Genomic DNA, 57,278 nt, shown 5'->3' on the forward strand with positions numbered 1-57,278 from the left:
ATGGCCTCGCAGAAGGCCTTGAAGCTGCCCGGCTGCTCCGGGATGGTCACGGCAATGATCGCCTCGCGGCCTTCGCCCAGTTCGGCGCGCTCGGCGACATGGCGCAGGCGGTCAAAATTCACGTTGGCGCCGGAGTCGATGGCCACAAACGTCTGCCCGGTGACTTCGTACTGTTCGGTGTACTTCTTGATCCCGGCCACGCCCAGGGCGCCAGCGGGTTCGGTGATCGAGCGGGTGTCGTCGTAGATGTCCTTGATCGCCGCGCAGATTTCATCGGTACTGACGGTGATCACTTCGTCGACGTAATCCTTGCAGATCTCGAAGGTGTACTGACCGATCTGCGCCACGGCGACGCCATCGGCGAACAGCCCGACTTGCTGCAATACGACCCGCTCACCATAGGCCATGGCCTGTTGCAGGCAATTGGAGTCATCGGGCTCGACGCCGATTACCTTGATTTCCGGGCGCAGATATTTCACATACGCCGCGATGCCAGCGATCAGCCCGCCGCCGCCCACCGGTACAAAGATTGCGTCCAGCGGGCCCTGATGCTGACGCAGGATTTCCATCGCCACGGTGCCTTGCCCGGCAATGGTGTCAGGGTCGTCGTACGGGTGGACGTAGACGTAGCCGTGTTCCTCCACCAGCTTCAGCGAATACGCCAATGCTTCGGGAAACGAGTCGCCATGCAGTACGACTTTTCCGCCTCGGGAGCGCACGCCTTCGACCTTGATCTCCGGCGTGGTCTTCGGCATCACGATGGTCGCCGCCACGTTCAGCGTCTTCGCCGCCAGCGCCAGTCCCTGGGCGTGATTACCCGCCGAGGCCGTCACCACGCCCCGCGCCAGTTCTTCCGGACTCAACTGCGCCAGCTTGTTGTACGCGCCGCGAATCTTGAAGGAGTACACCGGCTGCAGGTCTTCGCGCTTGAGCAACACGTTGTTGCCCAGGCGCTCGGAGAGCTGGCGGGCGACGTGCAGCGGGGTTTCCACGGCAACGTCGTAGACGCGGGAGTTGAGGATCTTTTTGACGTAGTGCTCGAGCATCGGGGAAGAATCGCTGGCAAAGGGGCAAGACTCGGAAGTTTACCCCTCGCCCCCGCGCACGACCACATCAAGACTCAGGCTTTGACCACGGCATGTCGCTATACTGCCGCCCCTCGGACCTATCGCTATTCCCTGTAAGAGCACGCAAGCCCGCGACGGTATTCCCGCTGTCACCGATTCGTCGCTGACACACCGCCTTCGCGGGCAAGCGCATTCCTACAGGTCGTCATTCTTAACCGGAGCCCACCTCGCATGACCCAGGATCAACTCAAACAGGCCGTTGCCCAGGCCGCCGTCGATTTCATCCTTCCGAAACTCGACGACAAAAGCATCGTGGGCGTGGGCACCGGCTCTACCGCCAATTGCTTCATCGACGCACTGGCCCTGCACAAAGGCGCCTTCGACGGCGCAGTCGCGAGCTCCGACGCCACGGCCGCACGCCTGAAAGGCCACGGCATTCCGGTGTATGAGCTGAACACGGTCAGCGACCTGGAGTTTTATGTCGACGGCGCGGACGAAAGTGACGAGCACCTGAACCTGATCAAAGGCGGCGGCGCAGCCCTGACCCGCGAGAAGATCGTTGCCGCCGTGGCCAAAACCTTCATCTGCATCGCTGACGCCAGCAAGCTGGTGCCGGTGCTGGGCGCCTTCCCCCTGCCCGTCGAAGTGATCCCGATGGCGCGCAGCCACGTGGCCCGCGAACTGGTGAAGCTGGGCGGCGACCCGGTTTACCGCGACGGCGTGCTGACGGACAACGGCAATATCATCCTCGATGTGCACAACATGAACATCACCAACCCGGCGGAAGTGGAAGCGCAGGTCAACAACATCGTCGGCGTCGTCACCAACGGTCTGTTCGCTGCGCGCCCGGCGGATCTGCTGCTGCTGGGCACACAAGAAGGCGTGAAAACCCTCAAGCGCTGATCAACCCGGGGCAAGGCACATCCTTGTGGAGATGCCTTGCCCTCAGCGCTTCTTGAACACATAAAACAGGTTCGGCTCACTCACGACGTACAACGTGCCGTCGTCCCCCATGGCGATGCCCTCGGCCTGGGGCACGCTTTGGCTCAGGCCCATGCTGCCTTTGGTCAGTGACACGTTGGCGACTGGCCGGCCTTCAGTGTCCAGCTCAAGAATCTGCCGCGACTCATCCGACAGCGCCAGCAAATGCCCACTGCGCTCATCGAATTGCAGGCTGGAAAGGTCGCGCACAAAAAGGCCCGCATCCCGCTGCTTGCTGGATGTCACTTCCAAAATGTTCGGGGAATGGGTACCGGCGTCAGGAAAGCCACGCACTTCGATGATCTGCACCGGTCGGCGTTCTTTGGCGACGAACAGGCGACGCTCCTGATTATCGTAAGCCAGCCCTTCAAAGCCATTGTTGCCGCCGGCGTCGATGCCCAGGGTCAACTGTTCGGCATCGGCGGCGTCGAGGAATGTCGTATCGTCATCCACGTGAACCTTGATCAGCCGCTGACTGTGCTCGTCGCTGATGACGTAGATCCCGGGGCTGATGTACTCGACCGCTTCCGCGTCCCCGAACCCGGTCAGGGGAATTCGTCTGAGAATCCGCCCTTCCAGGCTCAGCTCGACCAGCTCGGGATTTTTGTTGGTCACGGTGAACAGGGTTTTACGCTGCGGATCGAAGCTGAGCGCCGAGACATTAGCCTTGAGGCCGTCGATGGCCCGCGCCTCAATCTCGACCTCATAAGCGTCAAGCCCCAGCGCTTGCGCGTCGCTGGATTGCCAGAACACGTACCAGTTGAACCAGAGCCGCTCGATGACCCGGTATTCGCGCGCCACGAAAAAGCACGCGGTCAGTATCAACAGGACAAGTAACGTGAGCACGACGCTCTGGAACGGGGACACACGACGCATGCAGGGGGCTCGACTTCAGTGGGGCGGCTTTAATAACACCGTATTCTGAAGCCAAACTGAAAGCCATGTGACATCTCGTTTCGGCTTTTCGATGCCAAAACGGGCCCCGCCAGACGCTGCCGGCGAAGCCAGTCGAGGCTCACTGCCGCTTGAAGGTGTAAAACAGGTTGGGCTCACTGACCATGTAAATGGTGCCGTTCTCGTCCATCGCCACCCCTTCGGCGCGGGGAATGGTCTCGCTCAAGCCATTGAAACCGTGCAGCAGCGTCATGAAGCTGACTTGATTACCCTTGCCGTCCAGCTCCAGCAGCATGTGCGACTCGGCGGACAGCACCAGCAAATGCCCGGTCTTCTGGTCCGCGTACAAGGACGACAGGTTGCGCACGATCAGGTTGTCGTTGATCAGCTTGCGCTTCTCACCCCTCACCTCGCTGCTGCCGTCGGCCTTCCAGCTGTACAGCGCCGGCGGGCGCTCCTCGCCAAACAGGAACTGCTGGTCCCGCGGGTCCCAGGCGATGCCTTCGAAGGCTTTATTCTGATCCTTCGAGGGACCCAGGTCGTACTTGGGGAGGTCGGCAATGTTCAGGGTTTTGGTTTCAGGGGTAACGTGAACGATGGTCATCAGGTGCTGGCGCTCATCGACGATGGCGATCAAGCCATCGCCCAGAACGGCAACACCTTCGGGGTTGCCCCAGCCTTGAAGCGGGATCTTGCGAATGACGTCGCCGGTCAGCGTGATCTCGGACAGGAAAGGGTTTTTGCCCATCACCGAATACAGGGTTTTGGTCGACGGGTCGTAAGACAGGTCCGAGGCCTCGTCCTTTTCCATACCCGCCAGCGGCTTGGCGTCGATATCGACCTTGTAATCCGGCAGCCAGATACCCGCCGCGCGCTCGGCCGGCGTGACGTTGCGTTCGCGCAGCCACAACAGACCGCGATCGTCCCAGTGCCAGGCCAGGGAAAGACCGGCGAGGATCACCAGCGCAGCGATGAGCAACCACCACCAACGAAAACGCAGACGACCTTCGCGGTATGCCATCAGCGCACGTCGCTTTCGAAACGGCTCTGGCCAGTCAGCTCCAGCACGATCTGGTCGCCAACAGTGAACGGCCCAACGCCTGCGGGTGTACCGGTCATGATCAGGTCACCGGCCTGCAGCGAAAACTGCGACGCCATGTGCTGGATCATCGGCACGATCGGGTTGAGCATGTGGCTGCTGTTGCCGTCCTGGCGGACTTCGCCGTTGATGGTCAGGCGGATGGCGATGTCGGTCAGATCAGGGTAAGCGTCAGCCGATACGAAAGGCGCGATCACTGCTGCGCCGTCGAACGACTTGGCGATTTCCCACGGCAGGCCTTTCTCTTTCAACTTGGACTGCACGTCACGCAGCGTCAGGTCCAGGCCAGGGGCGAAGCCGGAAATCGCGTCGAGGACTTCTTCGCGGCTCGGGTTCTTGCTCAGCGGCTTGCCGATCAACACGACGATCTCGGCCTCGTAGTGCACCGAACCCCGGTCCTGAGGAATGCTGAAGCCCCCCTCGATCCCGACCACGCAGCTGCCCGGCTTGATGAACAGCAGCGGTTCAGTGGGGACAGGGTTGTCCAGTTCCTTGGCGTGCTCGGCGTAGTTGCGGCCGATGCAGACGACTTTACCGAGCGGAAAGTGAACCTTGGTGCCGTCGACGTACTTGTGCTGATAGCTCATGAGCGCTCCTGAAATGCTTGTTGTGTCAGTCGACATTTCATATCTGACCGACCGAGTTCGCCAGCAAGCCGGCTCCTACAGATTTGCGCCCTGCCGAAACCATCAGAACGGCGTGAGGCGCATCGCTGATGTTATTCAACAGTGAACGCCGCTTTACACCGCGAAGATTTTGCCGGGGTTCATGATGCCGTTCGGGTCGAACACCGCTTTGACGGCTTTCATGTATTCGATTTCCACCGGCGAGCGGCTGTAGTGCAGGTAGTCACGCTTGGTCATGCCCACGCCGTGTTCCGCGGAAATCGATCCGTTGTACTTTTGTACGATCTCGAACACCCACTTGTTCACCGTCGCGCACTTGGCAAAGAACTCATCCTTGCTCAGGTTTTCCGGCTTTAGGATGTTCAGGTGCAGGTTGCCGTCGCCGATGTGGCCGAACCAGACGATTTCGAAATCCGGGTAATGCTGGCCAACGATCGCGTCTACTTCAGCGAGAAATGCCGGGACTTTCGAAACGGTGACCGAGATGTCGTTCTTGTACGGCGTGAAGTGGGAGATGGTTTCCGAAATGTATTCGCGCAGTTTCCACAGGTTCTGCAGTTGCTGTTCGCTCTGGCTCATCACGCCATCCAGCACCCAGCCCTGCTCGACGCAGTGCTCGAAGGTTTCCAGCGCGTGGTTCGCCACTTCTTCGGTGGTCGCTTCGAATTCCAGCAGCGCGTAGAACGGGCATTCGGTTTCAAACGGGGACGGTACGTCACCGCGCGCCATGACCTTGGCCAGCGCCTTGTCCGAGAAGAACTCGAATGCGGTCAGGTCCAGCTTGCTCTGGAACGCGTGCAGCACCGGCATGATCGCGTTGAAATCGGTGGTACCGAGAACCATCGCGGTGAGGTTTTTCGGCGCGCGGTCCAGGCGCATGGTCGCCTCGACCACGAAGCCCAGCGTGCCTTCGGCGCCAATGAACAGCTGACGCATGTCGTAGCCGGTGGCGTTTTTGATGAGGTCTTTGTTCAGTTCGAGCAGGTCGCCCTTGCCGGTGACCACCTTGAGTCCCGCGACCCAGTTGCGGGTCATGCCGTAGCGAATCACCTTGATTCCGCCGGCATTGGTGCCGATGTTGCCGCCGATATTGCTCGAACCTGACGACGCGAAGTCGACCGGGTAATACAAGCCGTTTTCTTCCGCGAGATTCTGCAGCTGCTTGGTGACCACTCCCGGCTGGCAGATGGCAGTGCGATCCGTCAGGTTGAGTTCGAGGACCTGATTCATGTAATCGAAGCTGACGACCACCTCACCATTGGCGGCAACGGCAGCGGCGGACAATCCGGTGCGGCCGCCCGACGGGACCAGCGCAACCTTGCGTTCGTTGGCCCAGCGGACGATGGCCTGCACCTGTTCGGTGGTCTTGGGAAAGACGATGGCGGTGGGCGCCGGGGCGAAATGTTTGGTCCAGTCCTTGCCGTAGGTTTCGAGGGAATCGGCGTCGGTCAGGACCTTGCCGGGCTCAACCAGGGTCTTCAGCTCATCTATCAGCGCAGGATGGGTCATCAACAGAACTCTCGAACAATTCATGGTCATCCTGAGAACGGCTCACGTCCAGGAATGGGGTGTTTCGCGGGGTGCATATGCTAGCATACGCCCCCCGCCAATCGAGCTTTCAGCCGATTTGCGCGCGCTTCACTTACTGCCATTTCTCTCCGGGACACAGGTTTACGCAGATGAGCAAGACTTCCCTCGACAAGAGCAAGATCAAGTTCCTTCTTCTCGAAGGCGTCCACCAGTCCGCGGTCGACGTCCTCAAGGCCGCCGGTTACACCAGCATCGAGTACCACACCAAGTCGCTGCCGGAAGCCGAACTGAAGGAAAAGATTGCCGACGCTCATTTCATCGGTATTCGTTCCCGCACCCAACTGACTGAAGAACTGTTCGACAGCGCCAAGAAGCTGGTCGCGGTCGGCTGCTTCTGCATCGGTACCAACCAGGTTGACCTGAACGCAGCCCGCGAACGCGGCATCGCTGTGTTCAACGCCCCCTACTCCAACACCCGTTCGGTAGCGGAGCTGGTGCTGGCCGAGGCCATCCTGCTGCTGCGCGGTATCCCGGAGAAGAACGCTTCCTGCCATCGCGGTGGCTGGATCAAGAGCGCGGCCAACTCTTTCGAGATTCGTGGCAAGAAGCTCGGCATTGTCGGTTACGGCTCGATCGGCACTCAGCTGTCGGTCCTGGCTGAAGGCCTGGGCATGCAGGTGTACTTCTACGACACCCTGACCAAGCTGCCGCTGGGCAACGCCACTCAGGTGTCCAGCCTGAACGAGCTGCTGGCCATGTCCGACATCGTCACTCTGCACGTTCCGGAAACCAACGAAACCCAGTGGATGATCGGCGAGAAAGAAATTCGCACGATGAAGAAGGGCGCCATCCTGATCAACGCCGCGCGCGGCACGGTGGTCGAGCTCGACGCTTTGGCTGACGCGATCAAGGATCAGCACCTGATTGGCGCGGCCATCGACGTGTTCCCGGTTGAGCCCCGCTCCAACGACGACGTGTTCGAAAGCCCGCTGCGCGGCCTGGACAACGTGATCCTGACGCCGCACATCGGCGGCTCGACCGCTGAGGCACAGGCCAACATCGGTCTGGAAGTGGCAGAGAAACTGGTCAAGTACAGCGATAACGGTACGTCGGTCTCCTCGGTCAACTTCCCGGAAGTGGCCCTGCCGGCTCACCCAGGCAAGCACCGTCTGCTGCACATCCACGAGAACATCCCGGGCGTGCTGATGGAGATCAACAAGGTCTTCGCCGAAAACGGCATCAACATCTCCGGTCAGTTCCTGCAGACCAACGAGAAAGTCGGTTACGTGGTGATCGACGTCGACGCCGAGTATTCCGATCTGGCCCAAGAGAAACTGCAGCACATCAAAGGCACCATCCGTAGCCGCGTTCTGTTCTAAGAAGCGTGTTCAGGGTGGCGGGAAGGAGACCTTCGGTCACTGACTGCACTTTTCTATCCTGAATAAACAATGAGCCCTCTGAAAAGAGGGCTTTTTTTTGCCCGCCAACAACTCACCCTCACCACTCAGGATGCAAGCCGGGGAAGTAGGGAGCGTGCACAGACATTTATTGCAGATTTGTAATTTTCAGATCATCCCGTCGTTATCTTCCAGTCGTCAAGATTGCGCCCACTGGCACCTCTCGGATTTACAAATATAAGCCAGGTCGACACGTCTAAAAGCAATCTGCCGATTCGTACGGAGCGCACATGACTCACCTTAGAAAGATTTCCCTCGCGGTTTTCTCAACCCTCGCGAGCGTCACGCCTGTTGCCGGTTTTGCAGAAGAGCAAAAAGAAGGGTTTATCGAAGGCAGTACGTTCAACGTTCTAAGCCGCACCTTCTATATGAACCGTGATAGCCGCAAAGGGCAGTCGACTGCTACCGGGAACGGCTATTCCGAAGCAACGGCGCAAGGCTTTATTGCCAAATTCGAATCCGGCTTCACACAAGGTACATTCGGCGTAGGGGTCGACGCTTTTGCCTTGATGGGAATCAAGCTTGACACCGGCGGAGGCCGAAACGGATTTCAGAGCTCTTTCGACGTCTTGCCTGTCGATAACGACGGCGAGGCCGAGGACGAATACACCAAGCTGGGTGGCTCCGTGAAGGCACGGGCATTCGACACGGTCGTCAACGTCGGCGATGTGTTCCCGTCTACTCCCGTCGTATCCTTTGGTGATTCGCGTGTCCTTCCCGAAAGCTTTCGGGGTGTCACTGCGACGAACAAAAGCCTCAGCGGGTTGACCGTTCAGGGCGGTCGACTTCATTCGATGAGCCAGCCCCAATCAACCTCAATGGGCGACAAGTTCGCTACGTTCTACGCGGGTCAGGTCAACTCGCCATGGATGGGTTACTTCGGTGGTGACTATGAAGCAACCGAGCAGCTGACTCTGGCCCTATACGGAAGCCGCCTGAAAGACGCGTGGGATCAGAAGTACGCCTCTGCCTCCTACGTGCTTCCTCTTTCCGATCAAATGGCTCTGACAGGCAGTGTCAATTACTACAACGCAACAGACGAAGGCAAGAAGCTTCTGGGTAAGTTCGACAACGATATCTGGAGCGTGAAGGTCGCCCTGAAATATGGCTCGCACACTTTCGCATTGTCGCACCAACGCAATCAGGGCGATGACGACTTTGACTACCTGAGACAGTCAGACTCGATCTACGTCGCTAACTCCATTCAATACAGCGACTTCAACTCGCCGAAAGAAAGGTCCTGGATGGCGACGTATAACGTGGACATGAACAACTTTGGAATCCCTGGTCTCTCGTTCATGACCCGCTATGGCAAGGGTACAGATGCCGACTACTCCAATGCCAACAGCACCTACATGCGACGAGACTCGGACGGGAATCCGCTCAAAGATCAAAAACGCTGGGAGCGGGATATCGAAGCAAAATACGTCGTCCAGACCGGCACCTTGAAAGATCTATCACTGCGCCTGCGCCAGGCGACCACAAGGGCGACTGCGTTTGAGTCGGACCTTGACGAGGTGAGGCTGATCGTCGAATACCCTATCAGCGTCCTCTGAGGGCTAATGGGCAGCCCCAGCCAAAGCGTCTTTAGGTGCCCTGACGGGCACCTTTTTCTGTGCCGCAACAAAGGCGCATTTATCCCGGCAGTACGGTTTTTTTGAGACAAAAAAAAGCGGCCATGAAGGCCGCTCCGATGCTGAATTCAAACAGGGTAATGATTCATCAGCAAACAGTGTCAATTTTTGCCTCGGCAACCGCTCATGGCCTGGTATTGCAACGTGTTTAATTCGCCCTGGGCGTCTTCGTAGGTCATTAGTTTAGGCATCACCTGACAGCCCCTCGACTCCGGGGAAACTCGGACGACTTTCGCAATATCCAGCTTCATCCCATATTTATATTCAACAATAGCTGGCACAGGCTTATTTTCTCTGGCCGCATACCGACCGACCACTTCCTGATGTTCTTTGATGATGGTATTCGCCACCGAGTCATCGCTTGCAAAGGCGTAAGAAGCGACGGGCGAAAGGATTGCAAGGGCAAAAACAAAGGATTTGGCAATACGCATTTTTTGTCTCCGTTTAAGTGATGGCCTAACTTAACCAATCAGCACTTACTGGAACGTTGCGCGAGCATTACCATTTGGAAATCTTGTCGCGGGCATTGGATTTAGCTGCGGTAGTCTTTCCTGACAGAATTGTAATTGTTCCCTCACGTTCCTGTTAGCCACCGCGAATTACTATTGCCACAACTCCTGATGAGCCCCAGCAGTTGATCAGGTACTGCCACTCCATAGGGTAACCACCATGAATCTCATCAAATCGTTGGTCCTGACAGTCGCCGCGCTCTCCAGCACGTCTCTATTCGCCCAAGACGGCAGTGAGCGCTCAAATCATGCCGCTCAGAAAATGCGAATCGCACAAGAAGTACGATTCAACGATCAAAAGGCGGCCACTGAATATGTCCGCGTCGAGGAGAAACCCCGCGCTGACGACGTCAAAAAGTCCGAAGGCTAATACCCTCCGGTCACCCTATTCACCTTTGGAAGCTCCCGTTGCTCCTTTGGTTAAGGTGAATCTTTAAGCGCCCACTGGGCGCTTTTTTTTGCTTGTTTTTCGATGGCTCATGGATGAACGGCCCTGCCAGACTGCATGTCATAGTCAGTTCAACCATTACCTCTCCCTGTCCATAAATCCCAAGGATCTCCCGATGAGCTCAGGTCACAGCCACGGCCAAGTGCGCGCAGGCCACGAAAAGATGCTTTTCATGGCGCTTCTTCTCACGACGGGTTTCATGATCGCCGAGGTCATCGGCGCCTGGATCACAGGAAGTCTCGCGCTCCTGTCTGATGCCGCACACATGTTCACTGACTCGGCTGCTTTAGGTATCTCGCTGTTAGCCTTCCAGATTGCCAAGCGACCCGCCGACCGAACTCGAACATTTGGTTATGCGAGGTTTGAAATCCTCGCCTCTTCAGTCAATGCCATTCTGCTGTTCTTCGTCGCCATCTACATCTTGTACGAGGCCTACCAAAGACTCCTCACGCCTGCTCCCATCCAGTCGATTGGCATGCTGGTCATTGCCACGCTGGGACTCGTCGTCAACCTGATCTCCATGCGGATGCTGGGAAGTGCCAGCGGAGAAAGTCTGAATGTGAAGGGAGCCTATCTGGAGGTCTGGAGTGACATGCTCGGCTCGATCGGCGTGATCGTAGCGGCTGTCGTCATCTGGTTCACCGGGTGGGCCTGGGTGGACTCACTCGTGGCAGCCGGTATCGGACTCTGGGTGCTGCCAAGAACCTGGACGCTTCTACGCGAAAGCATGAACGTACTGTTGGAGGGTGTGCCCAATGGCATTGAGCTCAAAGAGGTTGAGCAGACCATTCTGGCGGTCGAGGGTGTCAAGGCGATCCATGATCTCCATGTGTGGTCAGTCACCAGCGGAAAGAACGTCATGAGCGTGCATGTGGTGATAGCGCAGGCGTCCCGGAACGGGCAGGAAATCCTGGCCAACGTGACCACCTCCGTAAGCCAGGGCTTCGAAATCGACCACTGCACCATCCAACTCGAACATGATGGTTTTCATGATGACGAGCACAGCGCAGAAGGGCACGAACACCACGCATGAAAAAGCTCGCGCCAGTCTTCCGGCGCGAGCTTTTTAAGTGGGGAACTGAGCGGGCTGTCAGTCCTCTTCTTTCCTGTGAGCCCATTGATAAAGCGCTGGCAGGACCAGCAGCGTCAGCGCTGTGGAAGATAGGATTCCTCCAATGACTACCGTTGCCAAAGGGCGTTGAACCTCAGCGCCTGTCCCCGTTGCCAAGGCCATGGGGATGAACCCCAGAGACGCGACCAACGCAGTCATCAGCACTGGCCTCAAACGAGTGAGCGCACCCTCGTTGATCGCGTCGCCCAGGGAGCGCCCCTCTTCACGCAAGTTGCGAATGAAGGCGATCATGACCAGGCCGTTCAGTACAGCCACGCCGGACAAGGCGATAAATCCAACCCCGGCCGAGATCGACAACGGGATGTCCCGTAGCCAAAGCGCAAGCACGCCTCCCGTCAAAGCAAAGGGGATGCCCGTGAACACCAGCAACCCATCTTTGAGGTTGTTGAACATCATGAACAGCAGTGCAAGCACCATCAGCAAAGCCACCGGCACCACAATCTGGAGACGTTTGGCAGCCGACTGAAGCTGTTCAAACTGACCGCCCCAATCGGTCCAATAGCCAGGCGGGATTTTCACTGCGCTGTCGATGTTTACACCTGCTTCCTGAACGAACGAACCGAGGTCACGTCCGCGAACGTTGGCGCTTACGATCACCAGACGCTTCCCGTTTTCGCGACTGATCTGATTAGGCCCGAGTATCAGATCCAGCGTCGCCACTTGCGACAACGGGATGAAGTTGATTTGCTGATCGCTACTGCCCGCGGTAGCCGGAACCGGGATCAACAAACTGGAAAGCCCGGCGACATCGGTTCGCATCTCATCCGACAGCCGCACAACCATATCGAACCGACGGTCGCCTTCATAAAGGGTGCCGGCCCGACGACCTCCCACACCCGTAGCGATAGCATCCTGCACGTCGCCCACGTTCAGACCGTAACGTGCGGCTTTGTCCCGATCGATGTTGATGGTCAACACAGGCAAGCCCGTCGTCTGCTCGACTTTGACCTCAGACGCGCCAGGCACTTTTTGCAGAGTGGCTGCGATCTGACTTGCCGTCTGGTTCAGCACGTCCATGTCGTCACCGAACACCTTCACCGCAACGTCGCTTCGTACGCCTGAGACAAGCTCGTTAAAGCGCAACTGGATAGGCTGGGAGAACTCGTAGTTACTCCCTGGCACGCCGGCTGCCGCCTGCTGCAACTCCGCAATGAGGGACTCACGAGACTTTCCTGGATCCGGCCATTGGCTTTGCGGTTTCAGCATGACGTAGCTATCAGAAATGTTTGGCGGCATCGGGTCGGCAGCAATCTCTGCTGTACCTGTTCGAGCAAACATTCGTTCTACTTCAGGCACCTTCTCAACGATGGCTTTTTCAAGCCGCTTCTGCATTTCCACAGACTGAGTAAGGCTCGTGCCCGGCACCCGAAGGGCTTGCAGCGCAAAGTCGCCCTCGCTCAGGCTGGGTACGAACTCACTGCCCATTCGGCTGGCGGTGAAACCGGACAAGACGATCAGCACAAAGGCCATGCTGAAAGCGATCGCACGATGCTGCAGCACCCACGTCAGAACCGGCGCGTAACGCACGCGAGCCGTGCGCATGATGAAACCTTCTTCTTCCTTCACCTTGCCAGTCACGAACATCGCGATCGCGGCAGGAACAAAGGTGACGGAAAGGATCATGGCGCCCAACAATGCGATGACCACGGTAAACGCCATGGGGTGGAACATCTTGCCTTCCACACCGGTGAGGGCAAAGATCGGCAGATAAACGACCATGATGATCAACTGGCCGAAAATGAGCGGTCTGCGAGCTTCCTTGGCAGCGGCAAACACTTCGTGAAAACGCTCGGTACGCGTCAGCATCCGGCCGTACTTGTGCTGCGCATGAGCAAGCCGTCGAATCGCGTTTTCAACGATCACCACAGCCCCGTCCACGATAATGCCAAAGTCCAGCGCACCCAGGCTCATCAGGTTTGCGCTGACGTTGTTGGTAAACATGCCGGTAAACGTGAACAACATGGCGAGCGGGATCACCATGGCGGTGATCAAGGCAGCGCGGATGTTACCCAGGAACAGGAACAAAATGGCGATGACAAGGATGGCGCCTTCAATCAGGTTCTTCTTGACGGTGGCGATGGCCTTTTCAACGAGATTGGTACGGTCATACACCGTCACCGCGTGGATGCCCTGAGGCAGCGAGCGGTTGATGTCAGCCAGTTTCGCCGCAACTGCCTGCGAGACCGTTCGGCTGTTTTCTCCGATCAGCATGAACACCGTGCCCAGGACAACCTCACGCCCGTTCTCGGTAGCGGCTCCGGAACGCAGTTCCTGTCCGATACCCACATCAGCGACGCTGCTGACCCTGATCGGCGTGCCCTGGACGTTTGCGATGACGATGTTCGCGATGTCCTTCACCGTGCCGAGCTGGCCAGGTGCACGAATCAACAGTTGCTCGCCCCCACGTTCAATGTAGCCGGCCCCGACATTGGCGTTGTTACGCTCAAGCGCGGCGACGAGATCGTTCAGCGTCAGCTTGTAGGCAGCCAGCTTTTTGGGATCAGGCGCGATCTGGTACTGCTTGGCGAAACCGCCGATCGTGTTGATCTCGGCAACGCCGGGAACGTTGCGCAGCTGTGGCTTGATGATCCAATCCTGAATGACTCGAAGATCGGTGGGTGTATAGGCGCTTCCATCCTCCTTCCTGGCGCCTTCTTCAGCCTCGACAGTCCAGAGGAAGATCTCACCCAGGCCTGTGGAAATGGGGCCCATGACCGCCTCGACTCCTTCAGGTAACTGCTCCTTGGCAGTTTGAAGGCGCTCACCCACCAACTGACGAGCGAAGAACAGATCGGTGCCGTCTTCGAAAATGACCGTCACCTGGGACAGACCTGAACGCGACAGCGAACGGGTCTGCTTCAGCCCGGGTAACCCGGCCATACTCGTTTCGATAGAAAAGGTAACCCGTTGCTCTGTTTCCAACGGTGAAAAGCCCGGAGCGGCGGTATTGATTTGAACCTGAACGTTGGTGATGTCAGGTACCGCATCAATAGGCAGTTTCTGATAGCTGGCAATACCGAGCCCCGCCATCAGCAAGACAGCGAGCATTACGACGATGCGCTGCTCAATCGCGAATTGAATCAACCGTTCAAACATGGCGTTGTACTCTTGCGACGCGGGTCAATGGGCATGCTCGGCAGAGCTCTTGCCCAGCTCGGACTTGAGGATGAAGCTGCCGGCAGAAGCCACTTGGGCGCCGGCGTCCAGGCCTTGGATGATCTCCACAAAGCCACCATCCCGGCGACCGACCTCCACGGCACGCAGCTGGAAGCCTTCAGCATTGCGAACAAACACTGACGGCTTATCTTCCACCGTCTGAATGGCCGATTCGGGGAGACTGACCGAGGCATTGGCTTTATCAGCAGTCACATCAATGGAGACGAACAATCCGGGACGCCATGCGCCCTCGGGGTTATCAAGGATCACCCGTACAGTGGCAGCCCTGGTTTGCTCGCCAAGCAGGCTTCCTACGTAACTGATCCGGCCTTCGACTTGAGCGTCAAGATCAGGTGCGCTGACCGTCACGGCTCGCCCGACTACCACGCGCTGCAAATCCTTTGGCGTCGCACCAAACGTTGCCCAGACACGCGACAAGTCTGAAAGCGTAAAGGCCGCAGTGGCTTCGTTCACCACTTCGCCAATGCCGAGGTGTTTCTCCACAACCACAGAGTCAAACGGGGCAATCAACTCATAGCGATTGCCGGCGGCTGTGTTAACGCTGGCACCAATCGCGCTCAGTTTTTGCCGGGCGTTCGAGCGACTGATATCTGCCTCCTGGAACGACTGGCGCGCGAGCAAGTAGTCCTGCTCGGCGGAAATCTTGTCCTCCCACAGCTTTTTCTCGCGCTGCATGGTCAAGCGAGCCAGCTCGGTTCTTCTCTGCGCGGCGTTCAGTTCGCTGCGCATATCCGTGATTTGCTGGCTTGCGATCACAGCGAGCACCTGCCCTTTCTTTACTGATTGGCCCAGCTCGACTCTCACTTCGTCAACGACGCCACTCACCCGTGGAACGACATGGGTCGTGCGGTCCTCGTCGAATCTGATTTCCCCCGGGAAAGTGACCGACGTACTCATCAACCTCGGCCCCGCCAAGACAAGCTCGATGCCGGCTGCGTTTATTTGCTCCGGGGTCAGTTCAAGCTGGCCTTCCTCTTCATGGGATTCACCCTTGCCCTCGTCAGAATCTTCGTCACTGTGTCCATCCCCTTTGGCGTGTGCCTCGTTGCTTTCTTTGCCTTGCTCCTTGCCAGCAGGCTGGGACTCTGCGGCAACGGGGAGTCCTTGACGGGTGACCGTCAAACTGGTCAAACCGATGATGGCGATCACCACCAGCGCGAGGGTAATGCTCCGTTTTTTGTTCATGAATGCTCCCGGCGATCATGTGCTTGCACACGGTGCGATGCGCCCAATAAGTGCGGAAAGATGGCTTTAAGGATGAGTGCTAAATGAGCTGAGATCGCCGTAGATGCGCTCGACAGTGACCCTGGCGTCAGTGGCGATGGCTAGCGATTCCAGATATTGGCTTCGGGCATCGATCAGCGTGCGCTGAGCATCGAGGACTTCCAGAAAGCCGAACTTGCCCATCTCAAAGCCTCGGGTCGCCGCATCGACCGCGCTTTTGGCGGACGGCAAGATGACTTGATTGAAAGACTCAACATCGCGAGTGGCCGTTACCCATTGGGCAAGGGCAGACTGAGTGGTGGTACGCAGTCTCAGCTCCACCGCATTACGCAGGTCGCGGGCCTGGTCAGCGCGACGCGAAGCCGCAAGCACGTTTCCCTGGTTCCTGTTGAAAAGCGGAAGGGGCATCGAAAAACCAACTACGTTGACGCGCTCCCGATCCTCGCGGGTGTATTGGCTGCCAATGCTGACCGTGAGATCCGGGATGCGTTGCGCACGCTCCGAACCTAATGACGCGTCTCGCTGTTCAATCTGAGCCTGGGCCAGGCGCAGCTCGGCAGACCGATCGATTGCGGTCAGTATTTTCGCAGCGAGTGGCGCCTTGCCCGGGGACAGATCAGCGTATTCCAGGCTATCGAAGGTTGCCGATGCGGATCCGGTTGCACGAGCGAGGTCGCGATAGCTGTTAGCTTTCAGCGTTTGTGCGCGTCGAACCAGCAGGTTGGTCTCGGACAACTGGACTTGCGCACGGGTAGCCTCTACCGGCGATGATTTACCGGCACGCACACGGCCCTCAGCGATCTCAAGACCGCGCTCAGCCAGAGACTGAGATTGTTGCGCCAGATCCAGCCCCGTTTCAGCCCGAACGGCGGCGTAAAACGCCTGAACCACTTCGGCACGCAACTCGTTGCCCCGACGCTCAAGCTCGATTTGAGCAGCGTCCTGGCCACGGCTCGCGACATCGATACGGGCTCCTCTTTTGCCGCCGAGCTCCAGAGCCTGACTCAGCATGACGGTCGTGGTGCTGGTACTACGACGGGTGTCTTCCGCTTCCCAGGAAACCACCGGGTTAGGGATGAGCCCGGCCTGCTGCCTGTCACCTTCGGCGATCCCTATCTCCCTTCGAGCGGCAGCAAGATCAGGGTTTTCGGCAAATGCCGATTCAATGGCTTGGGGCAAGCTCAGACCCTGAGCAGCCACAACACCGGGTGCGGCGAAAGGCAGCAACAACACGCAAAAAGCGCCCAGCCTCATGGAAGAGGTTACGGAAAATCGTCTATGTCCGAGCACGGTCGCACTTCTCCAGTCGCATAAACCACCCAATTAAAAATCAACAGGTATAACGCCAGCTTTGAAGCTGGATTTGATGGGCGGACTTTATGTAATAGGAGTTATCAGAGGGATGACTGGAAAATTACAATTACGTTATCTACGAAAACGAAAAATCTTTTGAAACTACAATCTCGAGCCGACGTGTTTAAGCCTTGACTGAAACGTGCTGCAACATGTGCACACTTGCACTTTTTAAGGGAACCTCGTGAGTGTTGAATTACTGAAGTCGGCACTGCGTGGGAGATGCGACATAACGTCGCCATACCCCGATAACCCAGGCTTTTCGGCTGGCCATGCTTGACCCTGTAGCGACTACAGGGATGAGAATTTGCCTTGCATCCAGAGGGTTGTGAAAAATTCGTCGATAAAACTATAGAAAAATAGTGACCCAACGACGTATTTGGCAACTGACTACTTAATTCAAACAGGAACTTCCGTCATGCGAATCCTTGTTGTAGAGGACGAGCCTAAAACTGCCGAGTATATGCATCAGGGACTCACCGAGAGCGGTTATGTAGTTGATGTCGCCAATACCGGCCTCGATGGCCTCTGTCTCGCTCAGCACCAGGCATACGATATTGTGATACTGGATGTAAACTTGCCAGAAATGGAGGGCTGGGAGGTGCTGGCCCGGCTGCGAGAAACAAGTAACACCCGAGTGATGATGGTGACCGCTCGCGGGCGGCTCGATGAAAAAGTCCGAGGCCTGGAAATGGGAGCCGACGACTATTTGGTCAAGCCTTTCGAGTTTCCAGAACTGCTCGCACGGGTTCGTACCTTGATGCGCCGGAGTGAACAAGCCGGGCTACCTGAAGTGCTGCGCGTCGGCGACCTTGAACTGGATCAAGGCAGGCACAGAGCGTTCAGGGGCACTCGGCGCATCGATCTGACGACTAAGGAATTCGCGCTGCTGCACGTGCTCATGCGACATAGCGGAGAGGTGATGTCGCGGACTCAGATCATCTCCCTGGTGTGGGACATGAATTTTGACTGCGATACCAATGTCGTCGAGGTATCGATCAGACGGCTAAGGGCCAAGATTGACGATCCGTTTGATCAGAAGTTGATTCATACCCTTCGCGGGGTTGGCTACGTGTTGGAAGCTCGCGAATGAAACCCACGCGACTCTCGACGAAACTCGGCATCACTGTCACAGCGATGAGTGCTGTATTGGCATTGGTCATGGCGACGTTTGCCTACGCATCCATTTCGCGCCAGTTGGATGTCCAGGCAAAAGATGGACTGACCGAGAAGTTGGCGCAGGTTGAACACAGTCTCGCCGAAAGCTCGGCAACGGCAGCAGACATCGTGCTTCATCCCCATAACCTGCGTGACCAAATCGTCGGTCACGACAATTTGACCCTCGCCATCATGGACTCAAGCGTTCCGCGAAAGCAGCTGCTGATCCTTGGAAGCGATGACGCGGTCGAGTTACCAATACCCAAAACAGGGAGCCTATCCCTGGAGTTCCAGCGGCTGGATTCCTCCGACGGCCATGAATTGTTGATGGCGCAGAAGCTGATTCGCCTCAAAAATGACCAACAGATTCTGGTGATGCTGACCCTCGACAGAAAAAGTGATGTCACCTTACTCAACGCTTATGTGAAATCCACGCTGATCGCATTGCCTTTTATTTTGCTCCTGGTGGGTGGCTGCGCATGGTGGGTAGTTCATCGCGGACTCAAACCACTCAGGGCATTTCGCAAAGTTGCAGAGCGGGTATCGGCCCGCGACCTCTCGCACAGAATGAAGGTACACGGTCTGCCTGAAGAACTGAGTGACCTGGCTCATGCGGTTAATTTCATGCTGCACCGATTGGACGGCGACGTTCAGCAGCTCGCCCAGTTCTCGGACGATCTGGCACATGAACTGCGCTCGCCGATGAATAATCTGATGGGCACCGCCCAAGTGACTCTGTCCAGGGAGAGGCCTCCGGCGGAATACAAGCAAGTACTTGAATCGTGTACCGAAGAGCTTGAGCGCCTGTCTCGCATGGTCTCCCAGATGCTGTTTTTAGCCAGCGTCAGCCAACCCTCTGCGCCGTTGACTTTCAGTTCAATTGATCTGCGAGAAGAAGCAGAAAAGGTCGCGGAGCTTTTTGCGATGTCAGCGGAAGAAAAGAAGATGTCCGTTGTGGTGCAGGGAGATGCAAAGGTCTCCGGTGATCGTCTGATGATCCAGCGCGCCATTTCAAATCTACTGTCGAATGCCATCAGACACGGGACAGCCGGCACTCCCGTTACGCTCAGCCTTTCAACCCTGAAAGAGGAAGTTTCGCTGGCTGTACGTAATGCAGGAGAGGGGATTGAAGCGGAACACCTACCTCGCCTGTTTGATCGCTTCTACAGGGTTCATGCCAGCCGCTCCCGGCAGCAAGGCGGGACAGGGTTGGGGCTTGCCATCGTGCGCTCGATCATGAGCTTGCACGAAGGACGCGTAGCGGTTGAAAGTAAACCTGGGGCCATCACAACGTTCAGCCTGATCTTTCCTATTCCCGCTTAGATCAACGCTGCCCTTTTTAGGGCAGTAGACACCAACGGGCACCGCTCTCGGTATGCCATCACGCTGATGAAGACGCCTGGAAACAACTCGACGCGGCTCAGCATTCATTGGTAACACATTCAATTTGCCCATCAGGTCTACCCTCGGTGAGGCTACGCGCGCGCTCCCCTCTACCCTTTTCCGCCTTGAGTAGCATCAGCCATGAATTCATTTAGAAAGACCGTCCAAGTCATTGCCGCCGCGACAGCGCTAAGTGCCGCCTCATTGGTACAGGCAGCGCAATCAATAGACGTGTATAGGGACCCCAACTGTGGCTGCTGCACCAAGTGGATCGCTTATCTGAAAGAGAACGGCTACGCGGTGGTCGACCACCTTGAAGACAACATGAGCGCTGTAAAGGAGAAGTTCGGTGTGCCCGGCAATCTAGGCTCGTGCCACACCGGGGTTGTAAACGGAAAGTTTGTTGAAGGCCATGTTCCCGTCGCGCAAATTGCGGAACTAAGCCAACGAGCTGATCTGGTGGGGGTAGCAGCTCCTGGTATGCCCATGGGTTCACCAGGAATGGAGTCAGGCGATCGGCGCAGCGCTCACCAGATCATTGGCGTGACCAAGTCAGGGGAAGAGACGGTTCTGGCTGACTTTCCGGCCCGCTAGCGGTTCCGGAAAATACCCCAGACGCTTGCTCAAGGAGAGTAAGTCGTGAATCGCCCGTCGCGCCCGCAGGAATCTGCTTGAACCAATCCGCGCCGTCTGCGGACTTGCAGGAGCGCGCTTGCCCGCGACTGCAGTGAGTCATCCAACATGGATGGCACAGACAGATCGCTTTCGCGGGCAAGCGCGCTCCTACACGGGATCGCGTCGAGACACGCCTGTGCGGCGTACCTCCATCCGTAGAAGCCAGCTTGCTGGCGAAGGGGTGTTTTCATGCACCATTGATGCATCTGGTCTGACTCCTTCGCCAGCAAGCCGGCTCCTACGAATTCACATCAGCCATGCGACGGCGGACTCCATGGCATCTGCGGATACGCGTTATTTGACCGTGATGGTGATCTTCTGTGACTCGACCGGCGGGTTCAGTGGCACGTGATTCTTGTCGCCCACCAGCAGTTGCAGGGTGTGCTGACCCGGCGTGAGGTTCAGCTCGGTTTCAGTCTGACCCTTGCCGAAGTGGCGGATGTTGTCGGTGTTCGGCAGCGGCGCGGTCATGTCGGGCTGGTCCTTGACGTCGATCAGCAGGTGATGATGGCCGGTGTCCGGAACGTCAACGCCGGCCGGGGCGACGCCCATGCCCTTGAGGCCGAACTGCACCTTGAACGCGCCATTGACGGTCGCGCCGTCTTTGGGCGAGATGATGTAAACCTCGGCGCCTGCCGGCGATGCCGTGCGAGGGATGTCGGCGGCCTGCGCCAGGAAGCTCGACCCCAGCAGCAGTCCGGTCAGGGCAGTTCTCGCGAATAACGTCTTCATGATCTCTCCGTTTTTATCGATGTGCGATTGGCGGGTTCGGGAGTCGAAGCCTCTTCATCCCGACAGGCAAACGCTCAGGAACGACCTTTACCTTAGCTGCGGTTGGCCGCGAAGTATTTCGCTGAGTGACTGCATGTAGAAGATTTCATGTTGGGCCGATGCAGACAGACAGGAAGCCAGTTACAACTCGAACGGCTCGTTCCCACGCCGCCTGAACCATCCGGTCAGTGACAGGCGCTCGCGGGTCGACGGCATGACTTCATGGGGCATGTCGCCCGAGAGGAACACCACCAGGCAGCCGCCGGTGGGCTGCACGTCGTACTCGACGCCGTCCTTGAGGTACATGCGCAACTGGCCGCCATGCTCCGGCAACCAGCCGTCGTTGAGGTAGACGACCGCCGAGACCATGCGTTTGTCGTCATCGCGAAAGCGGTCTACATGCTTGAGGTAGAAGGCTCCGGGCGGATAGAGCGCGAAGTGGCTTTCGTAATCCTCAAGGCCCAGAAACAGGCCTCGGTTCAGCGCCTGACGCAGGCTCTCCATCAGGTCCAGATAGCGATCGCACGGCTCGGCCTGCCCCGCTTCCAGCCACTGAATGTGATCGCCACGAATCCCCTCGCGAACCTCTTGAGCCGGCCCGCGCCCCACAGCAGCAGGCGCGAGCTCACCCTGAACAGCACGCGTGCGGCATTCAAGCGCCAGCTCACGGGTCAGGGTGTCGGGCAGGAAGATGTTCTGCTGCGACCAGCCACGCTCGGCCAGGTCGTCGACAATTCGCAACAGCAGCGGGTGATCAGGGGATATGCGCATGGCGCGCATAGTATCCATACGCCGATTAATCCGACAGGGCCTGCAGTCCGGGGAATGAGGAATATTTTTGCGGGTTTGATTACGCCCGGCGGTTTTGCCCGACCACTGATCGAACCCACGGTTTTTAGCGGGGTCTGGCAAGTGTTAACTCGACAAATCCCCGCTGCCCCACCGAGAATGGCGGCCTGCCGACAGGAGTCTCTAATGCGCCGTCTGTTTTTCCTGCTGTTGATGTTCTGCACTTTGCCCGCTTGGGCAGACGGCCACGATCAGCTGTACAAGCTCGCCGGCTGGCCGGAACAACGCGCTCATTTTGTCGATGCCTTGAAAGCCGCGCAGCAGCGTTACCGCAACAGCCTTCCACCGGCCGTGTTCGACGCTCTGGTGAGCAACAGCAATCAGCGTTTTGCCCCGCAGGCGATGGACCAGCGCGGGGAGCAAATGCTGCGCCAGACGCTGCAGGACCCGAACCCTGCACTGCAGTTTTTCCAGTCGGCCCTGGGCCGCAAGATCGTCAACGCCGAGCTCACCGCGACGCGCCCGGATCAACTGGCCAAAAACGCTCAAGGCCTGCCGCACATCCAGGCGGACGACAATCGTCTGCTGATCATCGGCCACCTGGCCAACGCCCTTCCCGCCAAGGAAGCCGGCGCCGAGGTCAGCATGGCGATTGCGGGCGTCGCCGCCGACAGCCTGAGTTCGATGATTCCAGGCCTGATGGGCGGCGGCACGACCCAGGCCATGCTCGACAGTCAGCGTCAGCGGCTCATGGGGCAGATCGGCAAGGACGTGAACAACACGCTGCTTTATGTATACCGCGACCTGTCGGACGGCGAGCTGGACGAGTTCGCCACCTTTGCCGAGTCCAACGAAGGCAAGGCCTATTACAAGGCGGCGCTGGCAGCAGTTCGCGCGGGATTGGCGGTTGGGCAGAACGTAAAGTAGCTGTTATCGCTGCTGCAGGAAGCGTAGGAGCGTGGCTTGTCCCGCGATCGGGCGGGAACCGGCCGCAAGTTCGTAAACCCAATCATCCTGATACACCGCAATCACCGCAGTTGCTACCGCTGCGTGGGAGATCGCGGGACAAGCCACGCTCCTACAGATTGCATAGCTTGCCCTACCCCATTCGCTGCGTCAGAAACTCAAAAAACCTTGCCCGCAGCTCGGGTGACTCGTTCGCCAGATGGTGCCGCGCTTCGTGCAGCATGAAAATCTGCGGCTCAGCGAACTTGCTCTTGAGCACCGGCAGATTGTGTTTCCAGTCCACGGTCGTGTCTGACTCGCCCTGCACGATCAGCGGGCGGCGACAGCTTCGCGGCGCACGTTCGATACGCTCGATCCATTTGGCCAGCGCGCCCACCCAGACTGTCGGCAGGCGTCGCGGCTGCAACGGATCCGCCAGCAAGAAAGGCAGAAAGGTCGGGGCGTTTGAGTTTTCGCTGAAGCGCCGGTCAATGGCTTTGACGAAGCCGCGCAGCAGGTAATAGCTGAGTTTCGACAAGGCCCAGCCACGCGGCCGCACCAGCGGCGCCAGCAGGATGATCTGGCCCTGCGCCGGGCTTGCGTCGCCGTGATGCAGCACGTGGTCGATGACAATCGCGCCGCCGGTGCTTTGCCCGCACAGGTGCCACGGCTGCGGCAGGTTGAGGCTCTCGGCTTCCACAAAAAGCCGATCAAGCACTGCCTGATATTCCGCGAAGTCAGTAATGCTTGCCCGCGCCCCACTGGACAGTCCATGGCCCGGCAAGTCGCAGGCAATCACCGCCAGTCCAAGGCCCAGCGCCCAGTCGATGACGTGTCGATACAGCCCGACGTGATCGTAAAACCCGTGCATCAGCACCAGCGTGCCAACCGGCTGTTCGGGCATCCACAGCTGCGTGACGATGTCGTAACCGCCCACTTCAACGCGCCCGATCCGGCTGCTGATCGACCCATTCCGGCCAAGCGCGTTCAGGCCGTAGAAGCGCTGATAAGCCTGGGCCTCTTCAGATAGCGTTTGCGACGCGCTCAAGGGCAACAGCTCAGCACGCAGGTGATCGGGGTCGAACGTGTCGGACATCGGAATTCCAGATGAGGGGTGTGTAGGAAGCGGCCGCACGGAAGTGTCATCTGTCCGCTGCGGCGTGGCAAGGTACGCCGCCTAAATCCATGAGCGGCCGTCTACCCAGTCGCGAGACAAATCTGTAGCCTGCAAAACTTTCCGATTCTCATTTGAGCCCCTGGATGAAACGCAGCCTTTACGTCGTCATCGCACTGTTGGTGCTCATCGGGGGCGCGGGTGCCTGGTACATCCACGGCAAGCAGCCGGTCCGCGATGGCGAAATGAGCCTCGCCGGGCTGCAGGCCCCGGTCACCGTGGCTTACGACGAGCGCGGCGTGCCGCATATACGTGCCGATAACCAGGACGATCTGTACCGCGCACTGGGCTACGTTCACGCCCAGGACCGCCTGTTCCAGATGGAAATCCTGCGCAGGCTGGCGCGTGGGGAGCTGGCTGAAGTTCTCGGCCCCAAGCTGGTCAACACTGACAAGCTGTTCCGCAGCCTGCGTATCCGCGAGCACGCCGATGCCTACGTCGCGCGCCAGGATAAAGACACGCCGGCGTGGAAGGCGCTTCAAGCGTATCTGGACGGCATCAATCAATATCAGGCGACCCATCCCAAACCCATCGAGTTCGACGGGCTGGGCATTCGCGAGCGGCCGTTCACCGCGCAAGACACCCTCAGCGTCGGTGGTTATCTGGCGTACAGCTTCGCTGCGGCGTTTCGCACTGAGCCATTGATGACCTATGTGCGGGATCAACTGGGCCCGGAATACCTGAAAATCTTCGACATGGGCTGGCAGCCGCAAGGGGGCCTTGGCCAGTCCCCTGCATTGACGAGCAACGACTGGAAAGGCCTCAATGACCTGGCACTGCTCAGCCAGCAGGCGCTGGAGAAAGCCGGCCTGCCGCAGTTCGAGGGCAGCAATGCCTGGGCGGTGTCCGGCAGCCGCACCCAAAGTGGCAAACCGCTGCTGGCGGGTGATCCGCACATTCGTTTTTCGGTACCGGCGGTCTGGTACGAAGCGCAGCTCACCGCCCCGGGTTTCGAGCTGTACGGGCATTTTCAGGCGCTCAACCCCTTCGCTCTGCTCGGCCACAATCTGGATTTCGGCTGGAGCCTGACCATGTTCCAGAACGATGATCTGGACCTGATCGCGGAGAAGACCAACCCCGATAATCCCGATCAAGTCTGGTACCACGGCGCCTGGGTGGACATGACCTCCCGCACTGAGCAGATCGAGGTCAGGGGTGAATCTCCCGTCACGCTTACCCTGCGGCAGTCACCCCACGGTCCGATCGTCAATGACGCGCTGGGTGGTAACGCGGCTCAACAGCCGAGCGGTACGCGGATTGCGATGTGGTGGTCGTTCCTTGAGTCGGACAACCCGATCCTGCAGGGCTTTTACGAAGCCAACCGCGCCGATACCCTGGACAAGATGCGCAGCGCCGCCGAGAAGATCCAGTCGCCGGGCCTGAACATCATTTACGCCAACGCCAAGGGCGATATCGGCTGGTGGGCTGCGGCGCAGTTGCCCATGCGGCCTGCGGGGGTGAATCCGACGTTTATTCTCGACGGCAGCTCCGAGCAGGGCGACAAGAACGGCTTCTACCCTTTCAGCGCTAACCCGCAGGAAGAAAACCCGGCGCGGGGTTATATCGTCTCGGCGAACTTCCAGCCGGTGTCGCCGACGGGGATGGAGATTCCGGGCTACTACAATCTTCCCGAGCGCGGTCGCCAACTGGATCGTCAGTTGAGCGATGCCAAGGTGAAATGGAATCTGGAGAACAGCAAAGCGCTGCAGCTCGGGACCCGGACGGATTACGCCGCGCAGATTCTCACGCCTTTGATTCCGGTGCTGCGGCGCGTGGTCAGTGAGCCGGAGGAGCACGACTTGCTGGAGCGCATGGCGGCGTGGAACGGTGACTACTCAGTGGATTCGGTGGGGGCGACGCTGTTCAATCAGTTCCTGTTCAACCTGACCGATGAGGTTTTCCATGACGAGCTGAGCGACGGGCTGTTCACCACGCTGCTGTCGACCCGCCTCATTGACCTGGCGCTGCCACGACTGGCCGCTGACGCCGATTCGCCGTGGTGGAACAATCGCCATTCTCGGGAGCCCGAAAGCCGCGACAACACGGTGAAGGTCGCCTGGCATGCTGCGGTCTCGCATCTGACGTCGCTGTACGGGCAGAACCCTGATGAGTGGAGATGGGGCAAGGCGCACACGCTGACCCACGAACATCCGCTGGGCAAACAGCCGCCGCTGAACATGCTGTTCAATGTCGGGCCTTTTGCGGCGCCCGGTACCCATGAGGTGCCGAACAACCTGTCCGCGGGCATAGGCCCCGCGCCATGGCCGGTCACTTACGGGCCATCGACACGCCGCCTCATCGACTTCGCCGACCCGGCCCACGCACTGGGGATCAACCCGGTGGGCCAGAGCGGCGTGCTGTTCGACAAGCACTACGCCGACCAGGCGCAGCGCTACATCAACGGCGAGTACGTGCCAGAGCGGTTCAGCGAAGGGGATGTGGTGGGGAACAGCAAGGAAGTGTTGAAGCTGGTGCCGGGGCGATAACACCGGCAGATCCTATTGATGATCGTTCCCACGCTCCGCGTGGGGATGCCGCCCGGGACGCTCCGCGTCAATCGCTGTGACGCGGAGCGTCAGGAGATGCATTCCCACGCAGAGCGTGGGAACGATCAACGGTCGGTATCAGGCCCGTAGGAGCCGGCTGGCTGGCGAATGCATTGGACCAGACAACGCAGCGTTTAATGATCAACCGCGTTCGCCAGCAAGCCGGCTCCTACAGAGGAATGCATCCGTCCAGTGAGAGTGAACTCGACTGTGGGACCGGCTTTAGCCGGGAAGGCGTCTGGCGTTACACCGCAGATCTATAGCGCACGCACTGGCCTCTTCCCGGCTGAAGCCGGTCCTGTCAATCAAGCCGGATTCAAACCGACTCCGCCACCTTTGCACGGCGCAGGTCCGGCTGTTTCCAGCCGTCGGCCGCGGCTTCTTCGATGGCTTGCTGGATCGCGCGTTTGCGGTTGTTTTCCGTGCGGCGGCTGAAGAACCACACCAGGAAGGTCGCAATCGAGACCGCCAACAGAATCAAGCTGGCAATCGCGTTGATCTCAGGCTTCACGCCCAGGCGCACCGCCGAGAACACTTCCATGGGCAGGGTCGTCGAGCCCGGGCCGGAGACGAAACTCGCCAGCACCAGGTCGTCCAGCGACAGCGCAAAGGACATCATCGCCCCCGCCGCCAGCGATGGCGCGATCATCGGGATGGTGATCAAAAAGAACACCTTCCACGGCCGCGCACCCAGGTCCATTGCCGCCTCTTCGATGGACATGTCCAGCTCGCGCAGACGGGCCGACACCACCACCGCCACATAGGCCGCACAGAACGTCGTGTGAGCGATCCAGATGGTGACGATGCCGCGCTCCTCGGGCCAGCCGAGCAACTGCGCCATCGCCACGAACAGCAGTAACAGCGACAGACCGGTGATCACTTCAGGCATCACCAGTGGCGCGGTGACCAGGCCGCCAAAGAACGTCTTGCCCTTGAAGCGGGTGATGCGCGTCAGCACGAAGGCCGCCATCGTACCCAGCGCCACTGCAGCGATCGATGTGTAGAGGGCGATTTCCAACGAGCGCATAACCGCACTCATCAGCTGGGTGTTGTCGAGCAGGCCGACGTACCACTTCACCGACCAGCCGCCCCAGACCGTCACCAGCTTGGAGGCGTTGAACGAGTAGATCACCAGAATGACCATGGGCGCGTAGATGAAGATCAGGCCCAGTACCAACATCAGGTTCGAGAATCGGAAGCCTCTCATGCCTTGCCCTCCAGCTCTTTAGCCTGACTGCGGTTGAACAGAATGATCGGCACGATGAGGATCAACAGCATCACCACCGCCAGCGACGACGCTACCGGCCAGTCGCGGTTGTTGAAGAATTCCTGCCAGAGCACTTTACCGATCATCAGCGTCTCGGGGCCGCCCAGCAGTTCCGGGATGACGAACTCGCCCACCACCGGAATGAACACCAGCATGCAGCCGGCGATAATGCCGTTCTTGGACAGCGGCACGGTGATTTTCCAGAAGCTGTTGAAGGTGCTCGAACCCAGGTCCGATGCGGCTTCCAGCAAACTCTGGTCGTGCTTCACCAGATTCGCGTACAGCGGCAGGATCATGAACGGCAGATACGAATAGACCACGCCGATGTAAACCGCGAGGTTGGTGTTGAGGATCTGCAACGGCTCGCTGATCACGCCCAGCCACATGAGGAAAGCGTTGAGCAGGCCGTTGTTGCTGAGGATGCCCATCCACGCGTAGACGCGGATCAGGATCGCGGTCCAGGTCGGCATCATGATCAGCAGCAACAGCACCGTCTGCATTTCTTTGCGGGCGATGGAGATGCCGTAAGCCATCGGATAGCCAATCAACAGGCACAGCACGGTGCTGATGAACGCCATCTTCAACGAGCCGAGATACGCCGAGATGTACAGATCGTCACTGGTCAGCAGCGCGTAGTTGGCGAAGTTGAGCACGATGTCGAGCTTCTGCTCGACGAAGGTGAAGATCTCGGTGTACGGCGGAATCGCCACGTCCGCTTCAGCGAAACTGATCTTGATGACGATCAGAAACGGCAGCGCGAAAAACAGAAACAGCCACAGGAACGGCACGCCGATAACGGCCTGGCGTCCGGTGGGTTTTATTCGATTGAAAGCCCGTTTTATCTTTCGGATTTTCATGAGCGCAATACCACGCCGCTGTCGTCTTCCCACCAGACGAAGACTTCGTCGTCCCAGGTCGGTCGCGTGCCCTGACGTTCGGCGTTGGCGACAAACGATTGCACCAGCTTGCCCGACGGCAGCTTCACGTAGAACACCGAGTGACCGCCTAGATAGGCGATGTCGTGAACCTTGCCGCGAGACCAGTTGTGTTCGAACGACGGCTGTTCGGTGGTCACCAGCAGTTTTTCGGGACGCAGCGCGTAGGTGATGCGCTTGTCTTCCACCGACGTGGTGACGCCGTGACCGACGTAGATCTTGCGTTCGAGCTCAGGACTGCTGATCAGCGCGTGGCCTTCCATGTCCTCAATGACGTCACCGTCGAACAGGTTAACGTTGCCGATGAACTCGCACACCAGGCGGCTGGTGGGCGTTTCGTAGATATCGATCGGGCTGCCGATCTGTGCGATCCAGCCCAGGTGCATGATCGCAATGCGCTCGGCCATGGTCATGGCCTCTTCCTGGTCGTGGGTCACCATCACGCAGGTCACGCCGACGCGCTCGATGATTTCCACCAGCTCCAGTTGCATCTGCGAACGCAGTTTTTTATCCAGTGCGCCCATGGGTTCGTCGAGCAATAGCAGCTTCGGCTTCTTCGCCAGCGAACGCGCCAGGGCCACACGCTGACGCTGGCCGCCGGACAACTGATGGGGCTTGCGCTTGGCGTACTGGGTCATCTGCACCAGCTTGAGCATCTCGGCCACGCGGGCCTCGACTTCGGCCTTGGGCAGCTTGTCCTGCTTGAGGCCGAAGGCGATGTTGTCCGCCACGGTCATGTGCGGAAACAGCGCGTAGGACTGGAACATCATGTTGATAGGACGTTCGTACGGCGGCATGTCGGTGATGTCGACGCCGTCGAGGTAAATGCGCCCTTCGGTCGGGCGTTCGAAGCCGGCGAGCATGCGCAGCAGGGTGGATTTCCCCGAGCCGGAGCCGCCCAGCAGGGCGAAGATTTCACCCTTGTTGATCTGCAGAGACACGTCGTCCACAGCAATCGTCTCATCGAACTTCTTCGTGACCCGATCGATTTTGACCAGCACCTGTTTCGGTTGCTGACCACCCTCAAGGGATTTCTTGTAGGCGCCGGAGGCAACTGCCATGGGTGAAACTCCCAACTGTTTTTGCGCCCGGCCAATGCGGCCGGGCGCCAAGGTCTTTATTTACCGGTTTTGATCTTCGTCCAGCTGCGCGTCATGACGCGCTGGATCTTGGGCGGCAGCTCGGAGTTAACGTACAGGCGCTCCTGTATCTCCTTCGAAGGATAAACCGCCTCATCGTTGCGAATGTCCTGATCCATCAACTCGCCCGAAGCCGGGTTCGGGTTGGCGTAGCCCACCTGGTCACTGACCTTGGCGATCACGTCGGGCTTGAGGATGTAATTGATGAACGCGTGGGCGGCCTTCACGTCCGGCGCATCCGAAGGGATGGCGAGCATGTCGAACCACAGGTTGCCGCCCTCTTTCGGGATCGAGTAAGCAATCTTGACGCCCTTGCCGGCTTCTGCGGCACGGGCCTTGGCCTGGAAGACGTCACCGGAGAAGCCGGCAGCGATACAGATGTCGCCGTTGGCCAGGTCAGTGATGTACTTGGACGAATTGAAATAGGTCACATACGGGCGGACCTTGAGCAGCTTGGCTTCGGCCGCCTTGTAGTCTTTCTCGTCGGTGCTGTTCGGGTTTTTGCCCATGTAGTTGAGGACTGCGGGCAGCATCTCGTCAGCGGAATCCAGGAACGCGACGCCGCACTTCTGCAGCTTCTTGATGTTCTCGGGCTCGAACAGCGTGGCCCACGAATCGATGGTGTCGACGCCCAGGACTTCTTTGATCTTGTCGACGTTGTAGCCGATGCCGTTGGTGCCCCACAGATACGGCACGGCGTACTGGTTGCCAGGGTCGTTCTTTTCCAGGCGCTTGAGCAGTTCAGGGTCGAGATTGGAGTAGTTGGGCAGCTGCGACTTGTCGAGCTTTTGGAACGCCCCGGCCTTGATCTGCTTGCCCAGGAAATGGTTGGACGGCACGACCACGTCATACCCGGTGTGGCCGGCCAGCAGCTTGCCTTCCAGGGTTTCGTTGGAGTCGAAGACGTCGTACTTGGTCTTGATCCCGGTGGTGGACGTGAAGTCCTCCAGCGTCGTGGTGCCGATGTAATCGGACCAGTTATAAATGCGAACGGTGGAGTCCGCGTAGGCACCGGCAGCGAGCGTGAGCCCTGCGCCGAGCAGCAAGCCTTTTGAAAATAAAGAAATAGACACGTGTGCAGTCCTTTTTTAGTAGGTGGGCCTGTTGCCCGTACCGATGACAGTAACGACTGCCTGTGACCCATCCGGCGCGCAACTTACCTTCGATAAACCCTTCTCGCAAAAAAACTTTTTGTGAATGCCATCTCGAAGCGTGAACGGTAGGAGCGCGCTTGCCCGCGATGACTTGGCCACATACGACACTGATGTCGGCCCATACACCGTAATCGCGGGCAAGTGCGCTCCTGCAGGATGCGTCGTACGGGACGACGCACCCGATCAGGCTTATTTACCCGATTTGATGTTGGTCCAGCTGCGGGTCATCAGGCGTTGAGTCGCCGCAGGCAAGTCGGCGATCGCGTACAACTTGGCCAGAACGTCCGCCGGCGGATAAACGCCAGGGTCAGATGTGATGTCCTTGTCGACGAACTCGGTTGCCGCCTTGTTGCCGTTCGGGAAGTGAACGGAGTTGGTGATTTCAGCCATCACCTTCGGTTGCAGGATGAAGTTCATGAACTTGTAGGCGCCTTCGACGTTTTCGGCATCTTTCGGGATGGCGACCATGTCGTAGAAGCTGCCTGCACCTTCTTTCGGAATGTTGTAGCTGACTTTGACCTTGCCGCCCGCTTCTTCAGCGCGCGCCTTGGCCTGGTAGACGTCACCCGAGTAACCCACCGCTACGCAGATGTTGCCGTTGGCCAGGTCCGAGATGTACTTGGACGAGTGGAAGTAGGTGATCGAAGGACGAATTTTCTTGAACAGATCCTCGGCCTTCTGAAGGTCTTCTTTCTTCTGGCTGTCGGTCGGCAGGCCCAGGTAATGCAGCGCCACTGGCAGCATTTCGGTTGGTGAGTCCAGGAAGCTGATACCGCAGCCTTTCAGCTTGGCGGCGTTCTCTGGTTTGAACAGCAGGTCCCACGAGTTGACCGGTGCATCAGCGCCCAAGGCGGCTTTAACCTTCTCGGCGTTGTAGCCGATGCCGATCGAGCCCCACATGTACGGGAATGCGTGCTTGTTGTCCGGGTCGCTGATCGACACCGCTTTCAACAGCGCAGGGTCAAGGTTTTTGTAATTTGGCAGCTTGGACTTGTCCAGCTCTTGGTAGACGCCGGCCTTGATCTGCTTGGCCAGGAAGTTGTTCGACGGTACGACGATGTCGTAACCCGATTTACCGGCCAGCAGCTTGGCTTCCAGGGTCTCGTTGCTGTCGAACACGTCGTACACCACTTTGATGCCCGACTCTTTCTCGAAGTCGGCGATGGTGTTCGGTGCGATGTAATCGGACCAGTTATAGACGTGCAGGACTTTGTCATCGGCGTGTGCAGCGGAGGCCACTGCGCCCATGAGGGACAAGGCCAGGAGGGTTTTGCCAAATTTCTTCATTCGTACGGCTCCAGTGTTTTTATGTAAGCGGCGTCTAGACGGCGGACAGTCTGGCAATTTCCCGGTAAAAATTCAGCCCTGCAATGACTCAAACGTCAGGTCCAGGCACTTGCGCGCCTTTTCAATCAGCTCGTCGATTTCGGCGAAAGTAATCACCAGCGGCGGCGAGATGATCATGGTGTCGCCCACGGCCCGCATGATCAGGCCATTGTTGAAGCAAAAAGTGCGGCAAATCATGCCTGCGCCTTTGCCGACATAACGCTCGCGAGTGGTCTTGTCTTTCACCAGTTCGATGGCGCCCAGCATGCCGACGCCCCGCACTTCACCCACCAGCGGGTGATCGCTCAGTTCGCGCAGACGCTTTTGCAAATAGGGTGCCGTTTCGGCCTTCACCCGTTCGACGATCTTTTCTTCACTCAGAATGCGAATGTTCTCCAGACCCACCGCTGCCGCCACCGGGTGACCGGAGTAGGTGAAGCCGTGGTTGAAGTCGCCGCCCTCGTTCAACACCTTGACCACTTCGTCGCGCACGATGACGCCACCCATGGGGATGTAGCCCGAGGTCAGGCCTTTGGCAATGGTCATGAGGTCAGGCTTGAGGTCGTAGAAGTCGCTGCCGAACCATTCGCCGGTGCGACCAAAGCCACAGATGACTTCATCGGCCACAAAGAGGATGTCGTATTTGGCGAGGATCTCTTTGATCTTCGGCCAGTAGGTGTCGGGCGGAACGATGACACCGCCGGCGCCCTGAATCGGCTCGGCGATGAACGCGCCGACGTTGTCCACCCCCAGTTCGAGAATCTTCTTCTCCAGCTGTTCGGCCGCCCAGACGCCGAACTCGTCAGGCGTCATGTCGCCGCCTTCACCAAACCAGTAAGGCTGCGGGATGTGCACGATGCCCGGAATCGGCAAATCGCCCTGCTCGTGCATATAGGTCATGCCGCCCAGGCTCGCGCCGGCGACGGTCGAACCGTGGTAACCGTTGACGCGGCTGATGATGACCTTCTTGCTTGGCTGGCCCTTGATCGCCCAGTAGTGACGCACGAGCCGCAGCACCGTGTCGTTGCCTTCGGAGCCCGAACCGGTGAAGAACACGTGGTTCATGCCCTCGGGGGCGATGTCGGAAATGGCCTTTGCCAGTTGCAGTGCCGGCGGGTGAGCCGTCTGGAAGAACAGGTTGTAATACGGCAGTTCGCGCATCTGTTTGCTGGCCGCGTCGGCCAGTTCTTCGCGACCGTAACCGATGGCGACACACCAGAGCCCGGCCATGCCGTCGAGGATCTTGTTGCCTTCGCTGTCCCAGAGGTAAACGCCCTTGGCGTGGGTGATGATGCGCGGGCCTTTCTCTTTCAGCTGTTTGAAGTCGCTGAACGGCGCCAGGTGATGATCACTGCTGAGGGCTTGCCATTCGCGGGTTTGCGGGTTGTTGGAACTCATGAATCACTCCATTGTGGTATCGCGTGTGGGGCGCCGTCGATCCGCTCGCGATCCACTCGAATCTGGCTCGGATCTGGCGACGCCCCGTGACGTCAGACGGCAAAGAGCAGGAATTCCCGCTCCCACGAACTGATCACACGCTTGAAGTTTTCGTGCTCGGCGCGCTTGACCGCGACGTAGCCGGTGATGAATTTCTTGCCGAGGTACTTCTCGACCGTCTTGCTGTTTTCCATGCGCTCCAGCGCGTCCTCAATGGTCAATGGCAGGCGGAGGTTGCGGCGTTCGTAACCACGGCCAACCACGGGGGCGCTGGGGTTCAGGCCCTCGACCATGCCGATGAAACCGCACAACAGGCTGGCGGCGATGGCCAGATACGGGTTGGCATCGGCACCGGGCAGACGGTTTTCCACGCGACGGTTCTGCGGGCCGGCATCCGGCACGCGCAGGCCAACGGTGCGGTTTTCTTCGCCCCACTCCACGTTCACCGGCGCTGAGGTGTCCGGCAGGAAGCGGCGGAACGAGTTGACGTTGGGCGCGAACAGCGGCAACAGCTCGGGGATCAGCTTTTGCAGACCGCCGATGTGTTGCAGGAACAGCTGACTCATCGTGCCGTCTTCATTGGAGAAGATGTTCTTGCCGGTCTCGATGTCGATGATGCTCTGGTGCAGGTGCATGGCGCTGCCGGGCTCGCCGGTCATGGGCTTGGCCATGAAGGTCGCGGCCACATCGTGCTTGAGGGCGGCTTCGCGCATGGTGCGCTTGAACACCAGAATCTGGTCCGCCAGAGACAGCGCGTCGCCGTGACGGAAGTTGATCTCCATCTGCGCGGTGCCGTCTTCGTGAATCAGCGTGTCCAGGTCGAGGTTCTGCAGTTCGCACCAGTCGTAGACGTCTTCGAACAGGGGGTCGAATTCGTTGGCGGCTTCGATGGAGAACGACTGACGACCGGTTTCCGGACGACCCGAGCGACCCACCGGTGGCTGCAGCGGGTAGTCGGGGTCGTCACTGCGCTTGGTCAGATAGAACTCCATCTCCGGCGCCACGATCGGCTGCCAGCCTTGATCGGCATAGAGCTTGAGGACTTTCTTGAGGACGTTGCGCGGGGACAGCTCGATGGGGTTGCCTTGCTTGTCGTAGGTGTCGTGAATCACCTGCGCAGTCGGCTCGATGGCCCAGGGCACCAGAAACACCGCGCTCTGGTCAGGACGGCAGAACATGTCGATGTCTGCAGGGTCCAGCAATTCGTAGTAGATGTCGTCTTCGACGTAATCGCCCGTTACGGTCTGGAGCAGTACGCTTTCCGGCAAGCGCATGCCCTTTTCAGCAATGAACTTGTTGGTCGGTGAAATCTTGCCCCGTGTGATACCGGTGAGGTCGGCGATCATGCATTCGACTTCGGTAATCCTGTGTTCTTTCAACCAATCGGTGAGCTGGTCGAGGTTGGTACTCATAAATACCTCAGGGTTTTAATTCCTGGTCGCCGTCATGGCGGTCAGGCGTTCTTTGAAGCGCTGGCGTTACGGTCCTGCTCGTTTTCAGCAGGCATCGTCTAATGTACCGGCCCCTTCCCGGCTGAAGCCGGTCCTACAATCGCCAATTACCTGGAAGACTCAAAGATAGTCGTGCCTGTGCAAAACGCGCGGCGGTGGATGCCGCAGAAAACCTGGGCCGGGTACGTCAGCCGAAGCAAAAGACGCGCCCGCTGGAACCGCTGCGCGGATAAAGAGTAAGGTGTCGAGGTGCCGGGCAGAAGCGTGCGCTGTGCCCGGCGCGCTGGCTGGGCCGCTACACTGAAAGCGCGTGATGTGAGAAGCAGGTGCCCGAATGGCTGAGTGCAGGCAGCGAGGCCGATCAGCGGAAGGCGAAACATGAGACCCCCGGTATTATTGCTGTTATGGGTTGCAATCGAGCTTAGCGTTGTTCATTTTTTTCCACAACACGCCCGTAAAAAATAAAAAACGCTCTGCTCAAGCCCGCAGTTTCCATGACGCTTAGCGCAAAAAATCTGCCCTAAAGTGCGGCGAAAGTGGCGTTCCGGCGCCCTTTTAGGGCAAATCAGGGCTCCCTTGACTTCGTCTGGCCTTTCGGATTGACTGAAACCCGTAATGCTCGATGATTGATATTTTCAACAACAAAGGTGTTGCATCATGTCGGTACCCCCGCGTGCCGTTCAGCTCAACGAAGCGAACGCGTTCCTTAAGGAACATCCTGAGGTTCTATACGTTGACCTTCTGATTGCAGATATGAATGGAGTGGTGCGCGGCAAGCGCATCGAACGCACCAGCCTTCATAAGGTTTACGAAAAAGGCATCAACCTCCCAGCTTCCCTATTCGCACTGGATATCAACGGCTCGACGGTGGAAAGCACCGGTCTGGGTCTGGACATCGGTGACGCTGACCGAATCTGCTATCCAATTCCCGACACTCTCTGCAATGAGCCCTGGCAGAAGCGTCCTACCGCACAACTCCTGATGACCATGCACGAGCTGGAAGGCACGCCCTTCTTCGCGGATCCGCGCGAAGTGCTGCGCCAGGTTGTCAGCAAGTTCGACGAGATGGGCCTGACCATCTGCGCTGCATTCGAGCTTGAGTTCTACCTGATCGATCAGGAAAACGTGAACGGCCGTCCACAGCCGCCGCGCTCGCCGATCTCCGGCAAACGTCCGCACTCGACACAGGTTTACCTGATCGACGATCTGGACGAGTACGTCGACTGCCTCCAGGACATTCTCGAAGGCGCGAAAGAACAAGGCATCCCTGCTGACGCGATCGTCAAGGAAAGTGCCCCGGCGCAGTTCGAAGTCAACCTGCACCACACCGCAGACGCGCTGAAAGCCTGTGATTACGCGGTGCTGCTCAAGCGCCTGATCAAGAACATCGCCTACGACCATGAGATGGACACCACCTTCATGGCCAAGCCTTATCCAGGCCAGGCGGGTAACGGTCTGCACGTGCACATTTCGATCCTCGATCGCGATGACAAAAACATTTTCACCAGCGAGGATCCCGAGCAGAACGCCGCATTGCGTCATGCGATCGGCGGTGTGCTCGAGACCCTACCCGCGCAGATGGCGTTCCTTTGCCCGAACGTCAATTCGTACCGCAGGTTTGGTGCTCAGTTCTACGTTCCAAACTCGCCGTGCTGGGGGCTGGATAACCGGACCGTGGCCGTGCGCGTGCCTACCGGGACGGCCGATTCGGTACGTATCGAACACCGGGTTGCCGGCGCGGATGCCAACCCGTATCTGCTGATGGCATCGGTGCTTGCAGGCATTCACCACGGCCTGACCAACCAGATCGAGCCCGGTCCGCCCGTGGAAGGCAACTCCTACGAGCAGAACGAGCAGAGCCTGCCGAACAACTTGCGTGATGCGCTGCGCGAGCTGGACGACAGCGAAGTCATGGCCAAGTACATCGATCCGAAGTACATCGATATCTTCGTTGCGTGCAAGGAAAGTGAGCTGGAGGAGTTCGAGCACTCCATCTCCGACCTTGAATACAACTGGTATCTGCACACGGTTTGATGGCTGCACGAGTTAGGAAAACGCCACCTTTTCGAGAGAATCGGTGGCGTTTTTCATTCATGAGCTGCGCGGACACCCTGTGGGACCGGCTTCAGCCGGGAAGGCAATCTCCCGGCTGCCACTGTAGAATGCCCGCGGCCCCGACCGAGAGAGCACTGATGACCCGCCTTGCCCCACCCCGCAAACCTCGTGCACGCAGTCAGGCGCGGATCGACTCGATCCTCGATGCCGCACGTGCACTGCTGGCCTCGGACGGCGTGGTGAGCCTGTCGATTTACAGCGTTGCCGAGCGGGCCGAAATACCGCCCTCTTCCGTGTATCACTTCTTCGCCAGCGTTCCCGCGCTGCTCGAAGCGCTCACGGCCGATGTCCACGAGGCGTTTCGCGAAAGCCTGCAGCAGCCCATCGATCATGATCAGTTGAACCAGTGGCGTGATCTGTCCCACGTGGTGGAATCGCGCATGCTCGCGATCTACAGCGATGACGCTGCCGCGCGGCAGTTGATCCTCGCCCAGCACGGTCTGACCGAAGTCACTCAGGCGGATCGTCAGCACGACATTGAACTGGGCAACCTCATGCATGAGTTGTTCGCCCGGCACTTTCAACTGCCGACGCTACCCGATGACGTTGAGGTGTTTGCCCTGGCGCTGGAACTCGCCGACCGGGTGTATGCGCGCTCGGTGCAACTGCACAACGCGATTACCCCGCGCATGGCCGAGGAAGGACTGCGGGTGTTTGATGCGTATCTGGGTTTGTACCTGCCGCCGTATTTGCCGAAGCGGCCACAACATCTATAAGCCCTGCTAGACGACGCAGACGTTGTGGATTCACCGGATCCTACGAATTTTGTCTGCGCCGACGATTGCGTGCGTGGCCGAGAACCGCCGCCGAACCGCGCTTGCCGGCGAATGCGGTGGGCCAGTTAAATATCCATTGACTGACACGCCCATTCGCGGGCAAGCGCGCTCCTACAAGGGTTTTGTGTCGTTCAGGAATGCTGCGGCTAACCTAGATCCTGCGGATTTTGTGTGCGTCGACGATTGCGTGCGTGGCCGAGACCCACCGCCGAACCACGCTTGCCGGCGATTGCGGGGGGTCAGTTAAATATCCATTGACTGACACGCCCATTCGCGGGCAAGCGCGCTCCTACAGGGGTTTTGTGTCGTTCAGGAATGCTGCGGCTAACCTAAATCCTACGGATGTTGTGTGCGTCGACGATTGCGTGCGTGGCCGAGACCCACCGCCGAACCACGCTTGCCGGCGAATGCGGTGGGCCAGTTAAATATCCATTGACTGACACGCCCATTCGCGGGATAGCGCGCTCCTACAAGGGTTTTAGGTCGCTCAGGAATGCTGCGGCTAACCTAAATCCTGCGGATGTTGTGTGCGTCGACGATTGCGTGCGTGGCCGAGACCCACCGCCGAACCACGCTTGCCGGCGAATGCGGTGGGTCAGTTAAATATCCATTGACTGACACGCCCATCCGCGGGCAAGCGCGCTCCTACAAGGGTTTTGTGTCGTTCAGGAATGCTGCGGCTAACCTAGATCCTGCGGATTTTGTGTGCGTCGACGATTGCGTGCGTTGCGGATATCCACTGTAGGAGCGCGCTTGCCCGCGATTGCGGGGGGTCAGTTAAACAATCCGTGACTGACACTCCACATTCGCGGGCAAGCGCGCTCCTACTCGTAGGCACGTCGCTTGCGATACAGCATCGATCACAACTTGGCGATCGACACCTCGGTGGATTTCACGAACGCGATCACTTCGCTGCCGACCACCAGTTCCAGCTCTTTCACCGAGCGGGTGGTGATGACGGACGTGACCACACCTGACGCGGTCTGCACGTCGATTTCGGACAATACGTCGCCGAAAACGATTTCCTTGATGGTGCCTTTGAACTGGTTACGTACGTTGATGGCTTTGATAGTCATGGTAAGGCTTCCTTTGTGAGATCAGTTCCGGGGGCAAGATTGCCTCTGGAGTTAGTTGGCCCAACGCAGTTGCGTGGGCAGCGGTGAAGTCGGTTCGGGTTCGGGCGGGGTGCCTGGCAACGACAACACCCGGTTGAGCACTTCGGTTTCCAGCGCGGCCAGTCGGTAGGAGCCGCGCGCCCGCGGACGGGCCAGATCCACCTGCAAATCAAGACCGATGCGGCCTTCTTCGATCAGCAACACCCGGTCGGCAATGGCGACCGCTTCGCTGACGTCGTGGGTCACCAGCAATACGGTGAAGCCATGCTTCTTCCACAGGTTCTCGATCAGCTGCTGCATCTCGATTCGGGTCAAGGCATCCAGCGCACCGAGAGGCTCGTCGAGCAGCAACAGACGCGGCTGGTGAATCAGCGCGCGCGCCAGCGCCACCCGTTGCTTTTGCCCACCTGATAACGCTGCCGGCCATTCATTGGCGCGCTCGGCCAGACCCACTGCCTCCAGCGCTTCCAGCGCTTTGCCACGCCAGTCGCCGCTGAGGCCAAGGCCGACGTTGTCGATGATCTTTTTCCAGGGCAGCAAGCGCGCTTCCTGGAACATCAACCGCGTGTCTTCCCGCGCATCCGCCAATGAGCCATTACCGGCCAGCAGCTGCCCACTCGACGGCTGATCAAGGCCTGCCAGAAGGCGCAGCAAAGTGCTCTTGCCGCACCCGCTTCGGCCCACGACGGCCACGAACTGGCCGGCCGGGATGTGCAGATCAATGTCTTTTAGTACTTCCCGCGAGCCGAAGGTCTTCTTCAGCTTGCGGACCTGCAAGGGAATCCCGCGCAACAGGTTTGCCGGTTGTTGGAGATTGCTCATTGCGCGCCACCTTTAGCCACTTGATACGCCGGGTGCCAACGCAGACAGACCCGTTCCAGACCACGCGCCGCGAGGTCTGCCAGTTTGCCGAGAACGGCATACAACACGATCGCCAGTACCACGACGTCGGTCTGCAGAAACTCCCGGGCGTTCATCGCCAGATAGCCGATCCCCGAACTGGCCGAGATGGTCTCCGCGACGATCAGGGTCAGCCACATGAAGCCCAACGCGAACCGCACGCCGACCAGAATCGAAGGCATCGCGCCCGGCAGAATCACGTGGCGGAACAGTCCGAAGCCGCTCAAACCGTAGCTGCGGGACATTTCCACCAGCGCCGGGTCGATGTTGCGAATGCCGTGGTAGGTGTTCAGGTAAATCGGGAACAGCGTGCCCAGCGCGACCAGAAAAATCTTCGCGGTCTCGTCAATGCCGAACCACAGGATGACCAAGGGAATCAGCGCCAGGTGGGGCACGTTGCGGATCATCTGCACAGAGCTGTCGAGCAGGCGTTCGCCCCATTTCGACAGGCCGGTGATGAAGCCGAGGGCCAGACCGATTCCGCCGCCGATGGCAAAGCCGATCCCGGCACGCCAGCCACTGATCGCCAGATGGGTCCAGATTTCGCCGCTGCGCACCAGCGTCACGCCAGCCTCGATCACGGCGCTCGGCGCCGGAAGAATGCGGGTCGACAGCCACCCCGCGCTGACTGCCAGTTGCCATATCGCCAACAACAAGACCGGTAGCAACCAGGGCGCCAGTCTGTGGGTGATTCGTTCCACGCTCATGGAGTTGTCTCCTTCCAATTGCCGGGCTTACTGCGCTTTCGCGACAGCAGCGGGTGGCGTCCAGATCACATCAGCGATGCGCAACGGTTTAGGGATCAGCTTGAGCTGGTAGAAGGTGTCGGCGATTTTCTGTTGCGCGGCGACGGTTTCAGGCGTGATGAACGAGGCGCCATAGCCCTGACGTTTCACCGACGTGCGAGTGATGTCTTCCGGCAGGCCGAGCAGCGGCGCGACTTGTTTGGTGACCTCTTCCGGGTTGGCCCTGGACCATTCGCCGACGGCGCGCACTTCTTCAACCAGGGTCTGAATGACCTTGGGATGCTGCTGCGCATAGGGCTTGGTCGCGAGATAGAACTGGTTGTTGTCGACAATGCCTTTGCCGTCGCGCAGGGTTCGTGCCTGCAATTGCTGTTCGGCGGCGGCCTGGTACGGATCCCAGATCACCCAGGCATCGACGCTGCCACGCTCGAAGGCCGCACGCGCATCGGCGGGCGGCAGGAATACCGTTTGAATGTCGGTGTATTTCAGGCCGGCCTCTTCCAGCGCGCGCACCAGCAGGTAATGCACGTTCGAGCCTTTGTTGAGGACGACTTTCTTGCCTTTGAGGTCTTTGACCGAAGTGATCAGCGAATCCTTGGGCACCAGAATCGCTTCGCTGGTGGGCGCCGGCGGTTCGGAGGCGACATACAGCAGATCAGCGCCAGCGGCCTGGGCAAACACAGGGGGCGTTTCGCCAGTCACGCCGAAGTCGATCGAGCCGACGTTCAGGCCTTCAAGCAACTGCGGGCCACCTGGAAACTCGGTCCACTGGACCTGCACGCCTTGGTCGGCGAGTTTTTTCTCAAGCGACCCTTTGGCCTTGAGCAACACCAGCGTGCCGTATTTCTGGTAACCGATGCGCAAGGTGTCGGCCTGGGCCTGAGTAAAGACGCCGAAGGAAACTGCCGCAGCAAACAGAGCGACCAGGCCTCGACGCAAAATAACGGTGCCCATGGCACGCTCCTTTGCTGTGTAGCTAACAGGTGGCACCTGCTCGTCCGATGGCGGACCAGTAAGGCGGGAAGGGATTCATGGCCGGCGATCTCGCCAGGACGGAGAGACCTTAACAGGGGATAGTTATTCTCTAAAATCATATTTATTCATTTGGTTAGCACCAAAAGGAATATAAAAACTGCCGTGATTACACAACTTCATCTTGTAGGAGCGCGCTTGCCCGCGAATACATTAGCTCGCCTACCCTGAGCTTCACTGATTTACATCGATCTGTAGGAGCCGGCTTGCTGGCGAACGCGGCGTATCAGTCACCGTGCCCATCACTGATGAATCGGATTTCGCCAGCAAGCCGGCTCCAACAGAATGCGAATCGAAGATCACTGAAGCCTGCAAAAAAAAGGGCCGATAAATCGGCCCGAATGTCATGGTTGAAACGGGGGTGTATCAGCGATTCGGCTGTGGCGTAAGACGCAGGTAAGGGGTAACGGCTGTATAGCCCTTGGGGAAGCGCTCCTTGATCTCCGCTTCGTCTTTGATTGAAGGCACGATGACGACGTCTTCGCCGTCCTTCCAGTTAGCCGGCGTGGCGACTTTATAGTTGTCGGTCAGCTGCAGCGAATCGATCACCCGCAGGATCTCGTGGAAGTTGCGTCCGGTGCTGGCTGGGTAGGTGATGGTCAGGCGGATCTTCTTGTTCGGGTCGATCACGAACAGCGAACGCACCGTCAGGGTTTCGCTGGCATTGGGGTGAATAAGGTCGTAGAGCTCTGAGACCTTACGATCTTCGTCCGCCAGAATCGGAAAGTTCACGAGGGTGTTCTGCGTGGAGTTGATGTCGCCGATCCACTGTGTGTGGGATTCGGCCGAGTCCACGGACAGGGCAATTGCCTTGACGTTGCGCTTGTCGAATTCCTCTTTGAGTTTTGCGGTGAAGCCAAGCTCAGTGGTGCAGACGGGCGTGAAGTCGGCGGGGTGCGAAAACAATACCGCCCATTTGCCGTCCAGCCACTCGTGAAACCTGATAGGTCCTTCGCTGGAGTCCTGTTCGAAGTCGGGTGCGATGTCGCCGAGTTTAAGGCCCATTCAGTCGTGCTCCTTGGAGGATGAGTTATGAATCACTGTGCATCCCGGCATCTGAAAACAAAAGGATCGATTGGTGCTGTCGGGCGTTGTTTCAGGCATAAAAAAGCCCCGCCGAAGCGGGGCTCTGTTCAACACATCACGCTTATTTAAAGGCGTAGGTGTAGTTGAGGACCAGACGAGTCTGGTCGGTGTCTTGCTGGCTAGCGTACAGATCGGAATCAGAACGCAGGTTGGCGCGACGCAGGGTCACACCAAAGCCTTTCATGAGGCCTTCCTGGAACACGTAGTCGATACGCATGTCACGTTCCCACTCCGAACCACGACCAAGACGCGCGTCTTGCAAACGGATCTGGTCGCCATACAGGTAAGCAATGGCGGCTTTCAGACCCGGAACGCCCAGGCGTGCGAAGTCGTAAGAATACTGACCGAACTTGGTCTGTTCGCCGGTACGCGTGAAGTTGGTGATCATGCTGTCGGTGAACAGGTAAACGCTGTTACCGCCTTCACCTTCGTTACGACCGTTGGCCAAGCCGTTGCGGGTGACGCTACCGTTGTTCATGACCGGCATGGCGCCATCATCACTTACAGACTGGTAACCCAACAGGAATGCGTTGCCACCCAGGGTGTAGGTGAACATTGCAGTCCAGGTATTGTTATCAACTTCGCCTTGGCCTTTTTTGCTGTAACCGTTCGTGAAACGGTAACCGGTGTTGACTGCCTGATTAGAGTTCTCGCCATCGGAGGTACTGTGGAAGTAACGCAGGTCAGTCTTGAACGACTGGTCTTCCGCGATCGGCAGAATGTGGACCAGGCCCAGGAAGTGCTGCTTATAGTAGTCTTCCAGGTTCGCGTAGTAATACTGAACGGTCAGGTCTTTGGTGACTTTGTAGTCGCCGCCAGCGAACTGGAAGTTGTTCGAACCTTTGTAACCGCCGTTCAGCGACATATCAGCGTAGTTGCTGGACGCACGGCTGGCAGCCTGGGTCAGCTTACCGGCAGTCAACGTCAGACCGTCGAGTTCCTTGGAAGTAACGATGCCACCCTGGAAGGTCTGCGGCAGCAGACGTCCGTCGTTCGCTACGAGGATAGGCAGGTTAGGCTGCAAAGCGTTACCGACTTTCAGCTCAGTCTTCGACAGCTTGACCTTGGCGTTCGCACCGGCACGTGCCCAGTCCGCAACTGGCGAACCGTCAGAGCTGGTTGGCGACACGGTGTTGGGGGTAGTTGGAAGGCGGTTGTCGATACCACCGCTCAAGTTGATGCCGTACATGCCTTGAACGTCGAGACCAAAGCCAACAGTACCCGGGGTGTAGCCGGAAATGAAGTTGAACAGGAAGCCCTGGGTGGTCTGGCGCTGATCCTGACCTTTGAGAGTACCGCTAGCGTTACGGTTTTCACGCGGATCTTGTTCGAAATACAAAGTACGGGAACTGAGTGTCGCTTTGCTGTCATCCAGGAAACCAGCTGCACCAGCCTGAGTAGCCAAGACACCTGCGTATACGGCCAAGGCCAGGGTGGACTTCTTCATTGTGTATCGCTCCTCATGAATCTAATTTTTGTAGTTCCCGGGCCAGAGCCTAAGGCTCAAAACCGAGGATGCGCGATTAGCGCCGGACCTGACTCGGCGAGTCAATGGCCCCAAGACTAATTGACTAGACCGCGTTACAGCTGGCTGCAAGGTAAGGTAAAGCCCTTAAACCTAAAAAGACTTGTTAGACCTGCTTTTATGCCAAGCAGTTATATGTCACAAGCCGTTTCAGCCGTCCGTTGCGGAGTGTATCGGCCCTAATCCCTAATTCCCAAAACATATTTCAGTGCCGTTCGTCAGATCGATACGTTTAGGGGCGTCGTACAACCGGAACTTGACCGCCAAGTCACGGTCCCCCTGCGAAACTGGGTGAGCATTGCGTGCCTAACCCACTGAAATTCATAAACTTTTATGCGGGGTAGTCGCAAATATTGCAGTTGTCACCCTGCTGTTCGTCACTTTGTACTGATGTCGGGAAAAAAATGAGTGAAGCGCGTAATTCACCGTGCTCATGCTCTGCTTGCTCGGTTCGGCCGTCCAAATCTCATCACAAGACGACTATCTCCATCCTCCCAAGGCATCCTCGAACGGGCGTCGCGATCGTATTTACAAATTGTGACGATTCGATGACCCGCCTATGAGATCAGTGCTTTTGTTTCGTTGACGCCAGGCTATCAAGGCCGGGCGTATGGAAATTAACGCTAAGCAAATTCCAAAAGGTTATTTATTTCGGTTTTCTTAGATCATTTACGCTCTGCGGCATCCGAAGGCGGTGTGCCTTTCCACGGAGCGTCACCATGAAATTGCTCAACACCCTACGCGTGCTGGCGGCCTTGTCCCTCGCCGGCTCCGCACTGTTAGCCCAGGCCGCCGACTTTACCGTTGCTTACCAGACCACCGTGGATCCGGCGAAGGTCGCTCAGGCCGATGGCGCCTATGAAAAGGCGACGGGCTCGAAGATTTCATGGCGTAAATTCGATAACGGCGCGGACGTGATCACGGCGATCGCGTCGGGCGATGTCCAGATCGGCTATCTCGGCTCCAGCCCTCTCACTGCGGCGGCGACGCGCAAAGTGCCGGTGGAAACGTTCCTGATTGCCACTCAGATCGGCGCTGCCGAGGCGCTGGTTGCGCGTAATGGCTCCGGCATCAACGGCCCACAGGATCTGCTCGGCAAGAAGATCGCCGTGCCGTTCGTTTCCACCGGCCACTACAGCCTGCTCGCCGCCCTGAAGTACTGGAAGATCGACCCGGCGAAAGTGACCATCCTCAATCTTGCCCCACCGGCCATCGCGGCGGCGTGGAAGCGCGGTGACATCGACGCCACTTACGTCTGGGACCCTGCACTCGGCGTCGCCAAGGAGACAGGCAAAGTGCTGATCACGTCGGGCGAGCTGGCCAAGGTCGGCGCGCCCACCTTCGATGCGTGGATCGTGCGCAAGGACTTCGCCGACAAACACCCCGAGGTCGTCAAAGCCTTCGCCAAAACCACTTTGGACGCCTACGCCGCGTACCGTAAAGACCCTGCGGCCTGGCTGGCCGATGCCAGTAACGTCGACAAGCTGGTGAAACTGTCCGGCGCCAAACCGGGGGACATCCCCGGTCTGCTGCAAGGGAACGTTTACCCGCTGGCGGCTGATCAGGTCACCGAGCTGGGCGCGCCAACCACCGACGCCATCACCAAGACCGCAGCCTTCCTCAAGGAACAGGGCAAGGTCGACGCTGTGCTGGCCGATTACACGCCCTACGTGAGCGCGAAGTTCGTCACCCAGTGATCCGTCCGGAGCCCGTACAGGAGTGTGATATCGCCACGTAGCCAATGGCCTGTTCGCCTGTCACACATCCCGCGGCGCGCCTACAACATGAATTTAACGACGCACCGAAGAATGCGAGAAATTCCTCACAGCGCCGTCACCCATTAACAGTTCATGCATATCTATCAGCAGCGGAGTCCATGCCATGGCGTTGTTACAGCTGGAGCGCATCAGCGCACAGTATCCCGGTGCTGCCGAGCCGGTGCTGTCGGATATTTCCCTGACCCTCGGTCCGCAGCAACTGTTGGTTGCACTGGGCCCATCCGGTAGCGGCAAGACTTCGTTGCTCAATCTGATCGCCGGGTTCGTCGCACCAAGCGCAGGCCGCATCACCCTCGATGGCGTGCCGGTGAGCGGGCCCGGCGCCGAGCGCGGCGTGGTGTTTCAGGATGACGCTCTGCTGCCCTGGCAGGATGTGCTGGCCAACGTGGCATTCGGGCTGGAGCTGGCAGGCGTACCCCGTGAAAAACGTGAGGCCAAAGCGCGGGACATGCTGGCGCTGGTGGATCTCGCCGGCTTCGAGAAGCGTCGTATCTGGGAATTGTCCGGCGGGCAGAAACAACGTGTGGGCCTCGCCCGCGCTTTGGCGGCCGATCCGCGCGTGCTGCTGATGGACGAGCCTTTCGGCGCGCTGGACGCCTTCACCCGTGAGCAGATGCAAGAGTTGCTGCTGCAAGTCTGGCAACGCAGCGCCAAGCCGGTCTTCCTGATCACCCACGACATTGAAGAAGCGGTGTTCCTGTCGACCGATCTGATTCTGCTTGCGCCCAATCCCGGTCACATCGTCGAGCACCTGAAGCTCGACTTCGGTCAGCGCTACAGCGCAGGTGAGTCGGCCCGCGCCATCAAGTCCGACCCTCGCTTCATCGAAACCCGCGAGCACGTGTTGGCGCGGGTATTTTCCCAGCGTCAAAGCGTCCGGGAGCAACGGGCATGAGTCTTTATCCATCGCCGGAGCCAGCGCTCACTCGCGCGCCGGTGCAAACCGCGCCGCGTCAGCCCTCTTCTCTCTATGTGAGCACGCGTGCCATCAGCGTGCTGACCCTCGCTGTCCTGCTGGGCAGTTGGTGGCTGGTCACAGCCCTTGAGTGGGTCGAACCGCTGTTTCTGCCGCCGCCGTCTGCCGTGCTGGAAAAAGCCTGGTTGTTGATGACCAAGGGCTATATGGACTCCACGCTCTGGCAGCACTTGGGGGCGAGTTTGCAACGCATCGGCCTGGCGCTGTTCTTCGCCGTGCTGACGGCCATTCCGGTCGGCATCGCCATTGGTCATAACCGAATCGCACGAGGCATTTTCGACCCGCTGATCGAGTTCTATCGCCCGGTGCCGCCGCTGGCCTACCTGCCGTTGATCGTGATCTGGTGCGGCATTGGCGAATTCTCCAAGGTCTTGCTGATTTATCTGGCGATCTTCGCGCCGATCGCGATCGCCACCGCCACCGGTGTGCGCACGGTCGACAGCGCAAAACTGCGCGCGGCCCAGTCCTTGGGCGCCAGCCGCTGGCAGCTCATTCGTCACGTCATCCTGCCCAGCGCGCTGCCTGACATCCTGACCGGCGTGCGCATCGGCCTCGGCGTGGGGTGGTCGACGCTGGTGGCTGCAGAGTTGATCGCCGCCACCAGTGGCCTCGGCTTCATGGTCCAGTCCGCCGCGCAGTTTCTGGTGACCGACGTGGTGGTGCTGGGAATTCTGGTCATCGCGCTGATCGCCTTCGCGCTGGAAATGGGATTGCGCGCGCTGCAACGCAAGCTCGTGCCCTGGCACGGCCAGAACCACTGAGTCGAACACCTCACATTGACTACGCCGACACCTCGGCGCCGAACAAACGAAAACACTCGAGACCATCATGAGCATCGACATCCAACCGCTCAGCCCGGCATTGGGCGCACAGATCAGCGGCGTTGACCTCAGCCGCGACCTGACCGGTGAGCAACGCAACGCCATCGAACGGGCGCTGCTTGATCATCAGGTGCTGTTCTTCCGCGATCAGCCGATCACGCCGCAGCAACAAGCGCGCTTCGCCGCCCACTTTGGTGACCTGCACGTTCATCCGATCTACCCCAATGTGCCAGAGCAGCCTGAAGTGCTGATTCTCGATACGGCGGTCACCGACGTGCGCGACAACGCCATCTGGCATACCGATGTCACCTTTCTGCCGACCCCTGCGCTGGGGGCTGTGCTCAGCGCCAAGCAGGTGCCGGCTTACGGTGGCGACACGCTGTGGGCGAGCGGTATCGCTGCGTTCGAAGCACTGTCCCGGCCGATGCAGACGTTGCTCGACGGCCTGACCGCGACCCATGACTTCACCCGGTCATTCCCGCTGGAGCGCTTTGGCAGCACGGCGGTAGATCTCGCCCGCTGGGAGGAGACTCGCCGCAAAAACCCGCCGCTGTCGCACCCGGTCATCCGTACGCACCCGGTCAGCGGTCGCAGAGCGTTGTTCGTGAACGACGGCTTCACCACCCGGATCAATGAACTGGACGCTGCCGAAAGTGACGCAATTCTGAAATTGCTGTTCGCCCACAGCACGCGACCCGAGTTCACCCTGCGCTGGCGCTGGCAGGCAAACGACGTGGCAATGTGGGACAACCGCGTGACCCAGCATTACGCGGTCGACGATTACCGCCCGCAGCGCCGTGTGATGCACCGCGCGACGATCCTGGGTGATGCGCCGTTTTAATAAAAGGCCGGCAAGTGCGCTGATGCTTTCAGCCGGGAAGAGGCCGCTGGGTGCGCTATAGATTTGCGGCGTAACGTCTGACGCCTTCCCGGCTAAAGCCGGTCCCACAATTTGAGCGTCAGCGAGCCCACTGCATGTACGCAATGCTTTCAGTCGGACCGGCTTCTGCCGGGAAGGGGCCGCTAGGTGTGCTGTAGACTTGTCGCCGCTTTAGGGCGTGCATCACTTTGGTTACTCGGCACGGGTAAATGCGCGAATAGCGTGCAAAGACGCTCACCAAATGTCCAACTCCGAAAGCCGATTCGAACCTCAGCGCCATGCAGGCAGTGAAAAATCACGGTCTCCAAGGCCCTAAACCCGACTCCTGCAGGACATTACGAATATTCCTACGGACATTTCTCAAAACTGGCACGCAGGCTGCAATAGGTTATACATCACCAGTTTTGGGGACCTTGGTACAGGCAGGCCGGGGATTCCCCTCTTTTATTCCTCCCGGAGACTGACCTCCAGTCTCCAGCGCCCGTCCTGGGTTGCACCGCGCCAGTCGCCGTGCAGAGGACGGGCCGCCAGCAGGTTCAGCAACAATCCCTTATCGCTTCGTTGCACCCTCCAGCGTACGTCTTTGCCGTTGAGCTTCAGCTCGCCTTTCTGCGGCTGACCCTGGGCGTTGAACAGCAATGCCACCGCGCCGTCGATGTGTTCGCCGTGGAGTTGCGGCTCGCGGTTGAACCATACGGCAACGCCGTCCGGCAGCACCTCGATGGTTTGCAGCTGAATGGGGTCCGGGGTCGTCACGCGGCCGATCATCAGACCGACCATCACGCCAACGATCGCCACCGAGCCCAGAAACTTGGGCCACAGCTTCGGTCTGGGGTCTTCTTCAGGGGTAGAATGCATCCCGTCCTTTCGTTCGGAGCCGTGCATGTTTCACGTGATCCTTTTTCAACCAGAAATTCCGCCGAATACCGGCAACATCATCAGGCTCTGCGCCAACAGCGGCTGCAGCCTGCATTTGATCGAGCCGCTGGGCTTCGAGCTGGATGACAAGCGCCTGCGTCGAGCCGGCCTTGATTACCACGAATACGCCACGCTGCATCGTCACGCCGACCTGCCGAGCTGCCTTGAAAGCATCGGCCACCCGCGGCTGTTTGCTTTTACCACAAAGGGCTCGCGGGTTTTCCACGATGCGCAATTCGAGGAAGGTGATGCCTTCCTATTCGGCCCGGAAAGCCGAGGCTTGCCGCCGGAGGTGCTGGATCCGCTGTCGAGCGACCAACGCCTGCGCCTGCCGATGCGCGAAGGCTGCCGCAGTCTGAACCTGTCGAATACCGTGGCGGTTGCGGTGTATGAAGGCTGGCGGCAGTTGGGATTCAAGTAGCCGACCTGCAGCACCGTCGAAAGCAGCCCACAAAAAAGCGCCCATTACAGGCGCTTTTTTATTTCAGCGACAACGCTTACTGGACGGTAGGCGTTGGCGTTTCGCCGCTTTCCTGCATGCGTTGCAGTTCTTGCGCGTACAGGGCGTCGAAGTTCACCGGGGCCAGCATCAGCGCAGGGAACGAACCACGGACAACCAGGCTGTCGATGGTTTCGCGAGCGTACGGGAAAAGGATGTTCGGGCAGAAAGCGCCCAGGGTGTGGCTCATCGAGCTGGCATCCAGGCCCTTGATCAGGAAGATACCGGCTTGCTGGACTTCAGCGATGAAGGCGATTTCTTCGCCGTTCTTCACTTCGACCGACAGGGTCAGCACGACTTCATAGAAGTCATTTTCCAGCTGCTTCTGGCGGGTGTTCAGGTCCAGGCTGACGCTCGGGGTCCACTCCTGACGGAAAATCGCCGGACTTTTTGGCGCTTCGAACGACAGGTCGCGGACGTAGATGCGTTGCAGGGAAAACTGCGGTGCTTCTTCTTCGTTGGAAATGGCGCCGTTATTCGGTTGATCAGTCATCTCAAATCCTTACATTGAGGTCTTGTAGGCTTCCGGGCTGTGCAAAAACCATCGTTTCCACATCCCGGTTCGAATTCAGGCGCTCAGCAGCTTATCCAGCTTGCCGGCGCGCTCCAGCGCGAACAGGTCATCGCAACCGCCAACATGGACCGAGCCGATCCAGATCTGCGGAACCGAGGTACGCCCGGATTTTTTGGTCATTTCAGCGCGAATCTGTGGCTTGCCGTCGACCTTGATCTCTTGGAAGCCGACACCCTTGCCCGCCAGCAGCGACTTGGCGCGGGAGCAATAAGGGCAGTAATCGCTGGAGTAGACGACGACGTCGGTCATTTCACTTCACCAGCGGCAGGTTGTCACCGCGCCACGACGAAATACCACCGGACAGCTTGGCGGCGTTGAAGCCCACCTTCAGCAGTTCACGGGCGGTATGGCCGGCATGCTGGCCAGCGGCGTCGACGATGATCAGGGTTTTAGGCTTGAATTTCTCCAGCTCCGCAGTACGGGTCAGGATTTTGTCCTGGGGGAAATTCACGGCGCCGACGATGTGGCCGGCAGTGAAGTCTTTCTTGGCGCGGACGTCGATGACAATGGCTTCATCGCGGTTGACCAGAGCGGTCAATTCGCCGGTGCTCAGGCTGCGGCCACCTTTGCTAAGCTCCGTTGCGATCAGCAGGCCCAGCAGGATGACGAAAGCACCCGTCAGCAAATAGTGATTCGTGGCAAATTCAATCAGGTGAGCAACCATCATCAGGTTCCAGGGCGTTAAAATGTCGGCCAGTATACACAGCCCCCAAGGTGGGCCAAAGCCCGTACGGCAGTGACGCCGTTTAGCTTGTCGCTGATTTGAACTTGTCCCTAAACTGTCGATCTTTTTTCTACTTCACCTATTAGCCAAGAGTGGGATTCATGACTACCACGCCTAAACCTTTGGTTCTGATCATCCTGGACGGCTTCGGTCACAGCGACAGCCACCACGGCAATGCGGTCTACGCAGCGAAGATGCCGGTCTTCGATCGCTTGTACCAGACCATGCCAAACGGCTTGATCTCCGGGTCCGGCATGGATGTCGGTCTGCCTGACGGGCAGATGGGCAACTCCGAAGTCGGCCACATGAACCTGGGTGCCGGCCGCGTGGTGTATCAGGACTTCACCCGCGTGACCAAAGCGATCCGCGACGGTGAGTTCTTCGAAAACCCCAACATCTGCAAAGCAGTCGATCAGGCCGTTGGCGCCGGCAAGGCCGTGCACATCCTTGGCCTGTTGTCCGACGGCGGCGTGCATAGCCATGAAGATCACCTGGTGGCGATGGTCGAGCTCGCGGTCAAGCGCGGCGCCGACAAGATCTACCTGCACGCTTTCCTCGATGGTCGCGACACGCCACCGCGCAGCGCCCATCAATACCTGCAGACCATGGAAGCAGCCTACGCGCGTCTGGGCAAAGGTCGCACCGCGACGATCATTGGCCGTTACTTCGCCATGGACCGCGACAACCGCTGGGACCGTGTCGAATCCGCCTACAACCTGATCGTCGACGGCACCTCAGAATTCCACGCCAACAACACCAAAGCTGCGCTGGACGCCGCTTATGCACGTGGCGAAAACGACGAATTCGTCAAAGCCACCAGCATTGGCGCACCGGTGAGAGTAGAAGACGGCGACGCGGTTGTGTTCATGAACTTCCGCTCCGACCGCGCCCGGGAACTGACCCGCGTATTCGTCGAAGACGATTTCGCGGACTTCGCCCGTCGTCGTCAGGCCAAACTGGCCGGCTTCGTCACGCTGACCAAGTACGCAGCCACCATCGACGCACCGGCTGCGTTCGAAAAGGCCGGTCTGCACAACGTGCTCGGCGAATACCTCTCGAACAACGGCAAAACGCAGCTGCGCATCGCCGAGACCGAGAAGTACGCCCACGTGACGTTCTTCTTCTCGGGCGGCCGTGAAGAGCCCTTCCCCGGCGAAGAACGCATCCTGATCCCTTCTCCAAAAGTGGCCACTTACGACCTGCAGCCAGAGATGAGCGCGCCGGAAGTCACCGACCGAATCGTCGACGCCATCGAGCATCAGCGTTATGACGTGATCGTCGTCAACTACGCCAACGGCGACATGGTGGGCCACAGCGGGATCATGGAAGCGGCGGTCAAGGCCGTTGAGTGCCTGGACGTCTGCGTCGGGCGCATCACCCAGGCGCTGGAGAAAGTCGGCGGCGAAGCGCTGATCACCGCGGACCACGGCAACGTCGAACAGATGACCAACGAGGAGACCCACCAGCCCCATACCGCGCACACCACTGAGCCGGTACCGTTCATTTATGTCGGCAAACGTGACCTGAAGGTCCGCGAAGGTGGCGTTCTGGCGGACGTCGCGCCGACCATGCTGACGCTGCTCGGTATGGAAATCCCGCAAGAAATGACCGGCACGTCGATTCTGGTCGCCAAGTAAGCCCCTCGAACCGGTCCGCCAGTCGCTGGCGGGCCGGTTTTGTATGAAATGTCTGACGGCCACGTCGTCCGAGCGTTTTTTTTGCAGCCACCGCCGGGCATACTAGGCCCGTCTTCACTCCTGGTATCTCCCAACCTCATGCTTCGCGCCCTGATCACCTTCGCTTTGATTTGTATGCTCAATCCGGCCTTCGCCGACGATGATCGCGCACAAACGCAGAAACAGCTGGATGCCACGCGTCAGGACATTACCGAACTGAAGAAAGCGCTGAGCCAGTTGCAGGAAGAAAAGTCAGGCGTTCAGAAAGACCTGCGCTCAACTGAAACGGAGATGGGCAAGCTGGAAAAGCAGGTGGAGGCCCTGCAAAAAGAACTAAAAAAGACTGAAAGCGAGCTGCAACGGCTCGACCAGGAGAAAAAAAAACTCCAGAGCGCACGCGTTGAACAGCAACGACTGATCGCCATTCAGGCCCGCGCGGCTTACCAGAGCGGCCGCCAGGAATACCTCAAACTGCTGCTCAATCAGCAGAATCCCGAGAAATTCGCCCGTACCCTCACCTATTACGATTACCTGAGCCAGGCCCGCCTGGAGCAGTTGCGCAACTTCAACGAAACCCTGCATCAGCTGGCCGGCGTGGAGAAAGACATCGACCTGCAGCAAGCGCAGCTTCTGGTGCAGAAGAGTTCGCTGGATGACCAGAAAGCCCAGCTCGATACCGTTCGCCAGGAACGTCAGGTGGCGCTGGCCAAGCTGAATCAGGACTACAAGGTTCGCGACCAGAAGCTGCAGTCACGGCAGCAGGATCAAACTGATCTGACCAAGGTCCTCAAGACCATCGAAGAAACCCTTGCCCGCCAGGCCCGCGAAGCCGAAGAGGCGCGCCAGAAGGCGTTGCTCGCGCAGCAAGAGGCCGAGAAGCGTCAGCGCGAGCAGGAAGCGCTGGCGAAAAACCGGGCCAAAGACGATGCGAAGGACGACAGCGATGAAGCGCCGCGTCGTCCAACCAAAGCGCCCGGGGCGATGGTTTCCAGTGCCGGTCAGTCGTATGGCGGCGCTTTTGAGCAAGCAAAGGGAAAACTTCCTTGGCCGGTCGATGGTCGATTGTTGGCGCGATTCGGTGAAAGCCGTGGCGATGATGAACGCACCAAGTGGGACGGCGTGATGATCAGTGCGGCTGCAGGCAGCCAGGTCCGTGCGGTGCACGGCGGTCGGGTGGTCTTCGCCGACTGGTTGCGTGGCGCCGGGCTTCTGGTCATCCTCGACCACGGCAATGGTTATTTGAGTCTGTACGGTCACAACCAGAGCCTGTTGAAAGAGGCCGGTGACGTCGTAAAAGCCGGAGAAGCGATCTCCACTGTTGGTAACAGTGGTGGTGGTCAGGACACTCCGGCGTTGTATTTCGCTATTCGTCAGCAGGGTCGCCCTAGTGATCCGGCCCAATGGTGTCGCACTCAAGGATAAGTCGACACCTCACTCAGGAGTTCGTAAGACATGCTGTTTTCGTCCCGCCTCACCTCGCTGGCCCTGACTATCGCCGTGGTTATCGGCGCTCCTCTGGCCCAGGCTGCCGGTGCCGCCCCTGCTCCTGCGCCCGCCGCCACTGCGCCCGCCAACGCCGCGAACATCAAAGCGCCGCTGCCGCTCGACGAGTTGCGCACCTTCGCCGAGGTCATGGACCGGATCAAAGCGGCGTACGTCGAACCCGTGGATGACAAGACCCTGCTGGAAAATGCCATCAAGGGCATGCTCAGCAACCTCGACCCTCACTCCGCTTACCTGGGCCCGGAAGATTTCCAGGAGCTGCAGGAAAGCACCAGCGGCGAGTTTGGCGGGCTGGGTATCGAGGTGGGCGTCGAAGACGGCTTTGTAAAAGTCGTTTCCCCCATCGATGACACCCCTGCATCCAAGGCCGGCATCGAGGCAGGTGACTTGATCGTCAAGATCAACGGCACGCCGACCCAGGGCCAGACCATGCAGGAAGCCGTGGACAAGATGCGCGGCAAGCTCGGCGAGAAGATCACCCTGACGCTGGTGCGTGACGGCGGCACCCCGTTCGACGTGACGCTGGCGCGCGCCACCATTCAGGTCAAAAGCGTGAAGGCGCAGATGCTGGAGCCGGGTTACGGCTACATCCGCATCACCCAGTTCCAGGTCAAGACTGGCGAAGAAGTCGGCAAGGCACTGGCCAAGCTGCGCAAGGACAACGGCAAGAAGATGAGCGGCCTGATCCTCGACCTGCGCAACAACCCGGGCGGTGTGTTGCAGGCGGCGGTCGAAGTGGCTGACCACTTCCTGACCAAGGGCCTGATCGTGTACACCAAAGGCCGCATCGCCAACTCCGAACTGCGCTTCTCGGCAGACCCGGCCGACGCCAGCGAAGGCGTGCCTCTCGTGGTGCTGATCAACGGCGGCAGCGCATCGGCGTCGGAGATCGTCGCCGGCGCCTTGCAAGACCAGAAGCGCGGCATCTTGATGGGGACCGATACGTTCGGCAAAGGCTCGGTGCAGACCGTTCTGCCGCTGGCCAACGACCGCGCGCTGAAGATCACCACGGCGTTGTATTACACGCCGAACGGTCGCTCTATTCAGGCCCAGGGGATCAACCCGGACATCGAAGTCAAACGCGCCAAGCTCACCGCCGAAGCCGACGGCGACAATTACAAAGAGGCCGATCTGCTCGGTCACTTGGGCAACGGCAACGGCGGCGCGGACAAACCGACCACCAAGGCCAAGGCTGGCAAGGCGCGTCCGCAGGACGATGACTACCAGATGAACCAGGCCCTCAGCTTGCTCAAGGGTTTGAGTGTCACGCGCGGCAATTGAGATGCGCGTCTGGTTAACCGGGCTCATCTGCGCCCTTGCCGTGACGACGGGTGCTGCACACGCAGCGCCCGCCGAATCTTCAGCGTCCGTCGGCAAAGCGCCTAAGGTCGCCTATCTCAGCCTGATCATCGACGACCTCGGACAGAATCCTGAACGGGACAGCCGCGCGCTGGCCCTGCCCGGCCCCGTGACGCTGGCGATCATGCCCGACACGCCCCATGCCACCGATTTTGCCCGTCAGGCACACAAGGCTGGCAAGACGGTCATGCTGCACATGCCCATGGACCCGGCGACCGGGCCATACGCCTGGCATCCCGAACTGCCGCTGCCTGAGCTCGAATCGCGTCTGAGCGCCGCGCTGCTGAAAGTCCCCTATGCCGCTGGCATCAACAACCACATGGGCAGTCGCATGACGGCCGAGCCGGTGGCCATGGGTTGGCTGGTGGGCGAGTTGCAGCGCCGTCATCTGTTTCTGGTCGACAGCCGCACCAGCGCCAAAACCGTTGCCGCCGCCGAGGCGCAGAAAATCGGTCTGGCCAGCGTGTCTCGCGATGTCTTCCTCGACGACGAGCGCACCGCAGAGGCCATTAACGGCCAGCTACAGACGGCGATCAGACTCGCTCACAAGCAAGGCTCGGCCGTGATGATCGGCCATCCCTATCCGGTGACGCTCGATGTGCTTGAGCGCGAGCTGCCCAAGCTTAAATCCCAAGGGATAGAGTTGATCGAGATCCGCCACATGGTCACTGAGCGCGGAAATGAGGCGATGGCCGGCCATGGCAAGAACGGGCGTTATCGCTAGGCCGGACGCGTTTCGCCAGAGGTGATGGAAGTCATTAAAGGTATTTGGCGAAAATCGAATCGACCACGCCTTCTTTGCGCAGTTGGTCCAGCGCACTTTGCAGCCGCTGGACCACGGCGTCCGGAGTTTCTTTGTTCAATGCCAGAAACAGCTCGGCGCTGTTAAAACGCAGCACGGTTTTCAATCCCGTGATGCCCTCTTGCCGCGCCAGGTAGCGCCCCGCCGGATCGCCGGTGGCCCACAGATCGAGCTGACCGTCGACCAGCTTCC

At 58.9% G+C, this 57,278-nt stretch carries 50 protein-coding genes and 2 pseudogenes (1 of these 52 running past the window's edge); 21 read left to right on the forward strand and 31 right to left on the reverse strand.

What is annotated here, in order from left to right:
* Positions 1-1,046: threonine ammonia-lyase, biosynthetic (ilvA, locus tag EC919_RS09910; protein ID WP_133773492.1), on the reverse strand; the 1,046-nt coding region annotated here is incomplete at its 3' end.
* A gap of 252 nt (positions 1,047-1,298) precedes the next feature.
* Between ilvA and rpiA the strand changes: the two genes are divergently transcribed.
* On the forward strand, positions 1,299-1,970 hold the full coding sequence (gene rpiA, locus EC919_RS09915) for a ribose-5-phosphate isomerase RpiA (RefSeq protein ID WP_133773494.1): 672 nt from the start codon (positions 1,299-1,301) through the stop codon (positions 1,968-1,970).
* A 42-nt stretch (positions 1,971-2,012) separates the two neighbouring features.
* On the opposite strand, the gene EC919_RS09920 is transcribed toward rpiA, so the two are convergent.
* The 4 genes from EC919_RS09920 to EC919_RS09935 all read right to left on the reverse strand — a co-directional run bounded on the left by EC919_RS09920 (position 2,013) and on the right by EC919_RS09935 (position 6,176).
* A complete protein-coding gene (locus tag EC919_RS09920; protein ID WP_133773496.1) occupies positions 2,013-2,924 on the reverse strand; it encodes an SdiA-regulated domain-containing protein in 912 nt (303 codons plus the stop codon).
* 139 nt (positions 2,925-3,063) lie between these two features.
* A complete protein-coding gene (locus EC919_RS09925) occupies positions 3,064-3,963 on the reverse strand; it encodes an SdiA-regulated domain-containing protein (RefSeq protein ID WP_133773498.1) in 900 nt (299 codons plus the stop codon).
* On the reverse strand, positions 3,963-4,628 hold the full coding sequence (locus tag EC919_RS09930; protein WP_133773500.1) for a fumarylacetoacetate hydrolase family protein: 666 nt from the start codon (positions 4,626-4,628) through the stop codon (positions 3,963-3,965). Before EC919_RS09930 ends, EC919_RS09925 begins: the two co-directional genes overlap by 1 nt.
* Positions 4,629-4,781: 153 nt before the next feature.
* Positions 4,782-6,176 carry an FAD-binding oxidoreductase gene (locus EC919_RS09935; protein WP_166650532.1) on the reverse strand — a complete coding sequence of 465 codons (1,395 nt, stop codon included), beginning with the start codon at positions 6,174-6,176 and terminating at the stop codon, positions 4,782-4,784.
* Between the two features lie 170 nt (positions 6,177-6,346).
* Between EC919_RS09935 and serA the strand changes: the two genes are divergently transcribed.
* Positions 6,347-7,576: a phosphoglycerate dehydrogenase gene (serA, locus tag EC919_RS09940; protein WP_133773505.1), complete on the forward strand. Its 1,230-nt coding sequence runs from the start codon at positions 6,347-6,349 to the stop codon at positions 7,574-7,576.
* A gap of 308 nt (positions 7,577-7,884) precedes the next feature.
* Entirely contained in the window at positions 7,885-9,210 is a 1,326-nt protein-coding gene (locus EC919_RS09945; protein ID WP_133773507.1) for an OprD family porin, read from the forward strand.
* Positions 9,211-9,389: 179 nt separating this feature from the next.
* Here EC919_RS09945 and EC919_RS09950 read toward each other — a convergent pair whose 3' ends face one another.
* Entirely contained in the window at positions 9,390-9,719 is a 330-nt protein-coding gene (locus EC919_RS09950) for a DUF2790 domain-containing protein (RefSeq protein WP_133773509.1), read from the reverse strand.
* 238 nt (positions 9,720-9,957) lie between these two features.
* On the opposite strand from EC919_RS09950, the gene EC919_RS09955 reads away from it, so the two are divergent.
* Together EC919_RS09955 and EC919_RS09960 are read left to right on the forward strand one after the other, a co-directional pair.
* Positions 9,958-10,167 carry a hypothetical protein gene (locus tag EC919_RS09955; RefSeq protein ID WP_133773511.1) on the forward strand — a complete coding sequence of 70 codons (210 nt, stop codon included), beginning with the start codon at positions 9,958-9,960 and terminating at the stop codon, positions 10,165-10,167.
* A gap of 193 nt (positions 10,168-10,360) precedes the next feature.
* Complete coding sequence (locus EC919_RS09960; protein ID WP_133773513.1) at positions 10,361-11,278, forward strand: cation diffusion facilitator family transporter; 918 nt, start codon at positions 10,361-10,363, stop codon at positions 11,276-11,278.
* Positions 11,279-11,335: 57 nt separating this feature from the next.
* Here EC919_RS09960 and EC919_RS09965 read toward each other — a convergent pair whose 3' ends face one another.
* The 3 genes from EC919_RS09965 to EC919_RS09975 all read right to left on the reverse strand — a co-directional run bounded on the left by EC919_RS09965 (position 11,336) and on the right by EC919_RS09975 (position 17,032).
* The gene (locus tag EC919_RS09965; RefSeq protein WP_133773515.1) at positions 11,336-14,473 is read right to left on the reverse strand and encodes a CusA/CzcA family heavy metal efflux RND transporter; all 3,138 of its coding nucleotides are present in this window, start codon (positions 14,471-14,473) and stop codon (positions 11,336-11,338) included.
* 24 nt (positions 14,474-14,497) lie between these two features.
* Positions 14,498-15,739 carry an efflux RND transporter periplasmic adaptor subunit gene (locus EC919_RS09970; RefSeq protein WP_133773517.1) on the reverse strand — a complete coding sequence of 414 codons (1,242 nt, stop codon included), beginning with the start codon at positions 15,737-15,739 and terminating at the stop codon, positions 14,498-14,500.
* Positions 15,740-15,805: 66 nt separating this feature from the next.
* Complete coding sequence (locus EC919_RS09975; RefSeq protein WP_133773519.1) at positions 15,806-17,032, reverse strand: TolC family protein; 1,227 nt, start codon at positions 17,030-17,032, stop codon at positions 15,806-15,808.
* A 517-nt stretch (positions 17,033-17,549) separates the two neighbouring features.
* On the opposite strand from EC919_RS09975, the gene EC919_RS09980 reads away from it, so the two are divergent.
* The 3 genes from EC919_RS09980 (at position 17,550) to EC919_RS09990 (ending at position 20,266) form a co-directional block, all read left to right on the forward strand.
* The gene (locus EC919_RS09980; RefSeq protein ID WP_133773521.1) at positions 17,550-18,224 is read left to right on the forward strand and encodes a heavy metal response regulator transcription factor; all 675 of its coding nucleotides are present in this window, start codon (positions 17,550-17,552) and stop codon (positions 18,222-18,224) included.
* On the forward strand, positions 18,221-19,612 hold the full coding sequence (locus tag EC919_RS09985) for a heavy metal sensor histidine kinase (protein WP_133773523.1): 1,392 nt from the start codon (positions 18,221-18,223) through the stop codon (positions 19,610-19,612). Before EC919_RS09980 ends, EC919_RS09985 begins: the two co-directional genes overlap by 4 nt.
* Before the next feature lie 201 nt (positions 19,613-19,813).
* Positions 19,814-20,266, forward strand: coding sequence for a DUF411 domain-containing protein (locus EC919_RS09990; RefSeq protein WP_133773525.1), 453 nt, complete (start codon positions 19,814-19,816; stop codon positions 20,264-20,266).
* Positions 20,267-20,641: 375 nt separating this feature from the next.
* On the opposite strand, the gene EC919_RS09995 is transcribed toward EC919_RS09990, so the two are convergent.
* Both EC919_RS09995 and EC919_RS10000 read right to left on the reverse strand, forming a co-directional pair.
* Positions 20,642-21,079 carry a DUF4399 domain-containing protein gene (locus EC919_RS09995; protein ID WP_133773527.1) on the reverse strand — a complete coding sequence of 146 codons (438 nt, stop codon included), beginning with the start codon at positions 21,077-21,079 and terminating at the stop codon, positions 20,642-20,644.
* 180 nt (positions 21,080-21,259) lie between these two features.
* Entirely contained in the window at positions 21,260-21,898 is a 639-nt protein-coding gene (locus tag EC919_RS10000) for a 2OG-Fe(II) oxygenase (RefSeq protein ID WP_065987352.1), read from the reverse strand.
* 195 nt (positions 21,899-22,093) lie between these two features.
* On the opposite strand from EC919_RS10000, the gene EC919_RS10005 reads away from it, so the two are divergent.
* Complete coding sequence (locus tag EC919_RS10005) at positions 22,094-22,834, forward strand: DUF2059 domain-containing protein (RefSeq protein WP_133773529.1); 741 nt, start codon at positions 22,094-22,096, stop codon at positions 22,832-22,834.
* A 172-nt stretch (positions 22,835-23,006) separates the two neighbouring features.
* Here EC919_RS10005 and EC919_RS10010 read toward each other — a convergent pair whose 3' ends face one another.
* Positions 23,007-23,948, reverse strand: a complete 942-nt coding sequence (locus tag EC919_RS10010) for an alpha/beta hydrolase (protein ID WP_133773532.1) — start codon at positions 23,946-23,948, stop codon at positions 23,007-23,009.
* Between the two features lie 164 nt (positions 23,949-24,112).
* Here EC919_RS10010 and EC919_RS10015 point away from each other — a divergent pair, with 164 nt between their 5' ends.
* On the forward strand, positions 24,113-26,512 hold the full coding sequence (locus tag EC919_RS10015) for a penicillin acylase family protein (RefSeq protein ID WP_133773534.1): 2,400 nt from the start codon (positions 24,113-24,115) through the stop codon (positions 26,510-26,512).
* Between the two features lie 376 nt (positions 26,513-26,888).
* Here EC919_RS10015 and EC919_RS10020 read toward each other — a convergent pair whose 3' ends face one another.
* The 8 genes and pseudogenes from EC919_RS10020 to EC919_RS27815 form a co-directional block, all read right to left on the reverse strand.
* A complete protein-coding gene (locus tag EC919_RS10020; protein WP_133773536.1) occupies positions 26,889-27,779 on the reverse strand; it encodes an ABC transporter permease subunit in 891 nt (296 codons plus the stop codon).
* Positions 27,776-28,696, reverse strand: coding sequence for an ABC transporter permease subunit (locus tag EC919_RS10025; protein ID WP_133773538.1), 921 nt, complete (start codon positions 28,694-28,696; stop codon positions 27,776-27,778). The genes EC919_RS10020 and EC919_RS10025 overlap by 4 nt, the downstream gene beginning before the upstream one ends.
* Positions 28,693-29,835 (reverse strand): polyamine ABC transporter ATP-binding protein, encoded by a 1,143-nt coding sequence (gene potA, locus EC919_RS10030; protein WP_133773540.1) that lies wholly within the window; start codon positions 29,833-29,835, stop codon positions 28,693-28,695. Before potA ends, EC919_RS10025 begins: the two co-directional genes overlap by 4 nt.
* A 56-nt stretch (positions 29,836-29,891) precedes the next feature.
* Positions 29,892-30,986 carry a polyamine ABC transporter substrate-binding protein gene (locus EC919_RS10035; RefSeq protein WP_133773542.1) on the reverse strand — a complete coding sequence of 365 codons (1,095 nt, stop codon included), beginning with the start codon at positions 30,984-30,986 and terminating at the stop codon, positions 29,892-29,894.
* A gap of 270 nt (positions 30,987-31,256) precedes the next feature.
* A complete protein-coding gene (locus EC919_RS10040) occupies positions 31,257-32,354 on the reverse strand; it encodes a polyamine ABC transporter substrate-binding protein (RefSeq protein ID WP_133773544.1) in 1,098 nt (365 codons plus the stop codon).
* Between the two features lie 72 nt (positions 32,355-32,426).
* Entirely contained in the window at positions 32,427-33,791 is a 1,365-nt protein-coding gene (locus EC919_RS10045) for an aspartate aminotransferase family protein (protein WP_133773546.1), read from the reverse strand.
* 92 nt (positions 33,792-33,883) lie between these two features.
* Positions 33,884-35,242: a glutamine synthetase family protein gene (locus EC919_RS10050; RefSeq protein ID WP_037016227.1), complete on the reverse strand. Its 1,359-nt coding sequence runs from the start codon at positions 35,240-35,242 to the stop codon at positions 33,884-33,886.
* Positions 35,243-35,488: 246 nt separating this feature from the next.
* Positions 35,489-35,602, reverse strand: a pseudogene (locus EC919_RS27815) (gamma-glutamyl-gamma-aminobutyrate hydrolase family protein); the annotation flags it as partial.
* A 336-nt stretch (positions 35,603-35,938) separates the two neighbouring features.
* Here EC919_RS27815 and EC919_RS10060 point away from each other — a divergent pair.
* Positions 35,939-37,315, forward strand: coding sequence for a glutamine synthetase family protein (locus EC919_RS10060; protein WP_133773548.1), 1,377 nt, complete (start codon positions 35,939-35,941; stop codon positions 37,313-37,315).
* Positions 37,316-37,473: 158 nt separating this feature from the next.
* On the forward strand, positions 37,474-38,112 hold the full coding sequence (locus EC919_RS10065) for a TetR/AcrR family transcriptional regulator (protein ID WP_133773550.1): 639 nt from the start codon (positions 37,474-37,476) through the stop codon (positions 38,110-38,112).
* A gap of 920 nt (positions 38,113-39,032) precedes the next feature.
* On the opposite strand, the gene EC919_RS10070 is transcribed toward EC919_RS10065, so the two are convergent.
* From EC919_RS10070 to EC919_RS10095, 6 genes are all read right to left on the reverse strand, one after another.
* Positions 39,033-39,248, reverse strand: a complete 216-nt coding sequence (locus tag EC919_RS10070) for a TOBE domain-containing protein (protein WP_133773552.1) — start codon at positions 39,246-39,248, stop codon at positions 39,033-39,035.
* A gap of 51 nt (positions 39,249-39,299) precedes the next feature.
* A complete protein-coding gene (gene ssuB / locus EC919_RS10075) occupies positions 39,300-40,109 on the reverse strand; it encodes an aliphatic sulfonates ABC transporter ATP-binding protein (RefSeq protein ID WP_133773554.1) in 810 nt (269 codons plus the stop codon).
* On the reverse strand, positions 40,106-40,894 hold the full coding sequence (gene ssuC, locus EC919_RS10080; RefSeq protein WP_122533999.1) for an aliphatic sulfonate ABC transporter permease SsuC: 789 nt from the start codon (positions 40,892-40,894) through the stop codon (positions 40,106-40,108). The genes ssuB and ssuC overlap by 4 nt, the downstream gene beginning before the upstream one ends.
* A gap of 27 nt (positions 40,895-40,921) precedes the next feature.
* Complete coding sequence (locus EC919_RS10085) at positions 40,922-41,887, reverse strand: sulfonate ABC transporter substrate-binding protein (RefSeq protein ID WP_133773556.1); 966 nt, start codon at positions 41,885-41,887, stop codon at positions 40,922-40,924.
* Positions 41,888-42,331: 444 nt separating this feature from the next.
* Positions 42,332-42,970 carry a peroxiredoxin gene (locus EC919_RS10090; protein ID WP_133773558.1) on the reverse strand — a complete coding sequence of 213 codons (639 nt, stop codon included), beginning with the start codon at positions 42,968-42,970 and terminating at the stop codon, positions 42,332-42,334.
* A 142-nt stretch (positions 42,971-43,112) separates the two neighbouring features.
* On the reverse strand, positions 43,113-44,498 hold the full coding sequence (locus EC919_RS10095; RefSeq protein WP_133773560.1) for an OprD family porin: 1,386 nt from the start codon (positions 44,496-44,498) through the stop codon (positions 43,113-43,115).
* Between the two features lie 797 nt (positions 44,499-45,295).
* Here EC919_RS10095 and tauA point away from each other — a divergent pair.
* The 4 genes and pseudogenes from tauA to tauD all read left to right on the forward strand — a co-directional run bounded on the left by tauA (position 45,296) and on the right by tauD (position 48,992).
* Positions 45,296-46,273: a taurine ABC transporter substrate-binding protein gene (gene tauA, locus EC919_RS10100; RefSeq protein ID WP_133773562.1), complete on the forward strand. Its 978-nt coding sequence runs from the start codon at positions 45,296-45,298 to the stop codon at positions 46,271-46,273.
* A 184-nt stretch (positions 46,274-46,457) separates the two neighbouring features.
* Entirely contained in the window at positions 46,458-47,249 is a 792-nt protein-coding gene (gene tauB / locus EC919_RS10105; RefSeq protein WP_133773564.1) for a taurine ABC transporter ATP-binding subunit, read from the forward strand.
* Positions 47,250-47,320: 71 nt separating this feature from the next.
* Positions 47,321-48,091, forward strand: a pseudogene (gene tauC, locus EC919_RS10110) (taurine ABC transporter permease TauC); the annotation flags it as partial.
* A 67-nt stretch (positions 48,092-48,158) separates the two neighbouring features.
* Positions 48,159-48,992: a taurine dioxygenase gene (tauD, locus tag EC919_RS10115; RefSeq protein ID WP_133773568.1), complete on the forward strand. Its 834-nt coding sequence runs from the start codon at positions 48,159-48,161 to the stop codon at positions 48,990-48,992.
* A gap of 483 nt (positions 48,993-49,475) precedes the next feature.
* Here tauD and EC919_RS10120 read toward each other — a convergent pair whose 3' ends face one another.
* The gene (locus EC919_RS10120) at positions 49,476-49,916 is read right to left on the reverse strand and encodes a hypothetical protein (RefSeq protein WP_133773570.1); all 441 of its coding nucleotides are present in this window, start codon (positions 49,914-49,916) and stop codon (positions 49,476-49,478) included.
* On the opposite strand from EC919_RS10120, the gene EC919_RS10125 reads away from it, so the two are divergent.
* Positions 49,915-50,370 (forward strand): tRNA (cytidine(34)-2'-O)-methyltransferase, encoded by a 456-nt coding sequence (locus tag EC919_RS10125; RefSeq protein ID WP_037016260.1) that lies wholly within the window; start codon positions 49,915-49,917, stop codon positions 50,368-50,370. The genes EC919_RS10120 and EC919_RS10125 overlap by 2 nt on opposite strands.
* 76 nt (positions 50,371-50,446) lie before the next feature.
* Here EC919_RS10125 and secB read toward each other — a convergent pair whose 3' ends face one another.
* The 3 genes from secB to EC919_RS10140 all read right to left on the reverse strand — a co-directional run bounded on the left by secB (position 50,447) and on the right by EC919_RS10140 (position 51,686).
* Positions 50,447-50,941: a protein-export chaperone SecB gene (secB, locus tag EC919_RS10130; RefSeq protein ID WP_065987376.1), complete on the reverse strand. Its 495-nt coding sequence runs from the start codon at positions 50,939-50,941 to the stop codon at positions 50,447-50,449.
* A gap of 75 nt (positions 50,942-51,016) precedes the next feature.
* A complete protein-coding gene (gene grxC / locus EC919_RS10135; protein ID WP_065987377.1) occupies positions 51,017-51,271 on the reverse strand; it encodes a glutaredoxin 3 in 255 nt (84 codons plus the stop codon).
* Position 51,272: 1 nt separating this feature from the next.
* Complete coding sequence (locus EC919_RS10140; RefSeq protein ID WP_133774191.1) at positions 51,273-51,686, reverse strand: rhodanese-like domain-containing protein; 414 nt, start codon at positions 51,684-51,686, stop codon at positions 51,273-51,275.
* Between the two features lie 161 nt (positions 51,687-51,847).
* Here EC919_RS10140 and gpmI point away from each other — a divergent pair, with 161 nt between their 5' ends.
* The 4 genes from gpmI (at position 51,848) to EC919_RS10160 (ending at position 57,008) form a co-directional block, all read left to right on the forward strand.
* Positions 51,848-53,383 carry a 2,3-bisphosphoglycerate-independent phosphoglycerate mutase gene (gene gpmI, locus EC919_RS10145; protein WP_133773572.1) on the forward strand — a complete coding sequence of 512 codons (1,536 nt, stop codon included), beginning with the start codon at positions 51,848-51,850 and terminating at the stop codon, positions 53,381-53,383.
* Positions 53,384-53,521: 138 nt separating this feature from the next.
* Positions 53,522-54,844: a murein hydrolase activator EnvC family protein gene (locus EC919_RS10150; protein WP_133773574.1), complete on the forward strand. Its 1,323-nt coding sequence runs from the start codon at positions 53,522-53,524 to the stop codon at positions 54,842-54,844.
* Between the two features lie 30 nt (positions 54,845-54,874).
* Entirely contained in the window at positions 54,875-56,206 is a 1,332-nt protein-coding gene (locus EC919_RS10155) for a S41 family peptidase (RefSeq protein ID WP_108122742.1), read from the forward strand.
* Between the two features lies 1 nt (position 56,207).
* The gene (locus EC919_RS10160) at positions 56,208-57,008 is read left to right on the forward strand and encodes a divergent polysaccharide deacetylase family protein (RefSeq protein WP_133773576.1); all 801 of its coding nucleotides are present in this window, start codon (positions 56,208-56,210) and stop codon (positions 57,006-57,008) included.
* Between the two features lie 34 nt (positions 57,009-57,042).
* On the opposite strand, the gene EC919_RS10165 is transcribed toward EC919_RS10160, so the two are convergent.
* Positions 57,043-57,278, reverse strand: the 3' end of a protein-coding gene (locus tag EC919_RS10165; protein WP_133773578.1) for a substrate-binding periplasmic protein. 520 nt of this gene lie beyond the right edge of the window; the window shows 236 of its 756 coding nt (coding positions 521-756); its start codon lies off the right edge, out of view; its stop codon occupies positions 57,043-57,045.

The organism is Pseudomonas graminis, assembly GCF_004364335.1.
Classification (GTDB): Bacteria; Pseudomonadota; Gammaproteobacteria; order Pseudomonadales; family Pseudomonadaceae; genus Aquipseudomonas; species Aquipseudomonas graminis_D.

Bases quoted from the DNA above. Each gene is read 5' to 3' on its own strand.
- EC919_RS09995 (WP_133773527.1), bottom strand. From the start codon at position 21,079: ATGAAGACGTTATTCGCGAGAACTGCCCTGACCGGACTGCTGCTGGGG.
- EC919_RS09925 (WP_133773498.1), bottom strand. From the start codon at position 3,963: ATGGCATACCGCGAAGGTCGTCTGCGTTTTCGTTGGTGGTGGTTGCTC.
- secB (WP_065987376.1), bottom strand. From the start codon at position 50,941: ATGACTGATCAACCGAATAACGGCGCCATTTCCAACGAAGAAGAAGCA.
- EC919_RS10015 (WP_133773534.1), top strand. From the start codon at position 24,113: ATGAAACGCAGCCTTTACGTCGTCATCGCACTGTTGGTGCTCATCGGG.
- ssuB (WP_133773554.1), bottom strand. From the start codon at position 40,109: ATGAGCAATCTCCAACAACCGGCAAACCTGTTGCGCGGGATTCCCTTG.
- EC919_RS09980 (WP_133773521.1), top strand. From the start codon at position 17,550: ATGCGAATCCTTGTTGTAGAGGACGAGCCTAAAACTGCCGAGTATATG.
- grxC (WP_065987377.1), bottom strand. From the start codon at position 51,271: ATGACCGACGTCGTCGTCTACTCCAGCGATTACTGCCCTTATTGCTCC.
- tauD (WP_133773568.1), top strand. From the start codon at position 48,159: ATGAGCATCGACATCCAACCGCTCAGCCCGGCATTGGGCGCACAGATC.
- EC919_RS09955 (WP_133773511.1), top strand. From the start codon at position 9,958: ATGAATCTCATCAAATCGTTGGTCCTGACAGTCGCCGCGCTCTCCAGC.
- tauB (WP_133773564.1), top strand. From the start codon at position 46,458: ATGGCGTTGTTACAGCTGGAGCGCATCAGCGCACAGTATCCCGGTGCT.
- EC919_RS09975 (WP_133773519.1), bottom strand. From the start codon at position 17,032: ATGAGGCTGGGCGCTTTTTGCGTGTTGTTGCTGCCTTTCGCCGCACCC.
- EC919_RS10005 (WP_133773529.1), top strand. From the start codon at position 22,094: ATGCGCCGTCTGTTTTTCCTGCTGTTGATGTTCTGCACTTTGCCCGCT.
- EC919_RS10020 (WP_133773536.1), bottom strand. From the start codon at position 27,779: ATGAGAGGCTTCCGATTCTCGAACCTGATGTTGGTACTGGGCCTGATC.
- rpiA (WP_133773494.1), top strand. From the start codon at position 1,299: ATGACCCAGGATCAACTCAAACAGGCCGTTGCCCAGGCCGCCGTCGAT.
- EC919_RS10085 (WP_133773556.1), bottom strand. From the start codon at position 41,887: ATGGGCACCGTTATTTTGCGTCGAGGCCTGGTCGCTCTGTTTGCTGCG.
- EC919_RS09930 (WP_133773500.1), bottom strand. From the start codon at position 4,628: ATGAGCTATCAGCACAAGTACGTCGACGGCACCAAGGTTCACTTTCCG.
- EC919_RS09960 (WP_133773513.1), top strand. From the start codon at position 10,361: ATGAGCTCAGGTCACAGCCACGGCCAAGTGCGCGCAGGCCACGAAAAG.
- EC919_RS09970 (WP_133773517.1), bottom strand. From the start codon at position 15,739: ATGAACAAAAAACGGAGCATTACCCTCGCGCTGGTGGTGATCGCCATC.
- EC919_RS10140 (WP_133774191.1), bottom strand. From the start codon at position 51,686: ATGGTTGCTCACCTGATTGAATTTGCCACGAATCACTATTTGCTGACG.
- EC919_RS09965 (WP_133773515.1), bottom strand. From the start codon at position 14,473: ATGTTTGAACGGTTGATTCAATTCGCGATTGAGCAGCGCATCGTCGTA.
- EC919_RS10050 (WP_037016227.1), bottom strand. From the start codon at position 35,242: ATGAGTACCAACCTCGACCAGCTCACCGATTGGTTGAAAGAACACAGG.
- EC919_RS09920 (WP_133773496.1), bottom strand. From the start codon at position 2,924: ATGCGTCGTGTGTCCCCGTTCCAGAGCGTCGTGCTCACGTTACTTGTC.
- EC919_RS09990 (WP_133773525.1), top strand. From the start codon at position 19,814: ATGAATTCATTTAGAAAGACCGTCCAAGTCATTGCCGCCGCGACAGCG.
- EC919_RS10040 (WP_133773544.1), bottom strand. From the start codon at position 32,354: ATGAAGAAATTTGGCAAAACCCTCCTGGCCTTGTCCCTCATGGGCGCA.
- ssuC (WP_122533999.1), bottom strand. From the start codon at position 40,894: ATGAGCGTGGAACGAATCACCCACAGACTGGCGCCCTGGTTGCTACCG.
- EC919_RS10155 (WP_108122742.1), top strand. From the start codon at position 54,875: ATGCTGTTTTCGTCCCGCCTCACCTCGCTGGCCCTGACTATCGCCGTG.
- EC919_RS10045 (WP_133773546.1), bottom strand. From the start codon at position 33,791: ATGAGTTCCAACAACCCGCAAACCCGCGAATGGCAAGCCCTCAGCAGT.
- EC919_RS10090 (WP_133773558.1), bottom strand. From the start codon at position 42,970: ATGGGCCTTAAACTCGGCGACATCGCACCCGACTTCGAACAGGACTCC.
- EC919_RS10065 (WP_133773550.1), top strand. From the start codon at position 37,474: ATGACCCGCCTTGCCCCACCCCGCAAACCTCGTGCACGCAGTCAGGCG.
- EC919_RS10070 (WP_133773552.1), bottom strand. From the start codon at position 39,248: ATGACTATCAAAGCCATCAACGTACGTAACCAGTTCAAAGGCACCATC.
- EC919_RS09945 (WP_133773507.1), top strand. From the start codon at position 7,885: ATGACTCACCTTAGAAAGATTTCCCTCGCGGTTTTCTCAACCCTCGCG.
- EC919_RS10025 (WP_133773538.1), bottom strand. From the start codon at position 28,696: ATGAAAATCCGAAAGATAAAACGGGCTTTCAATCGAATAAAACCCACC.
- EC919_RS10000 (WP_065987352.1), bottom strand. From the start codon at position 21,898: ATGCGCGCCATGCGCATATCCCCTGATCACCCGCTGCTGTTGCGAATT.
- EC919_RS10095 (WP_133773560.1), bottom strand. From the start codon at position 44,498: ATGAAGAAGTCCACCCTGGCCTTGGCCGTATACGCAGGTGTCTTGGCT.
- EC919_RS10150 (WP_133773574.1), top strand. From the start codon at position 53,522: ATGCTTCGCGCCCTGATCACCTTCGCTTTGATTTGTATGCTCAATCCG.
- EC919_RS09985 (WP_133773523.1), top strand. From the start codon at position 18,221: ATGAAACCCACGCGACTCTCGACGAAACTCGGCATCACTGTCACAGCG.
- gpmI (WP_133773572.1), top strand. From the start codon at position 51,848: ATGACTACCACGCCTAAACCTTTGGTTCTGATCATCCTGGACGGCTTC.
- EC919_RS10120 (WP_133773570.1), bottom strand. From the start codon at position 49,916: ATGCACGGCTCCGAACGAAAGGACGGGATGCATTCTACCCCTGAAGAA.
- EC919_RS09950 (WP_133773509.1), bottom strand. From the start codon at position 9,719: ATGCGTATTGCCAAATCCTTTGTTTTTGCCCTTGCAATCCTTTCGCCC.
- potA (WP_133773540.1), bottom strand. From the start codon at position 29,835: ATGGCAGTTGCCTCCGGCGCCTACAAGAAATCCCTTGAGGGTGGTCAG.
- EC919_RS10125 (WP_037016260.1), top strand. From the start codon at position 49,915: ATGTTTCACGTGATCCTTTTTCAACCAGAAATTCCGCCGAATACCGGC.
- EC919_RS10010 (WP_133773532.1), bottom strand. From the start codon at position 23,948: ATGTCCGACACGTTCGACCCCGATCACCTGCGTGCTGAGCTGTTGCCC.
- EC919_RS10160 (WP_133773576.1), top strand. From the start codon at position 56,208: ATGCGCGTCTGGTTAACCGGGCTCATCTGCGCCCTTGCCGTGACGACG.
- EC919_RS09935 (WP_166650532.1), bottom strand. From the start codon at position 6,176: ATGACCCATCCTGCGCTGATAGATGAGCTGAAGACCCTGGTTGAGCCC.
- tauA (WP_133773562.1), top strand. From the start codon at position 45,296: ATGAAATTGCTCAACACCCTACGCGTGCTGGCGGCCTTGTCCCTCGCC.
- serA (WP_133773505.1), top strand. From the start codon at position 6,347: ATGAGCAAGACTTCCCTCGACAAGAGCAAGATCAAGTTCCTTCTTCTC.
- EC919_RS10060 (WP_133773548.1), top strand. From the start codon at position 35,939: ATGTCGGTACCCCCGCGTGCCGTTCAGCTCAACGAAGCGAACGCGTTC.